The following is a 57671-nucleotide window of genomic DNA, read 5'->3' as shown; positions in this document are numbered from 1 at the left end:
GGAATTTGCAGCAGAAAATTGTTATTGAAAACGAGTTTCAATATGTAGTATGCTGGGAATTGAAGTAATACTATATATAGTATCCAACTCCATATAATACAAAGGAGGAATTGTCAAATGGTTTCCGCCACACAATCCCAATACTCATTAAATTCAAAAGCATTAAACGAAGATATCAAGACGTTCCCGCAAGTGCATGCAATTACTCCGGATATGAAAATAACGCATAAAGGTGTATCACGCCTCGTGATGATCGACCGTTATTCTTTTAAGGATACTGAGAAAAAGACACTCAAAGCTGGCGATTTTGTTGTATTGACTGTCAAAGAAGATCCGAAATTCCCGGCCCGCGGCCTTGGCTATATCGTATCTATTGATGAGCAGTCCAATAAAGCACAGGTTTGGATCGAGGAAAACTACAGAAGTGCAATCGATAATCCGAAAGAACAGGAAGCGGGGATTGTTAATCGCCCGATCGAAGTGATTGAGAAGCCGCTGGAAGTGTTTTACGAGCAGATTGCCAAGCGCAATGCAACCGGTCTTGCTTCGGTGGAGAAAACTCCTGAAAAACGCCAGGAATGGTTTGAGAAATTCTACCAGCAATTGGTTGGATTGAAATTCATTCCAGCTGGCCGTGTGCTTTACGGAGCAGGTGCAGATACCGATGTGACGTATTTCAACTGTTACGTCATGCCGTTTGTAGCCGATTCTCGCGAAGGCATCTCCGATCACCGCAAACAAGTGATGGAAATCATGAGCCGTGGTGGCGGTGTCGGCACCAATGGATCGACGCTTCGTCCACGCAATACACTGGCGCGCGGAGTTAACGGCAAATCCTCCGGCTCTGTATCGTGGTTGGATGATATCGCCAAACTGACGCATCTTGTTGAACAGGGCGGATCACGCCGTGGGGCGCAGATGATCATGCTTGCAGACTGGCATCCGGATATCGCAGAATTCATTATTTCAAAAATGCAGAATCCACGTATTTTGCGCTATTTGATTGAAAATACAAAAGATGAGACCATCAAAAAATTGGCTCACGATAAACTGAAATTCAAGCCTTTGACAGAGCAGGAAGATGCGATGTATCAAGGGATCCTAAATTACCGGACGATCCCGGGAATGGGTGGATTCAATGAAAAAATCATGCGGGATGCTGAAACGAAATTGCGTGATGGCGGAACTTATACGGTCCATAATGAAGAATTTTTGACAGGTGCCAATATTTCAGTCACATTGACAAGTGACTTCATGACAGCCGTTGAAAACGATGCAGATTTCGATCTGCGCTTCCCGGCAGTGGAATCTTATTCTAAAGAAGAAATGGCCATCTACAATGAACAGTGGCAGGAAGTCGGCGATGTCCGTGAATGGGAACGCATGGGGCATGGTGTCCGCGTCTACCGCACGATGAAAGCGCGTGAGCTATGGAACCTGATCAATATCTGCGCGACCTACTCAGCAGAGCCAGGCATTTTCTTCATTGATAATGCCAATGAAAAAACAAACGCTGCGGCATACGGACAGAAAGTTGTTGCGACAAACCCTTGCGGCGAACAGCCTTTGGCACCGTATTCTGTCTGCAACCTGGCTGCGGTCAACTTGGCCCAGTTCGCAGATCCAAAAACGAAAAAAGTCGATTTTGAAGCTTTGAAGGAAACCGTGCGTGTCGGCGTCCGGATGCAGGACAATGTCATTGACGCCACTCCATATTTCCTGGAGGAAAATCAGGTGCAGGCACTTGGCGAACGCCGTGTCGGCCTTGGCGTCATGGGACTTGCCGATCTGTTGATCTATTGTGACAAGGAATATGGCTCTCCGGAAGGCAATGACCTTGTTGATGAAATCTTCAAGACAATCGCAACGGCAGCTTATGAGGTATCGACTGAATTGGCAGCAGAACGCGGCAGTTTCCCGTTCCTTATCGGCAAAACCGATGATGAAACGGCAGCACTCCGCAAAGCTTTCACCCAAACCGGATTTATGAAGGATATGCCGGAACATGTACGTGAAGCGATACTGGAAAAAGGTATCCGCAATTCACATCTATTGACGGTTGCACCGACAGGATCTACCGGAACCATGGTTGGTGTTTCAACTGGACTTGAACCCTATTATTCATTTACCTACTACCGCAGCGGCCGTCTTGGGAAATTCATCGAGGTGAAAGCTGACATCGTCAGCGAATACTTGAAGAACAATCCGGAAGCGGATGAAGAAAACCTGCCGAAGGCATTTGTTACGTCGATGCAACTGGCTCCTGAAGCACATGCGGATGTCCAGTGCATCATCCAACGTTGGATCGATTCATCCATCTCGAAAACTGTAAACGCACCACGCGGCTACACAGTCGAACAGGTGGAAGGTGTCTATGAACGTCTGTACAAAGGCGGAGCAAAAGGCGGTACGGTTTATGTCGACGGCAGCCGGGACTCACAGGTCCTGACATTGAAAGCTGAAGACAATACCTTTGAAGAAGAGGAACGTCCGGAAGAAGCGAGCAAGCGTCCGATCGTCCTAGTCGACACGATTCAGGATATCCGTTCTACCAATGTCAGCATCGGTTCAGAAGTGGGCGATACATGCCCAGTCTGCCGTCAGGGGACAGTGGAAGAAATGGGCGGCTGCAATACCTGCACCAACTGCAACGCTCAATTGAAATGCGGATTATAAGATGAACAGCGCGATGGCCAAATGGCCATCGCGCTTTTTTTATGCGTGTATATAACGGAGCCCTCTTAAGGATATGGGTTAAGTTAGGGTTGCGGCCGGAAGTCGTGCTTTTAGCTTACGTTCCTTTAGCCGGGCGCTTCCGCATTTCGGTGTCCAGCTGCAGCAGCCAACTCTTTGGGTCATAAGCCAACCCAGCTGCGTGGCAAAGAGCGCCACACTGCTGGTCTGTCTTATGCCCGGCAGAGCTACACGGCCGTTTCCGCATTTCAGTGTCCAGCTGCAGCAGCCAGTCCCTCGAGTCGCTTCAGGCTCACCGACAATGGCAAAGGGCGCCATTACCGGTGAGCCTTCCAGCGCTTGTCGGGGCTAAACGGCTGCTTCCGCCTTTCTTAAACAGTTGCTCGATTGTTCCGATATGTTAAAATAATGAAGAATGTGTCAGGGGAAGGAGAAGGTTGAATGCGTGTGCTGGTCTTGAACGGCCCTAATTTAAACCGTCTGGGCAAGCGGGAGAAAGAAGCTTACGGAACATTTACGCTGGAAGAATTGGAACAGGATCTGGTGGAATTTTCCTACCATCACGATATCGAATTGATTTGCCGGCAGTCCAATCATGAAGGGGAATTGATCGACTGGATCCACGGGGCTGGTGATGATGCGCTGTCTGGCATCGTTTTGAATGCCGGAGCCTATACGCATACGAGCATCGCTATACGCGACGCAATTGCCGCTATCGAGGTCCCTGTAATCGAAGTACATATATCAAATGTCCACAAGCGGGAAGAATTCCGCCACCATTCGTATATTTCTCCAGTCACCATCGGGCAGATTGTCGGATTTGGGCAGGACGTTTACAAATTGGCGCTGCAGGCGTTGATTTTAAGACAAGAGAGAGGATGAACACATTGAAACTTCAAAAATTACGCACTGAAATGAAACAACGGGATATCGAGGCGCTGCTTGTCACCAGCCCCTTTAATCTGCGCTACATAACTGAATTCACCGGAACAGCCGGACTGGCAATTGTCACACAGGAAAAGGCGGTTTTCATCACGGATTTCCGGTATACAGAACAAGCCAGTGTCCAGGTCAAAGAGTTTGAAGTGGTCCAGGCGAAGAAAAATCTGATGGACGAAGCGGTGCAGACGGTTCACTCTTTAGGCATCCAAACACTCACTTTTGAACAGGATTATATGACCTATGCAACGGCAGTCCAGTATAAAGAGAAAGTAGAAGTGGAAATGGAGCCCGTCAGCAATCTGATAGAAAAGATTCGCATGGTCAAAACGCCGGAAGAAGTGGTTATCCTCAAAGCAGCCGCCAAAATTGCGGATGATGCCTTTGAACATATTTGCGGATACATTCGTCCGGGGCTAACGGAGCTGGAAGTATCCAATGAATTGGAATTCTTTATGAGAAAAGAGGGGGCAACTTCATCGAGTTTCGATATCATTGTGGCTTCGGGACTGCGTTCGGCACTGCCGCATGGCGTCGCGACGGATAAAGTCATTGAAAAAGGCGATATGATCACGCTGGATTTTGGAGCACTTTATAATGGTTATATTTCGGACATCACCCGCACGGTCGCGGTCGGCGAACCTTCTGGGCAGATGAAGGAAATCTATGATATTGTATTAAAGGCGCAAGAATTAGGCGTGGAGAAAATTGGTCCGGGCATGAGTGGCATTGAAGCGGATGCGATTGCGCGTGATTACATCAAGTCAAGGGGCTATGGTGAAGCATTCGGCCATTCAACAGGGCATGGCATCGGTTTGGAAGTTCACGAAAGCCCAGGCCTGTCATCTAGAACGGAAACGGTTCTGGAGCCGGGTATGGCCGTAACGGTGGAACCGGGAATTTATCTGCCAGGAGTTGGCGGAGTCCGCATTGAAGATGATATACTGATAACTGAGTCAGGAAATGAACGGTTGACTAACTCCACAAAAGAGCTTCGCATTTTATAACAAACGGAGGAACTAATATGATTTCAGTAAACGATTTTAAAACAGGCGTCACAATTGAAGTGGACGGCGGAATTTGGCGTGTTATGGAATTCCAGCACGTAAAACCAGGAAAAGGCGCTGCATTCGTGCGATCGAAACTTCGCAACCTGCGTACAGGAAGCGTCACTGAAAAAACGTTCCGTGCGGGCGAAAAAGTTGCAAAAGCACAAATCGACAACAACAAAATGCAGTATTTGTATGCCAATGGCGATATGCACGCTTTTATGGATACCGAGACTTACGACCAGATCGAATTGCCTGAAAAGAACATTGAACAAGAATTAAAGTTTCTTCAGGAAAACATGGAAGTCCAAGTGATCCAGTTCCAAGGAGAAGTGCTTGGCGTCGAATTGCCGAACACAGTTGTCCTTGAAGTGGTTCAAACAGATCCAGGCATTAAAGGCGATACAGCAAGCGGCGGATCAAAACCGGCGATCTTGTCAACTGGATTGTCTGTCCAAGTGCCATTCTTCATCAATGAAGGCGATCACTTGATCATCAACACAACAGATTCTTCATACGTATCACGAGCTCAATAATAAGCGGAAGGCCTCTAGAAATAGAGGCCTTTTTTTAAAAAATCAGATTTAGTGTTTCAAAATAGACTGAAAAAGTCTAAAATGGAATAGAAATCAGTTAAATACATATTAGGGGAGTAGGATGTATATGAAAATTCAAGAAATCCGTGAAATTATCAAATTGGTAGATGGATCATCTATCGAGGAATTCTCTTACGAATTTGAAGGCGTTAAAGTCAAAATGAAAAAGAGCGGCTCAGGCACAGTACAGCCAAGCGCCAGCTCATCCATCCAGGCACCCCAAGCATCGAAAGCTGCAGAAGCGCCAAGTGCTCCAGCACCTATAAAAGAGCCGAAAGCTGAAGAGTTGGTATCAGAAGAAGCACCGGAAATTCCAGTTGACAACGATTCCGAATACCACAAAATCCTTTCTCCAATGGTTGGTACATTCTACGAATCACCATCGCCGGACGAAGCTGCTTATGTACAAGTTGGAACAAAAGTTACAGCTGATCAAGTCGTCTGCATCGTCGAAGCAATGAAATTATTCAATGAAATCGAAGCGGAAGTGGATGGGGAAATTGCAGAAATTCTTGTAAAAGATGGTCAACTTGTTGAATATGGCCAACCTTTATTCCTCGTGAAAGCAAACTGAGGAAAGGGGAGATGGCAATGAAGACGATGAAAAAAGTATTGATTGCGAACCGTGGAGAAATTGCGGTCCGGATCATCCGTGCCTGTAAAGAAATGGATATCAAGACGGTCGCAGTTTACTCAGAAGCCGATAAAGAAGCGCTGCATGTTGAACTTGCAGATGAAGCGTATTGTATCGGTCCGAAATTATCGAAAGACAGCTATCTGAACTTTTCCAATATCATGTCGGTTGCCAAACTGACGAATTGTGACGGCATTCATCCGGGATACGGGTTTTTAGCTGAAAACGCAAGCTTTGCGGAATTATGTGAAGCTTGCGATATCATGTTTATCGGCCCGACAGCGGATGCAATTTCACGGATGGGCACAAAAGACGTGGCGCGTGAAACGATGCGTAAAGCGGGCGTGCCTGTCGTACCAGGTTCTACCGGTATTGTGGCCAGTGAAGAAGATGGATTGCGCATTGCGGATGAACTTGGATTCCCAGTCATCATCAAAGCAACCGCTGGCGGCGGCGGGAAAGGGATCCGCGTGGCACGTACGCGCGAAGATTTCATCACCGGCCTGAAAATGACACAAAAAGAAGCAGCAGCAGCATTCGGCAATCCGGGTGTCTACATCGAGAAATTCATTGAGGATTTCCGCCATATTGAAATCCAGGTGCTTGCGGATTCCCATGGCAATGCCATTCATTTAGGCGAGCGTGATTGCTCCATCCAGCGCCGCATGCAAAAATTGGTTGAAGAAGCGCCATCACCAGCCCTGTCACCTGAATTGCGTGCGGAAATGGGCGACGCGGCAGTAAAAGCGGCTTTGGCTGTCAACTATCGCGGAGCCGGAACGGTGGAATTCATTTTTGACGCCGTCAACCAGAAATTCTATTTCATGGAAATGAACACACGCATCCAGGTAGAGCATCCGGTAACGGAAATGATTACAGGGATTGACTTGATCCAGCAGCAATTGCGGGTGGCTTCCGGTGAAACGCTGGCCTATAAGCAAGAAGATGTCGTCTTTAAAGGCTGGTCAATCGAATGCCGCATCAACGCGGAAAATCCGGCAAAGAACTTTATGCCATCGGCTGGGAAAATCGACATGTACCTGCCGCCGGGCGGCATGGGCGTGAGAATTGACTCGGCCATGTACTCGGGATATACCATTCCGCCGTATTATGATTCCATGGTGGCCAAACTGATCACGTTCGCCGATACGCGCGAAGAAGCAGTAGCGAAAATGAAGCGTGCTTTGGATGAATTCGTCATCGAAGGTGTGTTTACGACGATTCCGTTCCATTTGAAATTAATGGACCACGAAGTATTCAAATCAGGAGATTTCAACACGAAATTCCTTGAAAAATACGATGTGCTGGGATCTTAAGGAGGAACTTTTCAAATGGCAGAAAAAACAGCACCTTATCTACGCATGAAATCACATGGAGCACAGGACTTGGGCAATATCGAAGTGGCTCCGGAAGTTCTGGAAATCATCGCAAGCATTGCTGCGACAGATATTGAAGGAGTTGCCAGTATGCGCGGCAATTTCGCGTCCGGCGTTGTCGAACGTTTAGGAAAGAAAGTCCACGGCAAAGGCATCAAAACCGATTTGTCTGAAGAAGGGCTGGCGATTGATGTTTATTGCGTCATCAATTACGGCGTATCGATCCCGAAGACGGCTTTAAAGATTCAAGAACAGGTTCGGCAGACGCTGGAAAATATGACTTCTCTTCAAACACAGGAAGTGAACGTCCATATTACCGGCGTCAATTTCGAGCCCCAGGCAGCAGAATAAGCAGCGAGGCTGTCCCAAAGTCCTAACAATGGCTTCGGGACAGCCTTCTCTTTGTTTTTGCCGGCTAAACCCAAAATATCCCTGCAGCAGACCTGGACTTCGGGGAGGCCGTTGAACTATTGACCGAACATTTCAAACATGGAAGTTCAGCTGGAATACCTGTATAATGAGGGGTAATTAGCTGTGAAAAGGAGATCCGAGACAATATGAAACGACACGAAGCACGTGAAAAAGCGCTTCAGACCTTATTTCAATTAGAGGGCACTGAACTGACCATCGATGAGGCTATGGACCATGTGATGGCTGGAGAAAATGATAATTTCTATAGTTTGCTGGTGCAGGGCACCCACGCCAATATGGCGGAAATCGATGAAAAGCTTATTGGCCATTTGGAAAACTGGTCATTGGAACGTTTGCCAAAGATTGAACGGACGATTCTTCGCATGGCCATCTTTGAACTGGGCTATATGGAAGATGCCCCATCACGCGTCATCATGAACGAAGCGATCGAACTGAGCAAAACCTTTGGGGATGATAAATCCAGCCGGTTTGTCAATGGGGTCCTGTCGAAGTTTACTGACGAAACAGCAAATTAATTGGGGGAGTTTACATGACTGCAACATTGATTGATGGAAAAGCGGTAAGCCAGAAAATTAAAATCCAGGTAAAAGAGCGCGTAGAAAAGTTAGCGCAGCAGGGGATCGTTCCGGGGCTTGCCGTTGTGCTGGTCGGGGAAAACTCCGCCTCCCTTACATATGTTAAAAACAAGAAAAAGACTTGTGAAGCACTCGGAATGCGTTCTGATCTTCACCAGTTTCCAGACACCTTGACCGAGCAGGAATTGCTTGAGAAAATAGAGCAACTAAATCAGGATCCGCAAATCCACGGAATTCTTGTCCAGTTGCCGCTGCCAAAACAAATCGATGAATTTAACGTCATTTCGGCAATCAGCCCTGAAAAAGACGTGGATGGATTCCATCCGATTTCAGTCGGCAATATGATGATCGGCAAAGATGCCTTCCTGCCATGCACGCCATATGGCATTATGGAGCTGTTGTCCCATTATGGCATCGATCCCGCGGGCAAACATGCGGTTGTGATCGGCCGCAGCAATATCGTCGGCAAACCGATTGGCCAGCTGCTGCTCCAGAAGGATGCAACCGTGACCTACTGCCATTCCAAAACCAAGGATTTGGCGCATTTCACAACACAGGCCGATATTCTGATTGCCGCTATCGGCAGAGCTAAGTTCATCGATCATACGTTCATCAAACCGGGTGCTGTCATCATCGATGTCGGGATGAACCGGGACGAGAACGGTAAGCTCTGTGGGGATGTCGATTTCGACGATGTTCAGGAAACTGCTAGCTTTGTGACGCCGGTTCCAGGCGGCGTCGGACCGATGACCATAGCGATGCTGATGGGAAATACATTGGAATCCGCTGAAAAAGGGTTACGAAAGACAAAATAGTCATAAGCATGTAAAATAAAGAGCAATAGGGCTGTTTTTCGAAAGAAAGACAGCTTTTTAAATTCACAGACAGGGGTTGAAAGTGTGTCAACCGACCCATATTTGAGTGTCAAAGCATTAACCAAATACATAAAAAAGAAATTTGATGCCGATCCTCATCTGCGTGATGTCTATGTCAAAGGTGAGCTGTCGAATGTCAAAATTCATACCAGCGGCCATATTTATTTCACATTAAAGGACAATGCCGCACGGCTGCCGGGCGTTATGTTTTCAGCTAGCGCCAAGTCTGTTAAATTCAAGCCGGAAAGCGGCATGACCGTGCTGATCCGCGGGGATGTCTCAGTTTATGAAGCATCCGGCCAATATCAATTGTATGCGCAGTCGATGCAGGCTGACGGCATCGGTGATTATTACCTGGCATTTGAACAGTTAAAAGAGAAATTGGCAAAAGAAGGGCTGTTCCAAGCTTCCCATAAGAAGGCTTTGCCTCGTTTTCCAAAACGGATTGCGGTGGTGACTGCCCAGACGGGTGCCGCCGTGCGCGACATCATCATCACGCTGCATCGCCGTTATCCACTGGCAGACGTGGTGCTGTATCCGACACTTGTCCAAGGGGCAGGTGCGACGCAATCCATCGTTCAGTCGATCCAGTCCGCCAATAAAGGCGAATTTGATGTATTGATCGTAGGTCGTGGCGGCGGGTCGATTGAAGATTTATGGGCATTCAATGAAGAAGCTGTGGCGCGGGTCATCTTTGATTCGCGGATTCCGGTCATTTCTGCCATCGGCCATGAAACCGATACGACCATCGCTGATTTCGTGTCGGATCTTCGGGCCGCAACACCGACCGCCGCCGCAGAGCTTGCCGTGCCGAGCCAGGCAGAACTTCTGGAGCGCCTATCAAACTACCGCAGCCAAATGTACCGGACCGTTTCAGGAACCGTCAATCAGCAAAAACAGGCGTTAGGTCGATTAACGTCATCATTTCCGCTGGCTTATCCGGAACGCCTTTACCGTCCCTTCATTGAACGTGTCGAGCGTGCCACTGAGTCGCTGCAGCGGGAATCCATGCAGCATTTAAACCGCTCAAAAGAACGCTGCCGGACGCTGGATCAGCAATTGAAATCCCGTGTGCCGCTGCAGCGGATCCGACAGTCTGAAACAGACGTGGCGGAACTTGCGAGAAGGCTTGATTACCAGATGAACGGATTGCTGAAGAACCGCTCACAGCAGCTGTCTTCAGCAATCCGTACGCTAGATGCGCTGAGTCCGCTGAAAATCATGGATCGGGGCTATTCGATTCCCTATATAGAAGGAAACGTCGTCAAAAGCGTAATGCAGGTGAAGACGGGCGACCGTCTGACGATAGCGATGCAGGATGGCACGATCCAAACGATTGTCGATGCTATAAATCCAGCAAACAAAGGAGACTGAAACGATGGCTGAAAAGAAAATCATGTTCAATGATGCAATGGAACAACTGGAGGAAATCGTCCGCCAGCTTGAGCAAGGAGATGTGCCGCTTGAACAGGCACTGACACTTTACCAGAAAGGCATGGAGCTTTCTAAAGTCTGCCATGATAAATTACAGAACGCGGAAAGCCAATTGGTGACAATGATGAAAGACGGCAAAGAAGTGCCGGCTGACATAGAAATGGACGGGAATGCCAAATGAACTTAACCGAATTCCGTGCCCATTATGAACCTCTTATCCAACAGCAAATGGCTGAACAAATCCTGTCCTTGTCGATTCCCGATTCGCTGAAGGAATCGATGCATTATTCGCTGCAGGCTGGAGGGAAACGAATCCGTCCAATTCTGCTGCTGGCAGTTCTTCATGAACTGAGCGGCCAGGAACATCCGGATGCGCTGAAAGTGGCGGCTGCGATTGAAATGATCCACACTTACTCGCTGATCCATGATGATTTGCCAAGCATGGATGATGACGATCTGCGCCGCGGCATGCCAACCAATCATAAAGTGTTTGGGGAAGCCGTCGCCATTCTTGCCGGCGATGCACTGTTAACCTACAGTTTCGGCATCGTCGCGCGTCTGCAGCATGTTTCAAGCGATGATAAAGTGCGCTTGATCGATTTGATGAGCGTTTCTTCAGGAGCTGAAGGAATGGTCGGCGGACAGGTGCTGGATATCGAAGGCGAAGAAAAGCAATTGACGCTGGAAGAACTGGAGCAGGTTCACCGCTTGAAAACTGGTGCGTTGCTGACCTACAGCATCCTGGCCGGCGGCATTTTAGCGCAGGCTTCAAATGAAGAGATTGTGGCACTCAGCCGGTTCGGTGAGCATCTGGGACTTGCTTTCCAGATCCAGGATGATATTTTGGATGTCACCGGAACTTCACAGGAACTGGGGAAAACGGCTGGAAAAGATGAATCCAGCGAAAAGAGTACTTATCCGGGTCTATTAACATTGCCGAAAGCAAAGGAAAAGCTTGAATATCATGCTTCTGAAGCTATCAAAGCACTTGAAAAACTGAGCGGCGAAAAAACATTGCTATTGCAGTTGACAAATTTGATTGTCGAAAGAAAAAGCTGATTTTAAAGGCTCTGATTTGTACATTCGCTGTGTATTGATATAATATGAACAGACAGTCTGAAGGAAAATTTTTATAAAAAGGTGCGTGATGGCAATGGATCTTCATTCGATTACTGGTCCATCTTTCTTAAAAGAGCTGACCACTAAACAGCTTGAAGTATTAAGCGAAGATATAAGACGATTTCTAATAGAGAACTTATCAAGAACGGGCGGACATATCGGTCCGAATCTTGGCGTAGTGGAACTGACAGTTGCGCTTCACAAAGTATTCGACAGTCCGTCAGACAAACTCCTCTGGGACGTGGGGCATCAGTCTTACGTACATAAAATCCTGACAGGAAGAGCCAGCCAATTTGACACTTTGCGTCAATTCAAAGGCCTGTGCGGATTTCCAAAACGCAATGAAAGCGACCACGATGTCTGGGAAACCGGCCATAGCTCGACTTCATTGTCTGCGGCAATGGGAATGGCTGCAGCCCGTGATATCAAAAAAGATACCAATCATGTCATCCCGATCATCGGTGACGGGGCATTAACGGGCGGTATGGCTTTTGAAGCACTGAACCACATTGGACACGCGCAGACGGATATGATCGTCATCCTCAATGACAACGAAATGTCCATCGCTCCAAACGTCGGTGCCATGCACAGCATGCTCGGCCGGATGCGGACTGCCGGAAAGTACAATAAAGTCAAAGACGATTTGGAATACCTATTGAAGAAAGTTCCTGCGGTCGGCGGCAGACTTGCGTCTACAGCTGAACGCGTGAAGGATTCGTTGAAATACCTGGTGGTTTCCGGAATGTTCTTCGAAGAAATGGGCTTTACTTATTTGGGGCCAATCGATGGCCACGATTTGGAAGAGTTGGAAGAAAACTTGCGTTATGCCAAGAAAACAAAAGGACCTGTCATGCTTCATGTTGTTACGAAAAAAGGCAAAGGCTTTTTGCCTGCTGAACAGGATCTGATTGGCACATGGCATGGCATCGGACCGTATAAGATGGAAACCGGTGATTTAGTGAAATCCTCTTCGAAAGCACCATCATGGAGCGGTCTTGTGGCGGAAACTGTCCGCAAACTGGCACGCACAGATGAGCGGATTGTGGCCATTACGCCTGCCATGCCGGTCGGCTCGAAATTGGAAGGGTTTGCTTCTGAATTCCCTGAGCGCATGTTTGATGTCGGGATTGCCGAACAGCATGCGACTACGATGGCTGCGGGGCTTGCCACGCAGGACATGAAGCCATTTCTCGCTATCTATTCAACATTCCTGCAAAGAGCATACGATCAGGTGGTCCACGATATTTGCCGCCAAAATCTGAATGTCTTTATCGGGATTGACCGTTCAGGCTTAGTTGGAGCCGATGGCGAAACGCATCAAGGCGTATTTGATATCGCGTTCCTGCGCCATTTGCCGAATATGGTCATCATGATGCCCAAAGATGAAAATGAAGGCCAGCATATGGTCAAAACAGCGATTGATTATAACGGCGGCCCGATTGCCTTGCGTTACCCAAGAGGCAATGGCTTAGGCGTGCCGATGGACGAAGAGCTCCAGGCATTGCCAATCGGCTCATGGGAAGTGCTGAAACAAGGAACTGATGCAGTGATCCTGACTTTCGGTACGACCATTCCAATGGCCATGAATGCCGCGGAGCAATTGCTCGAGCAAGGCATTTCTGCTGAAGTAGTAAATGCCCGCTTCATCAAACCGATGGATCAGGCGATGCTGCATACAATATTCGAGCGCAAGATTCCGGTATTGACGATCGAAGAAGCTGTTCTGCAAGGCGGATTCGGCAGTGCTGTTCTGGAATTTGCACAGGAAAATGATTACCGCGAGTCTGTTATAGATCGAATGGGGATTCCGGATCACTTTATCGAACATGGTGATGTTTCTGAATTGCTGGATGAGATTCATCTCAACAGCGATGAAGTCGTCCGTGTCGTTAAAAAATGGACACAATCCAAAAAACAGGCAGGCTCGATTATTCTATGAATAAACCCAAAAAAGAACGTGTAGATGTCCTGTTGGTCGAACGGGGCATCTGTGAAACACGTGAAAAAGCAAAACGGGCCATTATGGCCGGAATCATCTATTCAGATACTGAACGCATGAACAAGCCGGGTGAAAAAATTCTGTATGAAGCCCCGCTGCAGATGAAAGGCAATGATTTGAAATACGTCAGCCGCGGGGGCCTGAAGCTTGAAAAGGCCTTACAGGAATTTGATTTATCGGTTGACGGAAAATTGATGCTGGATATCGGTTCATCGACAGGCGGCTTTACGGATTGTGCTCTTCAAAACGGCGCGAAGCATTGCTACGCACTTGATGTCGGCTATAATCAATTGGCCTGGAAGATTCGGCAAGATGAACGTGTGACCGTGATGGAGCGGGTGAATTTCCGCCATTCCAAACCTGAGGATTTTACAGAGGGGCTTCCGGAATTTGCCACGATCGATGTTTCATTTATTTCGCTGCGCATTATTTTTCCAGTCTTGAAGCAGGTTCTGGTTCCAGGTGGTGATGTCATCGCATTGGTGAAACCCCAGTTTGAAGCCGGGAGAGAAAATGTAGGGAAAAAAGGAATCATCCGTGATCCGAAAATACACCGCGACGTATTGAATAAAGTCGGTAAATTTGCAGTCGATTCCGGTTTTCATGTAAAGAACATGTCTTTTTCACCGATTACCGGTGGAGAAGGCAATATTGAATTTTTATTCCATCTTCAATCCAGTGCTGAAGGCAGTGAAATCGCCGAAGTTTCTGAATCGGTAGTTAACGAAACGGTCAAGGCAGCGCATGAATTGTTGTAAACACATTCCAAATGGGATGTGTTTTCTTGTCTAATGTATGATATAACTGTAGAATATTAAGTATATGGAATAATTATTCACTCAAGGGGGAACACCATGAACAAGGGACAACGTCACATCAAAATACGCGATCTCATTTCAAATCGTGAAATCGAAACCCAGGACGAGCTCGTGGACCTGTTGAAATCAGCCGGTTATGAAGTGACACAAGCTACTGTATCGCGTGATATAAAAGAATTGCATTTAGTGAAAGTGCCATTGCAGGACGGCCGCTACAAATACAGTTTGCCTGCGGATCAACGCTTTAATCCGATGCAGAAACTTCATCGTGCACTGACAGATGCATTTGTCAGCATTGACGGTGCCAGCCATTTTCTGGTCATGAAGACATTGCCCGGCAATGCGCACGCCATCGGATCACTGATTGACCATTTGGACTGGGAAGAAATTCTTGGCACCATCTGTGGCGACGATACCTGCCTGATCATTTGCAGAGACACTGAACATCGTGAAATTTTAAGACAGCGTTTAATCGAAATGCTTTAAGAAGAGGTGAACGGATATGCTTCGGGAATTAGATATACGCAATTTTGCCATTATCGATGCCCTGACCGTCAGTTTTTCTGAAGGGCTGACTGTTCTGACAGGGGAAACCGGTGCCGGTAAATCCATTATTATTGATGCTGTCCATCTTTTGGCTGGTGGACGGGGAAGCCAGGAGTTTATTCGGCACGGCGCAAAAAAGGCTGAAATCGAAGGGCTGTTTTCGTTGGAAGACGAACAGCATCCGGTATTCCGCAGATTAGAGGAATTCGGCATCTCCTGGAGTGATGGCGATATTTTATTGCGCCGTGAATTGAATGACAAAGGGAAAAATGTCTGCCGCATCAATGGCAAACTGGTGACCATTTCCATTCTGCGTGAAGTCGGCGCATCACTGATTGACATCCACGGGCAGCATGAGACGCAGGAATTGATGGATGAGAAACAGCATCTCTACCTGCTTGATCAATTTGCCGGCAAAAGCCTGGCCAAGTCTAGGGAAAGCTATAACCAAACTTTCGATAGATACACGAAATTAAAACGGGAATTTTCATCCTATACCGAAAACGAACAACAGATTGCCCAGCGCATCGATTTATTGACATTCCAGCTGCAGGAGATCGAAGCAGCGGAATTGGTGTTGGGTGAAGAAGAAGAACTGGTGTTGGAGCGCAAAAAACTGCAGAATTTCAACAAGATCTATGAATCCATTTCAGCAGCGCATGAAGCGATTCAAGGTGAAAGCAAAGGCTTGGACTGGATCGGCTCAGCCATGTCCGAACTTGAGCACGCGGCGGCGGTGGATGAAACCTTCACTGGATCTTCAGAAACCCTGTCGAGTGCTTTTTATCTTATTCAAGATACAGGCACTGAAATCAAGCGGATTTTGGATGATATGGAATTCGATCCTGCCCGATTAAATGAAATTGAACAGCGCTTAGCGGCTATTCAATCCTTAAAAAGAAAATATGGCGCTTCTGTTGAAGACATTTTGCTGTATCATGAAAAGCAGACAGACGAGTTGGATAAATTGGTCAACCGCGATCAGCGCTACCAGTTAGATCAGGAAAAGTTGAAAGAATTAACCGAAGATTTGCGTATTGAAGCGGAAGAGCTCACGATCCTCCGCAAAAAAGCCGCGAAAAGCCTGGGCAAGGCGATCATGGAGCAGCTGAAGGAATTACATATGGCTAAGGCCTCGTTTGAAGTAAACTTTGCTGTATTGCCGAACGGTCGATTCGACCGGAATGGCCATGACGCGATTTCCTTCTATATTTCGACAAATCTGGGGGAACCGCTGAAACCTTTGACCAAAGTGGCTTCAGGCGGGGAATTGTCCCGTATGATGCTGGCATTGAAAACCATCTTCTCCAAGCATCAAGGCATCACTTCGATTATTTTCGATGAAGTGGATACAGGCGTCAGCGGACGGGTGGCACAGGCGATTGCAGAGAAGATTGCTGCCATTTCGGTCCACTCCCAGGTCCTATGCATCTCGCATTTGCCGCAAGTCGCGGCAATGGCCGACCAGCACCTGTTTATTGAGAAGAGGGTCGATAAACAGCGGACGACCACTTCGGTCACCGAACTGGATGGACGTGAACGCACAGAAGAAATGAGCCGGATGCTGTCAGGGGCCGAAATAACGGACCTGACACTGCAGCATGCGCAAGAACTGTTGTCGCTCGCGGCAGATCGTAAATTGTTGATGAAATAAGCCAGTAGGGCAGTCGGGGGAGTAAGGGCCGCGTTGCCGGAAGGCTGTACCGGAATCTGCCAGAGTCAGTCACCAAGGAGAGAGTCGAATGGACAAAATAAAAATCGCAATTGCAGATGATAATCGCGAATTGGTTGGACTGATGAAAGATTATTTAAATGCACAACCCAATATGGAAGTGGTGGATGTTGCCTATAACGGCAAGACCTGCATCGAAATGCTTCAGAACCAAACAGTTGATATATTATTGCTGGACATCATTATGCCTTTTCTTGATGGCATAGCCGTTCTGGATGCCATCAAGGAAAACGGTGATCTGCAGGCGATTGATGTGATCATGCTGTCTGCTTTCGGGCAGGAATCGATCATGAGCCAGGCTGCTGAATATGGTGCCTCCTACTTTATCATGAAGCCTTTTGAAGCCGATCGTCTGGCCGTGCAGATCAATCATATTATGAATGCCCGGACCGGAATGCCAGGTCATTCCGGAAACAAACTGACGAAAGAAGACCGCATCACCAATATCGTTAAAGATATCGGCATTCCTCCTCATCTGAAAGGTTATAATTATTTGAAGGAAGCGGTCTCTTTAGTATTGGAGCAACCGGAAATTCTGAATAAAGTTACGAAGGCGCTGTATCCAGGAATCGCCTCCAAGTTTGATACGACTTCGACGCGGGTCGAACGGTCGATTCGCCATGCAATTGAACAGGTATGGAATCGCCACGAAACTGTCGAGCATATCTCTAAAATCTTTGGCTACAGCGTAGCGCATTTAGAATCCAAACCGACCAATTCCGAATTTATCGCAATGGTCGCAGATAGTCTGCGGCTGAAAATGCGGAATGAATCGCATGAATAAAATCTTTTGAAAATTTCCTGCCAATGTTTACTGGCAGGAAATTTTTTTATTTTTTTGCTGCTTGCATTTGTACCGTGAGTGGACCGATTTTTTGGAATCAATTCATTTTTGGAGAAGAAAAAAGGGTTTAAGAACAACGCATTAGAGGAAAAGGTTAAGACGCCGTTTTTCTTGCCAGAAGAAAAACAAGTCACCTTTATTGATGCGAAAACCGGCAAATCCAGCAAAGTGAAAAGAGGCGGACGCAATTGCAATTGATCAGGCAAATTGATGACTATTTTTTGGGGAACGGCGAAGGGACCGTCGTCGACCGGTTGTATTTTTACGGCGTTTATTGTGTGAGTCTTCTGATTGCGTTTTTCACAATGCTGTCCCTGTAACGAAAAAAACGAATAGCCTTTAGCTTTCCAAACCAATGAAGTGTTTATTCGTTGGTTTTTTAGCCGTTTTATCGATGGGGAAAGGTAATGATTTGCATCAGGCCGAATCGATAAAAGTATAGATAGAATACCTGGTTTTTGATATAGTGATACTTAATACCCCAATGTGAGGGTTTTTCATAAGGAAAATTGACCAGAGGAGTTTGATGATGAAAAAAACAATAGTTTATCTGGCGGCTGCGTTTATAGCTCTTGCCCTTATTGTTATGGGCACACTTAAGGTTTCGGACAAACAGGAAAACTCGGGAAGTTCGAAAACTGCCGAAGTATCGGATGAAGAAGCGATAGAAAAAAGCACCAAGAAAATGGATGGCTTGGAATTTGCCCAATCGGTGCCGAACGATGCATCGGAAGCAAAGTTATTGGCCATGATGCATAAAATGACCCATCAAAAAATTGTAGCTTCTGAAAAATGGGGATTGATCCGTATGAATGAGGAGTCCATCGCTAAAGCCAAAGAGATTTTAATGGATTCTGATTTTAATTCAAAAGAAGATCTGTTGGAAATCATCGGGCGGTGGGAAAATGGCCAATTTGCCCAAGTGGACGAAGATCATAATTTCATTTGGGGACTGCAGGGCGGCAGCATCGGACGGGCTACAGGCATTTTGAGCGAACAACAGGAAAAGGAATTCATCGAAAATAACTTTGCTGCCGAATAAAATTTTGGAATCCGGTTTTTGACCGGATTTTATTGTTTCAACCTTTCAATGTAACATCTTACATAAGGTTAATTTCGAAAAAATCAAAAACGTAATAAGAAATCAAAGGGGAGCAGCAACCCGAATAACCGGAAAGGCTTTCAGTCGCTGGCGAAAAATGATAAAATAGAGGAGAAACTATCAACAAACGGACAGTAAAGCCGTAATAAGAGCCGCTTTATTGGTTCAGTGTATTTCAGAAATGGAAGAGGATGATTTTATTGTCTGAAGTCAAAGTGTATGGACACCGAGGCGCTTCAGGATATGCATTGGAAAATACGTGGAATGCTTTTTTAAAGGCGTGTGAATTTGGCGTCGGCATCGAAATGGATGTACAGATCACCAAAGACGGGGTTGTGGTCGTCTACCACGATAACAACTTGCGGCGTCTGACTGGCGTTGATGCGGGCATTGAGACACTTGCTTATGAGGAGATAAAGGAACTGCGGGTCGGCAGGAAATGGATGCGGAATTTCCAGCATCATCAAATGCCGCTGGCTTACGAAGTATTTCAATGGGCGAAAAAAAAGAAGATTCCATTGAATGTGGAGTTAAAGGATTCTTTTGCGAAAAATCCGAAAGGGCCTCAAATTCTGGCCGCCATGCTGGAAGGGATGGAAGACCTCCATTTGTCTTCTTTCAATCCGCAGCTGTTGAAGAAGATGAAGAAATTGATGCCTTCAACGGAAATGGCCTGGATCATCAAAAAGAACGCACAGATTTCCCACATTCAAGAGATGGACTGGGTGGACAGCATCCACCTTCATAAACGGCTTCTTGCCAAATCCTTATGTGACGACATCCTGAAGCTGGACAAGAAGGTTCGGTTATACGGAGTCCTTGGATCAGAGTCGCTTATAGATCGTCTGGATCCGCAAATGGTCGGAATCATCACCAATTACCCGGATCGGGTCAAAAGAAAAATTGCGTCTCCCCTTATGGGGTAGACGCAATTTTTTATTTCTGGAATCTTTTCGAAACGTTCCCTTTTTTGCGGTCGCGGTTCAGCAGGAATCCTGCAAAAAAACCGATGCCGAGAACGACAAATGCTGTGCCGAAAGTAAATTGGAGCCAAAGAGCCGGGAATGGCTCAAGCAATTTATTGAACAAGGTATCACGCATCAATTTAATGCCATACGCCGCCATGATTCCAGGGATCAGCAAGATGATAAACGCCACTAGACGACCCATATTTCCACATCCTTCTGTATCTATTGTTTCCAATTCCGTTAAAGTTGTCAAGAAAACCTTCCTGATGTAGGCTTGAAATATACGTGCAATTACTTGCAGAACAGTAAAGAGGGGTTGAAGAAAATTGCAAACGGTACTGATTGTGGGTGGCGGTGTCGGGGGCTCCGCCATTTTGAACACTCTTTTGGAAACTGATTATTTGAAAGTGCGTGGCGTTGTGGACTTGAATCCGGAGGCGTCTGCCGTATTGACGGCAAAATCCCAGGGCGTTCCGGTCGCGGAAGATTACCGGAATTTCGACAAGTCGGACATCGATATCGTCTTTAATGTGACAGGCAGCAATTCTCTCCATCAGGAGCTGCAAGGGCATTTCCTGAAAAACACCGTCATCATTCCCGGCAGCCTTGCGAATGTGTTTGTTCGTTTGCTGGAGGAGAAGGAACATTTCATCAATCGCCTCAGCAAAGAAATCCACCGGGAGAAAATCATCTTTAACTCGATAGAAGAAGGCATGATCGGCATCGACAAAACGAGCCACATTACTTTCATCAATAAAAGTGCAGCGCGAATGCTGGAAGTGGCGGCGGATGAAACGATCGGCCGGCACATTCACGAGTTTATCTCCTTGAGTGAATTGCCAAGGATCTATGAAACCGGACGCGTTGAATTGAACAAGGAACTGGAGTTGGAGAATGGTTCGACAATTGTCACTTCCCGTTTTCCGATGATCGATGAAAACGGAGAGACAATCGGAGCGTTCGCGGTATTCAAGGATATCACCGAAGTTGTCGCGTTGGCGGAAGAAATCACGGATCTGAAAGAAATTCAGACGATGCTGGAAGCCATCATCCAATCCAGCGATGATGCGATTTCTGTTGTGGATGAAAAGGGCAATGGCCTGCTCGTCAATCCGGCCTATACACGGATTACCGGGCTTCAGATGAAGGATGTCATCGGCCAGCCGGCATCTGCAGATATATCTGAAGGGGAAAGCATGCACCTTAAAGCCTTGCAGACACGGAAACCGGTGCGCGGCGTCAATTTGAAGGTCGGCCCGTCGAACCGTGAAGTCATTGTCAATGTTGCGCCGATCATTGTCGATAACAAACTGAAGGGCAGTGTCGGCGTCATCCATGATACGACCGAAATCCGATCCTTGATGAAAGAGTTGGACCGTGCCCGCAGCATTATCCGGACATTGGAATCCAAATATACCTTTGATGACATTATCGGCTTGTCGTCAGAAATGCAATTATCGCTGCAGCAGGCGAAACTGGCGGCCCAAACGCTGGTGACCGTCCTCTTGCGCGGTGAATCGGGTACCGGCAAAGAGCTTTTTGCGCATGCCATCCACAGTGCGAGTGAGCGGAAATACAATAAATTTGTGCGCGTCAATTGCGCTGCGCTGTCCGAAGAATTGTTGGAAAGCGAGCTGTTCGGCCATGAGGAAGGGGCGATTCCTGGTATCAAAACCGGAGAAAAGCGCGGCCTTTTTGAAGAAGCAAATAACGGCAGTATTTTTCTGGATGAGATCGGTGAGCTGTCATCTGCGCTGCAGAGCAAGTTGCTGCGTGTGCTGCAGGAGCATGAAACCTTGCGCATCGGCGGAACCAAACCCATCCCTGTCAATGTGCGGGTGATCGCTTCAACAAACGCCAATATGGAAAAGGCGTTGCTGGAAGGCAAGTTCCGTGAAGATCTGTATTACCGTTTGAACCGGATGCCGATCCTTATCCCGCCACTGCGCAATCGGAAGCAGGATATTCCGCGGATCGTCGAACGGCTGTTGCTGAAGTTGAACCAGGAGTATGGCCGCAGCGTTGAATCCATCTCTGACAAAGCCCTGCATTATTTGCGCGTCTACGATTGGCCCGGCAATGTCAGGGAGCTTGAGAATGTGTTGAGCCGGTCGATGATTTTTATGCAGATGAACGATCGGATCTTGACCGAAGAACATATTCCGCTTAATATGCTGCGAATTCCCGAAGCGAAAAATGAAGTGGTTATCCAATCTTCTGTGTCGTTGCAGGAGCAGTTGGAAACGGTCGAGCGCGGAATTCTTCATCACGCATTAACTCAATTTAACGGCAATAAATCCAAGACGGCAAAACAATTAGAGATCTCTCTTCGGACTTTGTATTATAAATTAGAGAAATACGGATTGGCGTAAGCGATTTTGCAAGTTTTTGCAGGGTTTTGCAAGAATTTGCAAAGTATTAGAGCTGAAAACATGAATAAAACGCTTTCATCCCTTATAAACCGCCATTCATTCTGTTTTAATTAAGGAGAATGAGGTGAGCGAGAGTGGCCACATTAAACCAGTTAATTGAAAAGGTGCCAATCGGTTTCGACCGGACGGTGGCAGTTGCTGCAGCGGCTGATTTGGCTGTGTTGCAAGCCGTCAGCATGGCTGTCGGCCGAAAGATGGCGCATTTCCATCTATATGATGATGAATTGGCAACAACAGCAATGATGCGGGAACATTTTCCTCAGCTGCTCAATCATCCCCATGTTCAGCTCCATCATGTCAGCTCTGTGGCAATGGCTGCAGAAGAAGCGGTGAAATCAGTTTTCAGGAATGATTCCGATATTCTGATGAAAGGCCAGATTGCAACGGCCGTGCTGTTGAAAGCCGTATTGAATCCGATATATGGTTTGCGGACTGGTTCCGTCATGTCACATATCGCCGCTTTTGAAGTCGCTGGTTTCGACAGGCTGATTTTCGTAACGGATGCGGGCATGCACATCCAACCTGATTTACCTCAAAAAGTACAAATCATTCAAAATGCTGTTCAAGTAGCACGTGCGCTCGGTGTTGAAATGCCGATCGTCGCACCATTGGCAGGGGTGGAAGTAATCAATCCGAACATGCAAGCCACCCTTGATGCGGCAGCGTTAACTGCGATGAACCGGCGTGGCCAAATCAAAGACTGCATTGTGGACGGGCCCTTTGCGCTCGATAATGCAATATCCATTGATGCGGCCAAACATAAACGAATAGCAGGCGACAATGCCGGCAAAGCCGACATCCTGCTTGTTCCAACTATTGAATCCGGCAATATCCTGTATAAATCACTGGTCTTTTTTTCGAATGCGAAAGTCGGCAGCATTGTGGCGGGTGCGAAAGCGCCGATTGTTTTGTCGTCACGTGCCGACAGCGCCGAAAGTAAATTATATTCATTGGCTTTGGCCATTTGTTCATCATCAACTTCAGGAACAACTATTAGGAGGAATTGACAATGGAAATTTTCAAGAGAATGGAACAGGGCGACTACGAACAATTGGTTTTCTGCCAAGATAAGAACTCAGGGCTTAAAGCCATCATCTGCATCCATGACACTACACTCGGACCGGCACTTGGCGGAACGCGCATGTGGAATTATGCAACAGAAGAAGAAGCGATTGAAGATGCGATCCGCCTTGGCCGCGGAATGACATATAAAAATGCTGCAGCCGGTTTGAACTTGGGCGGCGGCAAAACAGTTATCATCGGTGATCCCTTGAAAGACAAGAACGAAGAGATGTTCCGCGCGTTCGGACGTTTCATCCAAGGATTGAATGGCCGCTATATAACTGCTGAAGACGTTGGAACAACAGTTGCGGATATGGATTTGATCCATGAAGAAACTGATTATGTAACAGGCATTTCACCGGCCTTCGGTTCTTCGGGCAACCCGTCACCGGTAACTGCTTACGGCGCATACATCGGCATGAAAGCTGCTGCTCTTGAAGCATTCGGCGACGATTCGCTGGAAGGCAAGACAGTAGCTGTGCAAGGCGTTGGGAATGTTGCTTACCCACTTTGCGAATACCTTCATAAAGAAGGCGCGAAATTGATCGTGACAGACATCAACCAAGAAGCAGTTCAACGTGCTGTTGATGCGTTCGGCGCAACTGCAGTTGCACCAAATGACATCTACTCACAGGAAGCAGATATTTTCGCACCTTGTGCAATGGGCGCCATCATCAACGACGACACCATCCCACAATTAAAAGTGAAAGTGGTTGCTGGATCTGCCAATAACCAATTGAAAGAAGAGCGCCATGGCGATGAGCTTGAAGCACGCGGCATCGTTTACGCACCTGATTTCGTCATCAACTCTGGCGGCGTCATCAATGTTGCGGATGAATTATACGGCTACAACAACGAACGTGCGATGAAACGCGTCGAAACCATCTATGACAGCATCACCAAAATCTTTGCCATTTCCAAGCGGGATAATGTCCCTAGCTATATTGCGGCAGACCGCATGGCTGAAGAGCGCATTGACCGTGTCCGCAATTCAAGAACCCAGTTCCTAAGAAACGAACACAATATTTTAAGCAGAAGATAAATAACGTTCAGCAGGTGAAAATAAATGGCTCACCTGCTGTTTTTCTCTAAAATAATAGCGGTTCTGACTAAGTACCATTCCGGAGAAAAAATTAGCAGGTTTCACTAATAAGGAAGAAATGGGGGATCGATGTGCAAAAACAGCCCAATCGCATTCTAGTCATTAACCCTGCTTCCAATTCGACTAAAATCGGCGTTTTTGACAACGATATCCTGATTATGGAAAAGACGATAAGCCATTCTGCGCAAGTTCTAGCAGAATTCCCAAGTATCTCCGACCAGCATCTTTTCAGGAAACACACCATTCTCGAAGCGCTGGACGAAGAAGGCATGAATGTCTCCAATCTGGCAGCCGTTTGTGGAAGAGGCGGTTTACTGCGTCCGATTCAAGGCGGAACCTATGCAGTCAACACGGGCATGATAAATGATCTCCGGGAAGGGTATTCAGGGCAGCATGCGTCCAATTTAGGCGGCATCATCGCATTTGAAATTGCAGATGGCCTGAATATCCCGGCATTTATCGTCGATCCGGTAGTGGTTGATGAATTGGAGCCGATTGCACGCATTTCCGGCTTTTCCCTAATTGAACGCAAGTCCATTTTCCATGCACTCAACCAAAAAGCAGTGGCTCGGCGGTATGCCAATAAAGCAGGCCGTGCCTATGAGGACCTGCGATTGATCGTCAGTCATATGGGGCGAGGCATTACGGTCGGAGTCCATCAGGGCGGGCGCGTGATTGATGTCAATAATGGCCTGCATGGGGACGGCCCGTTCAGTCCTGAACGAGCCGGAACAGTACCGGCAGGCGATTTAGTGGAATTATGCTTTTCCGGACAATTCAGCCGTCAAGAAATCATGAAGAAATTAGTGAGACAAGGCGGATTGTACGCCTATTTGGAGACTAGTGATGTAGTCAAGGTGGAGAAACGCATTCGAAATGGCGATAAAACAGCAGAATTGATTTATCAGGCGATGGCTTATCAAGTTGCCCGTGAAATTGGCGCTGCCAGTGCAGTCCTTAAGGGGCAGGTCGATGCCATCATCCTGACCGGTGGACTGGCTTATGGTAAAGACTTTGTTGAAGCGATTTCTGAGCGGGTCAACTGGATTGCCGATATTGAGATCCAAGCAGGCGAAAATGAACTTCAAGCTCTGGCAGAAGGTGCTGCCCGGGTATTGAATGGAGAAGAACAAGTAAAAATCTACCCGTTTTAATTGACGGAAGAAACCTTCAATCAGTGGGGAATACAAACATTTCCATTGGCTATTGAAGCAGAAATAAGGAGGACAAATCTATGGCTCAAAATTACGATGTCGTCATTTTAGGCGGCGGGACAGGCGGATATGTCGCCGCAATTCGCTCTGCGCAATTGGGATTGAAAACAGCAATCGTCGAAAAAGGCGAACTGGGCGGTACTTGTTTACATAGAGGCTGTATCCCAAGCAAAGCATTGCTCCGCAGTGCGGAAGTTTATGCGACCACCAAAAATCACGCAGCTGATTTTGGTGTTCAGACGGGTGAAGTCTCATTGGATTTTGCGCGTGTCCAGCAACGCAAACAGGGAATCGTCGACCAATTGCACGCAGGTGTTCAAGGGTTGATGAAAAAAGGCAAGATTGATGTCTACGAAGGCATCGGCCGAATCCTTGGGCCTTCCATTTTTTCGCCGAACGCAGGAACTATTTCTGTAGAGATGAAAAATGGGGAAGAAAATGAAATGCTGATTCCGAACAATGTCATTATTGCAACGGGATCACGCCCGCGCACGCTGCCGGGTCTGACCATTGACGGCGAGTTTGTCATGAGTTCCGATGAGGCATTGAAAATGGAAAGCCTGCCGCAATCGATCCTGATTGTCGGAGGCGGTGTCATCGGCATCGAATGGGCATCCATGCTCAATGATTTTGGTGTTGAAGTGACGGTCCTTGAATATGCGGACCGCATCATTCCCACAGAAGACAAAGACATCTCCAAGGAAATGTTGAAACTTTTGAAGAAAAAAGGCGTCAAGTTTGCGACGAGCGCAAAAGTGATGGCGGATACATTGGAAACAGGCGAAAATGGCGTAACGATCCAAGCGGAAATCAACGGCAAAAACGAAAGTTTTTCTGCTGAGAAAATGCTGGTTTCTGTAGGCCGCCAAGCGAATGTTGAAAACATCGGCATCGAAAATACGGACATCATCGTCGAAAAAGGCTTTATTCAAGTGAAAAAATCCTTCCAGACAAAAGAATCCCATATCTATGCAATAGGTGATGTGATCGGCGGCCTGCAATTGGCCCATGTCGCATCACATGAAGGCATTACGGCCATTGAACACATTAAAGGCAACAACCCGCATGCCATCGATTATGATCTGGTGTCGCGCTGCATTTATTCCAATCCGGAAGCGGCAAGCGTCGGCATCACGGAAGACCAGGCAAAAGAAAAAGGGCATGACGTCAAAGTTGGCAAATTCTCTTTTAAAGCCATCGGCAAAGCGCTGGTATACGGTGAATCTGATGGGTTTGTCAAAATTATTGCAGATAAAGAAACAAACGATATTCTCGGCGTCCATATGATTGGTCCGCATGTTACGGATATGATTTCAGAAGCAGGCCTGGCAATGGTACTGGACGCCACTCCGTGGGAAATAGCCGAAACGATCCATCCGCACCCGACGCTTTCAGAGGTTATGGGCGAAGCGGCTTTGGCAGTTGACGGCAAAGCAATTCATAGTTGAAGGAGGAAAAACAATGGCTTCTAAACATGAAGAAATCGGTTTGACGAACGATGATTTACTGAAAATGTATGAAACGATGTTGATGGCACGCCGCGTGGATGAACGCATGTGGCTCTTGAACCGCGCAGGAAAAATCCCATTCGTGATTTCATGTCAGGGGCAGGAGGCAGCACAAGTTGGTGCCGCTTTCGCTCTCGATAATACACAAGATTATATCGCCCCTTATTACCGCGATATCGGAGTGGTCCTGCACTTTGGCATGACACCAAAAGATTTGATGCTTTCTGCGTTTGCCAAAGCGGAAGACCCGAACTCAGGCGGACGCCAGATGCCTGGACACTTCGGGCAGAAGAGCAATCGCATCCTGACGGGATCTTCACCGGTTACGACACAATTGCCGCATGCAGTGGGTGTCGCTTTAGCAGGGAAAATGAAGAAAAAAGATTTTATTACATTCACGACGCTCGGTGAAGGGTCTTCTAACCAAGGAGATTTCCATGAAGGCATGAACTTTGCAGGCGTCCATAAATTACCGGTGGTCATCATGGTCGAAAACAATAAATACGCAATATCAGTTCCGGTTGAACGCCAACTCGCGAGCAAGAACGTTTCAGACCGCGCCATCGGCTACGGCATGCCGGGTGTGACGATTGACGGCAATGATCCGATCGAAGTCTACAAACATGTGAAAGAAGCAGCTGACCGTGCGCGTCGCGGTGAAGGCCCAAGCCTGATCGAAACCGTCTGCGAACGGATGACAGCCCATTCTTCAGATGATGACCATCGCCAATACCGCTCAGCAGATGAATTGGCTGCGCAAAAATCAACAGATCCGATCCTGACTTTCGGTGCTTACCTGAAAGAGAACGGCATCCTGAACGATGAACTTGAAAAAGACATCAACGACCGCATCATGGTTACGGTCAATGAAGCGACGGATTACGCGGAAAATGCTCCATATGCAGAACCGGAGCATGCGATGAAATACGTCTATGCCGAAGAAGGGGGAGACGAATAATGGCTATTATGTCTTATATTGATGCCATCACGCTTGCCATGAAAGAAGAAATGGAGCGTGACGAAAACGTCTTTGTCCTCGGAGAAGATGTCGGTAAAAAAGGTGGGGTCTTTAAAGCGACACAAGGCCTTTACGATCAATTCGGTGAAGACCGCGTTTTGGATACGCCACTTGCGGAGTCGGCAATTGCCGGCGTTGGAATTGGAGCAGCGATGTATGGATTGCGCCCGATTGCAGAAATGCAGTTTGCGGATTTCATCATGCCTGCCATCAACCAAATCATTTCTGAAGCATCCCGAATCCGTTACCGTTCAAATAACGATTGGTCCTGTCCGATTGTTTTCCGCGCCCCTTTTGGCGGCGGCGTACACGGTGCCCTTTACCATTCCCAGTCTGTGGAAGCGATCTTTGCGAACCAGCCTGGATTGAAGATTGTTATTCCGTCCACTCCGTACGACGCGAAAGGCCTCTTGAAAGCGGCCATCCGCGATGATGATCCTGTTATGTTCTTTGAACACAAACGCGCTTACCGCCTGATCAAAGGTGAAGTGCCGGAAGAAGATTATACGATCGAAATCGGCAAAGCGGACGTTAAACGCGAAGGCGAAGACATCACCGTCATCACCTACGGACTGGCTGTGCACTTTGCCTTGCAGGCTGCAGAGCGCCTGGCGGAAGACGGAATCTCTGCGCACATCCTTGATTTGCGCACGATTTATCCACTGGACAAAGAAGGCATCATTGAAGCCGCTAAAAAAACCGGCAAAGTGCTGCTGGTCACAGAAGACAATAAAGAAGGAAGCATCATCGGAGAAGTAGCGGCGATCATCGCTGAAAATTGCCTGTTCGATTTGGATGCCCCGATCAAACGTCTCGCTGGACCTGATATCCCGGCAATGGCCTACGCGCCGACCATGGAAAAATTCTTCATGATCAACCCGGATAAAGTAGAAAAAGCGATGAGAGAATTGGCGGAGTTTTAAAAAGAAAAGCGAAAGCAGCCGTTTAGTCCCGACAAGCGCTGGAAGCTTTCCTGGTAATGGCGTTCTTTGCCATTGCCGGGAAAGCTGAAGCGACTCGAGGGACTGGCTGCTGGAGCTGGACAACGAGAAAAGCGTAAGCGGCCGTTTTGCTCCGATAGGCGTAAGACAAACCGGCGAAGTGGCGTGTTTTCAGCCGCATAGCCGGAGTGGCTTACGACCCGAGGAGCAGGCCGCTGAAGCTGGACAATGAGAAAAGCAGAGGTGCCCATGTAGCTCTGCCCGGCAAAAACGCTCCTATAGAACAAACAGATACCATCAAGTAAAGGAGGAATTCCCTTGGCTATTGAAAACATCAGAATGCCCCAGCTGGGCGAAAGCGTAACAGAAGGCACCATTGAAAAATGGCTCGTCCAGCCAGGTGATCATGTGAATAAATACGATCCGCTAGCGGAAGTCAATACAGATAAAGTGACTGCTGAAGTACCTTCATCATTTACTGGAACCATCAAAGAACTGGTCGCTGCAGAAGGCGAAACTTTGGCGGTCGGCGAAATCGTCTGCACCATCGAAACTGAAGGCGGCGATGCTGCACCTGTAGAGGAAGCAAAACCGGCCAGTGGAGACAAAGCGACTGAAATGCCGGCAGCCGGCGCGAAGCCGACTGACAAGCTGGAGGGGACAAAAGGATCTTCCCAGCCCGTGAAGCCATCTGGATCAAAAGGCCGCTATTCACCAGCTGTACTCCGTCTAGCTCAGGATAACGATATCGATTTGGCGCAGGTGGAAGGCTCAGGAAACGAAGGGCGCATCACACGCAAAGATTTGATGTCGTTGATCGACAGCGGCAATATCCCGAAAGCGGGAGATGCCCCTGCAGCTCAAACGCAGACTCTACAAACCGAACAGCCGGCAACGCAAACAGCACCTGTACAGGAAGCGCCGAAAGCTGCTGCTGCGCCGATTGAAAGTGCACCTGGAGATATTGAAATTCCAGTGACGGGTGTCCGCAAAGCGATTGCTGCCAATATGCTGAAGAGTATACACGAAGCTCCGCATGCCTGGATGATGATCGAAGTGGATGTCACCAACCTGGTTCAATACCGTGATTCCATCAAAGGTGAATTCAAGAAAAAAGAAGGATTCAATATCACCTATTTCGCTTTCTTCGTCAAAGCTGTTTCACAAGCTTTGAAAGAATTCCCGATGATGAATTCGATGTGGGCTGGAGATAAAATCATCCAGAAAAAAGACATCAATATTTCCATCGCTGTCGCTTCAGACAACGCCTTGTTTGTTCCGGTCATCAAGAATTCGGATGAAAAATCGGTCAAAGGCATCGGCAAGGAAGTCAATGAACTGGCGCTCAAAGCGCGTTCAGGCAAATTGAAATCCGCCGATATGCAGGGCGGAACGTTTACGGTCAACAACACAGGTTCATTTGGTTCTATCCAGTCGATGGGCATCATCAATCATCCTCAGGCAGCCATCATGCAGGTGGAGTCGATCGTTAAGCGTGCGGTCATCATGGACAACGGAATGATTGCAGCGCGCGATATGGTCAACCTTTGCTTATCACTTGATCACCGTGTACTTGACGGACTTGTATGTGGCCAATTCCTGGCGCGCGTCAAAGAAATTTTAGAGAATATGTCAAAAGAAAATACGTCTGTTTATTAAGAAAAGCTGGAGTCTTCGGACTTCCAGCTTTTTTTTTCCTTTAATGTCGGTGCCCAGTCGGGTAAAATGAATACAGATAGCCTTTAAGGAGGGAATAGTTTGACAATTGAGTCGATGAAAAACACACAATTTCCAACGCATACATACAGTGAATGGCAGCAGGCAGCTGAAAAAGCGATTAAAGGCAAGCCGTTCGAAGAAACCTTGAAAACACCGACTATTGAAGATGTGACATTAGAACCCTTGTACACTAAAGAAATGCTTGATCAATTAGGCAGTTACATTCCGGCACAAGTAGCCGCCATCCAGCACGGCAAGCATCAGCCAAGTTGGCTTGTTTCCCAAGAAGTGACGGCGGATTCAGCACAGGAGTATCTGGTGTTGATGAAAGACGATATTCTTCGCGGCAATGAAACCGTTGTCTATACAGGATTCCGTAAGTTTGAATGGACGGATGAGCAATTGGCTGAATTGGCGGAAATGATTGTCCAGTATCCTCTTTATTTTAAGTTGACGGGTGACGACCACGACATTCTGCGGGTTTTCGATTTTGTATCTGCAGATCAGCTTTTGCAGGTTCAAGGCGTCATCTTTTCTGAGGAAGCCGTCGAGGCACCGGAAAATGTCCGTACTCACTTGGTGGATACCATACCCATTCATCATGCAGGAGGAACGGCAGTGCACGAACTGGGAGTTGCGCTCAGTATTCTGTCAGAAAGAATAGAGGATGCTGATTTTGCAGAAACCGTTAAAAAAACATGGATCCGTTTTGCGGTAGATACTCAGTTTTTCCAGGAAATCGCGAAGCTTCGTGCATTCCGCGTATTATGGCAGGCCTTTAGTTCTGCTTACGGAAAAGAAGCGCCGACAATTCCATTGTTTACGGAAACCTCCGTCCGCTCTTATTCAAAACTGGATCCTTATGTGAATTTATTGCGTGCTGGGAATTCAACCTTCGCGGCAGTTCTTGGAGGAACGGATGCGCATACCGTCCATCCGCATGACTTTTTGACGGAACCTGACCTGTCAAGCCGGCGCATTGCCCGTAATGTGCAGCTGGTCATCAAAGAAGAAGCGCATGTCTCCCATGTCATCGATCCGGCAGCGGGCTCTTATTATATTGAAACCTTGACTAAAGAGTACGTGGAAGCTGCATGGAATTATTTTCTGGAAATCGAAGAAGCAGGAGGATATTCTGAGGTCATCAAAACAGGATGGCTGACTGATGATATTCAGGCGAAATGGATTGAACGGAAAGAAAATGTAGCGACGCGCAAACAATCATTGATCGGGACCAATATCTATGCCAATCCACAGGAACCGGTGAAAGATGCGAAAATCGACGATGGCCATCTGGAGTACATGACCGCAAAACGATTAGCAACGCCTTTTGAAAGTCTTCGCGCGCAAAGCAGAGTGACAAGCTTGAAATCAGCAATCATTTTGGTCGAGCCTTTGAAGAAAATAAAAGCCCAAGCTGATTTCGTCTCCGGTTTCCTGGCAGTTGGCGGAATTGAACCACTGGTCAGCTCTCATTTGGCGACTGCCGAAGAAATCAATCAATTCCTGGATCAGGAAAACATTGATTACGCTGTGTTATGTGGATCGAAAGAAGCAGTTGGAGCTATTGTTCCGGGGTTGAACACTCAAGCCAGCATCGATCTTGCAGGCAAATACCCGAAAGAACAACTTTCAGAATGGGCAAGCTTCGGCATAGCCGACAGCTTGTATTCCGGAAAACATATCACATCGAAACTCGAGAAAATTCTTGCTCTAGGAAAGGAGGCGCTATAAATGGCTAAACCCGATTTTTCCAAAGTCACGCTCGATGAGTTAGCGCAGGCTTCTCAAACCGTTGCACAGCAAAGTGCCTTTACCACAAATGAAGGCATCGACATTAAGCCGATTTATACAGAGCAGGACACCGAATTCCTTGAAGAAAGCATGCCTGGATTCGCGCCCAATGTCCGCGGACCCTATCCGACGATGTACGTTTCGCGTCCATGGACTGTGCGCCAGTATGCCGGATTTTCGACAGCAGAAGAAAGCAATGCCTTTTACCGCCGCAATTTAGCGATGGGGCAAAAAGGCTTGTCCGTTGCCTTTGACCTGGCAACACACCGGGGGTACGACTCGGATCATGAGCGTGTGGTCGGGGACGTAGGTAAAGCCGGGGTTGCCATTGACAGCGTTGAAGACATGAAAATCCTGTTCGACGGCATTCCTTTAGATCAGATGTCAGTTTCCATGACGATGAATGGGGCAGTTGTGCCGATTATGGCCTTCTTTATCGTAGCGGCCGAAGAGCAGGGCGTTGCTCCTGACCAATTAGCCGGCACGATCCAAAACGATATTTTGAAAGAATACATGGTCCGCAATACGTATATCTATCCGCCGGCCATGTCAATGCAGATCATTGCCGATATCTTTAAATACACTTCCGACCATATGCCGAAATTCAATTCCATTTCCATTTCCGGCTACCACATCCAGGAAGCTGGAGCGACAGCGGATCTGGAATTGGCCTATACGCTGGCAGATGGGCTTGAGTATGTCCGAACGGGACTGGCCGCTGGCATTGATATCGATCATTTTGCACCGCGCTTGTCCTTCTTTTGGGGCATCGGAATGAATTATTTCATGGAAGTCGCTAAAATGCGTGCAGGCCGTGAAATCTGGGCGAAAATGATGAAAACCTTCGATCCGAAAAACGATAAGGCGTTGGCGCTGCGGACACATTCCCAAACCTCAGGCTGGAGTCTTACCGAGCAGGATCCGTTCAATAACGTCACCCGTACATTGATTGAAGCGAATGCAGCGGCCATGGGCCATACGCAGTCGCTCCATACCAACGCACTTGACGAAGCGATCGCATTGCCGACAGATTTTTCGGCACGCATTGCCCGCAATACGCAATTATTCCTTCAGGAAGAAACCATGATGACCAATGTCATCGATCCGTGGGGCGGTTCGTATTACGTGGAATCGCTGACCAAGGAATTGATGGAAAAAGCATGGGATTTGATTGAAGAAGTCGAAGAACTGGGCGGCATGGCAAAAGCCATTGAAACCGGTTTGCCGAAAATGCGCATCGAGGAAGCTGCCGCGAAAAAGCAGGCACAAATCGATTCCAATGAAGAAGTGATCATCGGGGTTAACCGCTATCGTCTTGATCAGGAAGATCCGATCGATATCCTGAATATCGATAATACAATGGTCCGAAAAACACAAATTGAACGGTTGGACCGTATGAAAGCCGAACGCGACAGCGGAAAAGTGGAAGCTGCACTGGAAAGATTGGCTAAAGCTGCACAAAGCGGTGAAGATAATATTTTGGCTTGTGCCATAGAAGCAGCGCGGCACCGTGCGTCACTTGGTGAAATCTCCGATGCCATCGAGAAAGCATCCGGAAGACATAAGGCGGTGATTCGTTCAGTGAGCGGAGTCTATAGTTCGAACTTCTCAAACCAGCAGGAAATGGAAATCGTCAAGGAAATGACGGAAGATTTCATTGAAAACGAAGGGCGCCGTCCGCGTATCCTGATTGCGAAAATGGGACAGGACGGACATGACCGCGGTGCGAAAGTTATTGCTACAGCATTTGCCGATCTGGGCTTTGACGTTGATATCGGGCCATTGTTCCAGACGCCTGCAGAAACTGCTCAACAGGCAGCGGAAAATGATGTCCATGTGATTGGTGTCAGCTCTCTTGCAGCAGGCCATATGACTTTGGTGCCGGATTTGAAGGCAGAACTTACAAAAATTGGCCGTGAAGACATTTTGATCGTTGTCGGTGGAGTGATTCCAGCGCAGGATTATGAATTCCTCCGCAATAACGGGGCCAGCGCAATTTTCGGTCCTGGAACGGTGATTCCGGTAGCGGCACAGAAAGTCATTGAAGAAATCTATGTGCGTCTTGGATATGAGGAAGTGGCAGACTGATGAGCCAAGAAAAGAATTCCAGGCGTGTCATGGATGGCGTCCACGCGGCACATGATGGCATGAAGGCTTTGCCACGGAAAAAATTCAAGAAGCCGGCTGCTGAAACTTTGGATATCGAAACCATTGCAGAAGGCGTTCGGAGTGGATCGCGCCTGTATCTGGGAAAAGCGATCACCTTGTTGGAAAGTTCAAATCCTGAACACAAGCAAAATGGCCAAGAATTGCTCAACCGGTTGCTGCCATTTACAGGTGACAGCATCCGCCTCGGCATTACCGGCGTTCCGGGGGCAGGCAAAAGCACCTTTATCGAAACGTTCGGGGAAATGCTGACCGGACTCGGGCACCGGGTTGCTGTACTTGCGATCGATCCGAGTTCGTCGCTTACCGGAGGCAGCATTCTCGGGGATAAGACCCGGATGGAACAGCTGGCCCGCAATCCGAAAGCGTTTATCCGTCCCTCACCTACTGCCGGCACACTTGGTGGCGTCCATAAAAAGACGCGCGAAACGATGCTGCTGTGTGAAGCGGCGGGATACGATGTCATTCTAGTGGAAACAGTCGGTGTCGGCCAAAGTGAAACATTGGTCCGTGGCATGGTTGATATGTTCCTGCTGCTGGTGTTGACCGGTGCCGGAGATGAATTGCAGGGCATGAAAAAAGGCATCCTGGAATTGGCGGATGCCATCGTCGTCCATAAAGCGGACGGAGAAAATGCGCGTCTGGCGAAAAAAACAGTTGCGGAATACAAACAGATGCTGCATTTTTTGCAGCCGGCAACCGACAACTGGACCACTCGTCCGATTGCCGCTTCTTCTTTAGAAGATACCGGCATTCCGGAAGTTTGGGAAATGGTGCAGGAATTCGAAACTGCAGTAAAAAACAGCGGTTATTGGAAAAAACGCCGCCAGGAACAGACCAAGGATTGGTTCCGTTCAATGATTACCGATGAACTGCACAGCCGCTTTTTTGACGATGCACAGCGGCGGCAATTGGTCAAAACCTTGGAAAAACAGGTGCTTGATGACGAATTGACTGTAGCCCAGGCAATCGTCCGGCTTTTTGAGTAAGCTTTTTTGCAAGTCCGTGAAACACCTGCTATGATTAGGATAGCAAGAATAAGGAGTGATAGTTGATGAGCATGGATTTTAACTTTCTGATGAACGATATAACTACACAGGCCCGCCAGGAATTGATTGATGGTGGATATACACAGCTGGAATCAGCTGAAGCAGTAAATGAAGCATTTTCACAAAAAGGAACAAGCCTTGTCATGGTCAATTCTGTATGTGGATGTGCAGGCGGCATTGCACGCCCAGCCGCTCTACATTCCATCCATTATGACAAACGCCCGGACAACCTGTATACGGTATTTGCTGGACAGGATAAAGAAGCGACTGCTCAGGCACGTGCAATTTTTGGTGATGATCACCTGCCATCTTCCCCGTCATTCGTCTTTTTAAAAGATGGAAAAATGGTTGATGAAATTGGTCGCCATGAAATTGAAGGCCATGATCCAATGTCTGTCATTACGCACATTCAAGAAATTTTTGAACAGCATTGCGACGAAGTTTAAGGAAAAATGCCTCTTATGGGGGCATTTTTTTCATGCCGAAATTTGGAGGAGACAATGAAGCTGAATTTAAAGCCTTACTCAATTGGTTACCGCACGATGAAAACGGCATTGGGTGTCGCAATCGCCATTTACCTGGCTCAATTGCTGCAGCTCGATTATTATGTGTCTGCCGGAATCCTAACCATCTTATGCATACAACCGACTAAGAAAAAATCGATTCGGGCAGCTTTTTCACGTTTTATTGCCAGTTTGATCGGTATTTTATACGCTTTTATCTTTTTTGAAGGAATCGCTTACCACCCAATCATGATCGGTATCCTCATCGTCCTCTTTATTCCATTATTGGTAACCTTGCGTTTCCAGGATGGGTTCGTATCGAGTTCGGTCATCCTGCTTCATCTTTACGATGCAAAAAACCTTGATTTTGCTTTGTTGACCAATGAATTGATTTTAATGCTGGTTGGTTTTGGTACGGCGCTTGCCGTCAATATGTATATGCCGAGCATCGAGAAAAAAATGGACAATTACCGGTTCGAAATTGAAAATCTGTATGCCTCTATTTTTCGTGAAATTGTGGTTTATCTGCGCGAAGGGGAATCAGGTTGGAGCGGCAAGGAATTGATGGAAGCCAGAAAATTACTGGAAAAAGCGAAAGCGCTCGCCTATCAGGACGTTGAAAACCACATCACCCGCCACGAAAACAAGTATTATCATTATTTTGAAATGCGGGAACAGCAGCTTGAGATCATTGAACGCATTTTGCCGAAAATCACTGCGCTTCCGGTTATCGTTGACCAAACAGATCTCGTCGCCGATTTTTTGGAGGATTTATCTGAACATGTCCACTCGGGCAATACCGCATATCGGTATATTTCAAAATTGGATAAAGTCAAAGAAAACTTCGCTGCCTTGCCATTGCCTGATCGCCATGAAAAGTTTCTCGCAATGGCCGAACTGTACCAGGTCATCCACGAAATGGAAACCTATTTAGAAATCAAGCAATCCTATAAGGGCTTTCATACAAGAAAAGCGGAAGCAGCCGTTTAGTCCCGACAAGCGCTGGAAGCTTTACTGGTAATGGCGTTCTTTGCCATTGCCGGGAAAGCTGAAGCGACTCGAGGGATTGGCTGCTGGAGTCTGGACAATGAGAAAAGCGGAAGCAGCCGTTTAGCTCTGACGGGCATAAGACAAACCGGCGAAGCGGCGTTTTTCTGCCGCACAGCCGGGATGGCTTATGACCCAAAGAGCTGGCTGCTGGAGCTGGACAACGAGAAAAGCGGAAGCGCCTGTTTAAAGGAACGTAAGCTACAAACGCGGCTTCCCGTCGCAACGTTTACATGATCCGCATCCTGCGGCCCTCCGGCAAGCATTTGTGTAGAGAGTAATACTGCCTCAAACAAAAAAGACAGCAGGAGCGCAACCGCTCCTGCTGTCTTTTGCCTATTCGATTAAATTACAAAGCTCAAGCCCATCAGTAAGCTTGACAGCAGCATGATGCCGATCATGGTGTAGACGATGAACTTGCGGAAAGCCGCGTTTCTCATTAGTGGTAAACTCCTTTATCAATCAAATCGTTGACTAAATCATACCATATTTCTGCTCGAAGTAGAAGGGAGGCGCATATTGAATTCATAATATTCGCTAACAGCCTAGAGTTTTTGATGCTGAATCTGTACAATAAGAGAGAAGCCAATAAAGGAAGTGAAAATAGGATGAAGAAAGTAGATCATATCGGAATTGCTGTGAGGGATCTGAATGCTGTCCTTCCTTATTACACGGATACACTCGGGCTGCCACTGATGAAAATTGAAGAAGTGGAAACCCAGAAAGTGCGTGTCGCATTTATCGATGCCGGCAACGTCAAACTGGAATTGCTGGAGCCGATGGATGAACAAAGTGCCATCTTTAAGTTTCTGGAGAAAAAAGGCGAAGGCATCCATCATATTGCGTTCGGAGTGGTCGACATCGAACAGCGTATGGAAGAACTGCGTGAAAACGGCGTACGCTTGCTGAGCGACAAGCCGAATCCAGGAGCCGGTGGAGCCATGGTGGCATTTTTGCATCCAAAATCTTCGAATGGGGTATTATACGAACTTTGTGAAAAAGAGTGATTGGGAGTGGGACAATGGATATTTACGAAAGAATCAATGAATTGTATGACCGCAAACGTGAAATTGAACTTGGGGGCGGCGAAGAACGTATTGCCAAACAGCATGAAAAAGGCAAGTTGACCGCACGTGAACGCATTGATTTATTGCTTGATGAGGGATCGTTTGTTGAACTGAGCCCATTTGTTGAACATCGCACTACGGATTTCGGCATGGCGAAAGGTCCTGGTGAAGGAGTTGTCACAGGATACGGCAAAGTCAATGGCAGACCTATTTACTTGTTTTCACAAGATTTCACGGTTTTCGGTGGAGCCTTGGGTGAAATGCATGCAAAGAAAATTGCCAATGTCATGGATTTGGCCGCGCGCAATGGTGCACCATTCATCGGATTGAACGATTCAGGCGGTGCACGCATCCAGGAAGGCGTCTTGTCTTTGGATGGCTATGGCCAGATTTTTTACCGAAATTCCATCTATTCCGGGGTCATCCCGCAGATTTCTGTCATCATGGGTCCTTCTGCAGGCGGAGCGGTTTATTCACCGGCTATTACCGACTTTGTGTTCATGGTCGACAAAACGAGCCAAATGTTTATCACCGGACCTAAAGTTATTGAAACTGTAACAGGCGAAAAAATTTCCTCTGAGGATCTCGGGGGATCGAGAGTACATACAGCAATTAGCGGGAATGCCCATTTCCGCGGCGATTCAGAACAGAAAGTACTGGAAATGGTACGCCAGCTGATCAGCTATCTGCCACAAAATAATACGGAAATGCCGCCTCGCCTTGATGGGGGAGACGACGACGATTACCGTCCGGACTTGGCTGATGTCGTGCCCTATGAAGCGATCCGCCCGTATGATGTTCGGAAAGTGGTTGAACAAGTAGTCGATAAAGACAGCTTTATGGAAGTTCAGCCGGAGTTTGCCCGCAACATCGTCATCGGACTTGGCCGCATCAAAGGAGAAACCGTCGGACTTGTCTGCAACCAGCCCAAAGTTATGGCAGGCGGGCTTGACATCGATTCTTCCGATAAGGCAGCGCGCTTTATCCGTTTCTGTGATTCGTTCAATATTCCATTGATTACGTTTGAAGATGTCACCGGATTTTTCCCAGGCATCAAACAGGAGCATGGCGGCATCATCCGCCACGGCGCGAAGATTCTGTATGCCTATTCGGAAGCGACAGTCCCTAAAATGACTGTCATTTTGCGAAAAGCTTATGGTGGTGCTTATGTGGCGCTCAATTCCAAATCCATCGGCGCCGATCTGGTGTATTCATGGCCAAATGCAGAAATCGCCGTTATGGGGCCGAATGGTGCAGCCAATATCATTTTCGCCCGCGAAATTGCCGCAAGCGATAATCCGGAAGAAACCCGTGCAGCGAAAATTGAGGAATACCGCGTGAAATTTGCTAATCCATACGTCGCTGCTGCCCGCGGCATGGTCGATGACGTCATCGATCCGCGTGAAACACGCATCAAACTGATTCAGGCATTGGAAATGATGCGCAACAAAAAAGATACACGACCTGCAAAAAAACACGGCAATATGCCGCTTTAATTATAGAAGAGGTGCATTAGATGACTAACGAAAGACTGATGAACGAATTTCTGGAATTGCTTCAAATCGATTCCGAAACCAAACACGAAGGCGAAATCGCCGTTATACTGCAGACCAAATTGGAAGCGATGGGTTTCCATGTCCTGATTGATGAGTCGGCCGCCGTTACTGGCCATGGAGCGGGCAATATCATTGCCACGCTGCGCGGAAGCTTGAGTGAAGTTCCAGCTATTTATTTTACCGTCCATATGGATACGGTCACTCCAGGAGTCGGCGTCAAACCCGAAATCCGTGATGGCTATGTCTATTCAGACGGTACGACGATCCTGGGTGCTGACGACAAAGCGGGAATTGCCGCTTTGTTCGAAATGATCCGTGTGCTTCAAGAACAGCAGATCGACCATGGTGATATCCAATTGGTGATTACGGCTGGAGAAGAAAGCGGACTGGTCGGCGCTAAAGAACTGGATTCTTCCCTATTAATCGCGAAATATGGCTATGCTGTAGACAGCGACGGAAAAGTCGGCGGAATTGTTACGGCAGCTCCGAACCAGGCAAAATTATGGACCACCATCCATGGCAAAACCGCACATGCCGGTGTAGCGCCAGAAAAAGGCATTTCGGCCATCACCATCGCCGCAAAAGCCATCGCTAAAATGACGCTTGGCCGCATTGATGAAGAAACAACGGCCAATATCGGTCATTTTGAAGGTGGAGGCGCCACCAACATCGTTTGTGACGAAGTCAATATTTTGTCGGAAGCGCGATCAATCAGTGAAGATAAGCTGGCGGCACAGACCACTCATATGGAGTCCGTCTTTAAACAGGCAGCGGAAAACCTTGGGGGACGTGCAGAAACAGAAGTCAAGTTGATGTACCCAGGCTTCCATTTTGATGATATGGACCCTGTTGTGGAGATTGCGCAAAAGGCAGCAGCCAAAATTGGCCGCCCTTCACCAGTTTTGACAAGCGGCGGCGGCAGTGACGCCAATATCTTTAATGGCTTCGGCATCCCGACCGTCAACCTTTGTGTCGGATATGAAGAAATCCATACAAAAAATGAACGCATGCCGATCGAGGAACTTGAAAAGTTAGCCGAGCTGCTGGTTGAAATTGTCAAAGAATCAACCCTTAACTGAATAATGGAAGCTTAGCGAAAAAGAGAGGACAGGATGTATGTTCTCTCTTTTTTTGATACACTGAAAGAAAACGGAAAGTAGAGCGATTGTCATGGCGAGCCGAGTTATTTTTCATATTGATATGAATAGTTTTTATGCCTCTGTCGAGCAATCGCATAATCCCGAATTGAAAGGGAAAGCGATTGCTATTGCCGGAAATCCAAAAGAGCGAAAAGGCATCATCGTCACTTGTTCCTACGAAGCCCGGGCGCACGGCATCTATACGACGATGCAGGTGCATGAAGCCAAGCGGAAATATCCTGAGCTCCTGCTCTTGCCGCCGAATTTCGAACGCTACCGGACAGCCTCCAAAGCGATGTTTGAAATTTTGCGTTCCTACACTGATCAGGTGGAACCGGTATCGATCGATGAAGGCTATGTGGATGTCACAGAATTGACAGAGCAGCGCCACGCACTGGAGATTGCAGACGAAATCCAGCAGCGGCTGCTTGCTGAGTTGGATCTGCCTTGTTCGATTGGCATCGCCCCCAATAAATTTCTTGCAAAAACAGCTTCCGACATGAAAAAGCCCATGGGCGTAACCGTTCTGCGGAAACGGGACATCCAGGCTTTGCTGTGGCCAAAACCGGTGATCGATATGCACGGCATCGGCGAAAGTACCGCAGCCAGATTAAAAAGTTTGAAAATCGAAACCATCGGGGATTTGGCGACAGCGAATGAAGGGCTGATCAAGGAAAAGATGGGCAAAAATGGAGTCCGGCTGCGTTTGCGGGCAAATGGCTTGGACGACCGGCTGGTGGATCCGGATTCGATCTACGATACCAAGAGTGTCGGCACGTCCACTACCTTGCCGGTGGACGAGACGGACGAACAGAACCTGAAAGCTTTGTTTCGCCAGCTCAGCGAAAAAGTGGCTAACCGGCTGGAAGCGAAAGAATTGGCGGGTTCGACAGTCAGCATCCAGACCCGCAGCTCTGACTGGAAAAACAGGACCCGCAGTGTCACCTTGAACAATACGGTATGGAAAGCGGATGATATTCACCGGAATGCCTGGCAATTATTCACGCGGCATTGGAATGGTGAAGCTTTGCGGCTGATCGGCGTTACCGTATCGAATGTTGCAGGTAAAGGGGATATGACCGAACAATTGTCGATCTTCAATTTTCAGGAACATGCCAAAGAAGAACCGATTCTGGATTTGATGGCCAAGCTGGAGACCCGCTTCGGCAAAAGCGTCCTGTCACGGGGAACCAAAATCAAAAAAACGAACTACGATTCCAAGACAAGTTTCAGCAAAGATTTTTTGGATGATCATGACCACGAGAGAAAGTAGGGAAAATATGCAGTTATTATTTCTTGGCACCGGGGCTGGTATGCCATCAAAGCAACGCAATACTTCGGCACTGGTACTGAAATTGCTTGAAGAGCGGGGGACGGTGTGGTTGTTTGATTGCGGTGAAGCGACGCAGCATCAAATTCTCCATACAACGGTAAAACCGCGGAAAATCGAAAAGATTTTCATTACGCATATGCATGGTGACCATATTTTCGGTTTGCCCGGCCTGCTTGGCTCCCGATCGTTCCAGGGAGGGGATGAGCCTCTCGAAATTTACGGTCCAGCAGGAATCAAAGAATTTATTGAAATGACCATATCGCTCAGCCGCACCCATTTGACGTATCCGATCATCTACCGTGAACTGACGGATGGTGTGGTGTTTGACGACGAGTTGATGACCGTAGAGACCCGACTGCTGGATCATGTAATCCCGTCGTACGGCTTCCGCATCACCCAAAAGCCATTGCCGCCAAAATTGCTGATCAATAAAGCACTGGCGCTCGGTGTCCCGAAAGGCCCGCTGCTGGCAAAGCTGAAGAACGGGGAAGATGTCGAAACCACAATGGGTCAGTTGGTCCGGAGTGGCGATGTTACAGAACCGGAAGAGCCGGGATTCATCGTCACGATTTTAGGCGATACCCGCTTTTGTGAGGCGGCTATAGAATTAGGGCGCGGCGCAGATGTGCTGGTGCACGAAGCGACATTTGATGGAACCGCTAAAAAAATGGCGGCAGAATATGGCCATTCCACCGTCTATGAAGCGGCGGAAACAGCTCGTTCAGCCGGTGCCAAAACCTTGATCATGAATCATATCAGCGCGCGTTTTCTGCCGGAAGACGATAAGCTGCTGCTGAAGCAGATGAAGGAGATCCACCCGCGCGGCTGGATCGCCCATGATTTCTTGGAGTTAGAGTGGCTGCAGCAGGATAAAAAAATCAGGAAAAAACAGGTAAGCCATCCTTAAAAGATGGCTTTTTTTAGTAAATGTTAAAATAATTTATGGAAATAATAGAACATACGTTCTTTTTGTGATAAAATAAAGGTACAGCTGTATGAGGGCGGTTTGGCCATTCCCCAGGAAAGGGGGTGGTAGCATGACCATCACAGAATCATTCGGTCTCGTCTTTACGAGTATCGGGTTAACGATCAGCGCTTTGACACTCGTCGTTTCCATGATTTTGGTCATAAACAAAAAAAAATAACCGTCCCATGTGGCGTGGAATGACGGTTATTTTTTAAGCCTGTATTCCAGCCAACCGCTCTCGCGGCGGCATACAGCTGGCCGAATGCTCACGCATTCGGTTTTTTTACGTTACCTTTAGTATACTAAATCTGAAGCATTTTGCAACCGCCTTATATCCACCCGCGTTTATACGGCGCTGGAGCTGTTATATCAGCGTGAAGCTCTTTTGCCGCTGAATATGCCCAATAAGGGTCGCGAAGCAATTCACGGGCAAGGAAGACCAAATCCGCACGATCATTTTGGAGGATTTCCTCAGCATGCAAGGGGCTGGTGATCAAGCCGACCGCTCCCGTTGCTATCGGTGTTTGTTTTTTGATGGTTTCCGCAAATGGCACTTGATAGCCTGGGAATACGGGAATCTGTGCAGGGACGACAGCACCCGAGCTGACATCGATCAAATCAACGCCTTGCTGTTTCATCCATTGGCACATTTCCACATAAAGTTCCGGTGTCATGCCGCCTTCACTGTAATCGTGCGCAGAGATGCGGACAAACAGTGGGCCGGCCCAGACTCTATTGACGGCATCGATGACTTGGCCCAATAAACGGTAGCGGTTCTCGGGGCTGCCGCCGTATTCGTCGGTGCGTTTATTTGTTAAAGGCGACAGGAATTGGTTGATCAGGTAGCCGTGTGCCGCGTGGATTTCAATGACATCAAATCCCGCTTTTTTAGCGCGAATGGCTCCGTTTTTAAATGCCTCGACAGTTTCGGCGATTTCTGCTGCAGACATTTCTTTCGGAATTTTATAGTTGCTGTCGAATGCGATGGGGCTTGCGGATTGGATCTCACCATCGACTGTGGCTTTTCTTCCGGCATGGGCCAATTGAATTCCGGTTTTGGCACCATTTTGTTTCATCAAGCGGACAATTTCCGCCTGGCCTTCAATGTGGCTGTCATCCCAAATGCCGAGGTCTCTTGCCGAAATGCGGCCCTGGGGCTGAACAGCTGTCGCTTCAGTGATGATGAGGCCGACGCCGCCAACTGCACGCGTAGGATAGTGGACACGGTGCCAGTCGGTCACTTTGCCGTCTTCCTGATCACTTTGGTACATGCACATCGGCGCCATGACGATGCGGTTTTTTAAAACGGTTCCTTTGATGGTATAAGGTTCGAACAGCTTGGCCATTGGATTTCCTCCTTCAATACATAACGGTCAATTATACAGAAGAACTTATCGGAATTCTTTTCCAAGTTCCTGGGAGCGTTTGGAAGCTTCGGTTACACATTCCCCGATAATTTCTTTGAAATGATTTTTTTCCAGCGAATTGAGGCCGGCGGCAGTGGTGCCGTTCGGGCTCGTCACTTTAACTCTCAGTTCAGCAAAATCTTCCTGCTGCAGCATTTCGGCTGCGCCGGCAAAGGTTTGGCGCACCAGTTTTTTAGCGTCCGCATTTGACAGGCCATTTGCTATAGCTGCTTCGGTCATCGCTTCCGCAAAATAATAAATATACGCAGGTCCGCTGCCTGCAACGCCTGTAACGGCATGCAATTGCTCTTCTTCCACCACGGTTACACTGCCGATTGAAGTCAGCAGGTTCCGCAGCTCGTGCTGCTGCTCAAGCGACACATGTTTGCTCCAGGCAACGCCTGTAGCCGACTTGCCGATTTTTGCGGAAGTATTCGGCATTGCACGTGCTACCGGAAAATCCCCCACATGCTTTTGGATGGTTTCGATGGAAACGCCCGCTGCGACTGATAAGATGACGGTATTGCCGGTCAGTTTATCCTTGATGCCGCTGAGTGCCGCTTCGACATCTTTCGGCTTCATCGCCAGCAGGACGAAATTAGCGTCTTTCAACTCGGTTTTGTCCTGGCAGACAATATTAACTCCATATTCATCGCTCAAAAATTCCAGCCGATCCTGATCTGACCGGTTCATCACTGAAATTTCTTCCGGTTTCATAATTCGCTTATTGATCCATCCGTGGATCATGGACTCTGCCATCGATCCGGCTCCTACACATACGATTTTCATATAACTCACTCTCTTTCCTCAAATTAAAAAGCGCAATCATCCCTGTTTATACAAGGACGAAAACGCTTTGTTTCCGCGGTACCACCTAAGTTTGCCGAAAAGGCACTACTCGATATCCATAACGCGGACAAACGGCCGTGTTTTCACGGCAGCTCAAAAGCAGGTTCCACAAAGGAGAGGGGGTGCGCATCCCAGCTGCAGCGGCACTCTCTTTACACCTTCACTTTGTGTACTGATCTTTTTCTTCGCTCACATATGTTAGTAAATTATAGTGGATAGATCAGCCTCTTGTCAAATGGCGTAAAGGAGTGACGGCATCCCATTTTCCATGTATGATGGATGAATAGTGATTCATTTTAAAGGAGATGGCATTTTGACTTTACATAAGATTATTATTCCTACGCCGTTTGCAGTTGGAGACGTTAATTCATACTTATTAAAAGGTGATATGCTGACCTTGATTGATGCTGGTCCGAAAACGCCTGAAGCCTGGCTTGCTATAAAGGCCGGGCTCAAAGAGTTTGGTGCAGAGCCTGGAGACATTGAACAGGTCGTGCTGACGCATCATCATCCGGATCACGCCGGATGGGTGGATGGCTTTGAAAATGCAAAATTATACGGACATCCATATAACGATCCTTGGCTGCGCCGGGACCAGAATTTCTTTGATTACCACGATGCGTTTTATTTGGAGCGGTTAAAGGAAGAAGGGGTCCCCGGCGATCTGCAGTTCTGGGTCAAAAAGATGAAGCGCCCCTTGAACTTGATGGGCAGCCGCCCTTTGGACATGTCCATCAATGAAGGCGACACGCTGCCGGGACATCCTGAATGGGAAGTTCTCGAAACGCTTGGCCATGCACAGAGCCATTTGTCCTTCTGGAATAAAGAAACGCATGAAATGATCGGGGGTGACCATGTCATAGCGAAAGTGTCATCCAATCCGCTGATTGAACCGCCACTCGATCCGTCGCACGGCCGACCGAAATCGTTGCTTCAGTATAATGCTTCACTGGCCCGCTTGTTGAAAATGCCAGTGGATGTAATCTACAGCGGACACGGGGAAGAAGTCCGGAATGTTGATGAACTGATTACTGCACGCCTCACGAAGCAGCATCAGCGGGCCATGAAGGCGCTCCGCATGATCGGCGGCGAAGAACGCACGGTTTACGGGTTGACGAAAGAATTGTTTGCCCATGCCTACGAAAAGGAATTGGGGCTTACTTTGTCGGAAACGATCGGCCAAATCGACTACCTCCTGGAAGACGGGTTAATCGTCGAACGGATGGGTGACGATGGCATCTTCTACTATAGTAAGGCATAAACGGAAGCTCCGATCCATCGGCAGATCTTTTCCGCTTATCGCTGGAGCGGGTTGTGCGCAAGGCTGATAATTGCAACTATTCCGCACAACAGGTAAAATTAATTCCATAATGTCTCTACACCATGAATCTACAGGAAAAGGATTGGATCGCTTTGAAAAAATGGAGTTTGTTTTTAGCCAGTGCCCTGCTGCTTGCAGCGTGTTCAAATGAAGAAGCCCAACCGGCCGAGCCAGAAGAAGCGGAAGAAGCTGAGATGGCAGTCGAGCAGCAAGGGATGACAGAAGAGGGATTCATCACGCAAGTCAGCGGAGAAGATATTCTGGTCAACAATATTTATTTCACCATTCCCGAAGATGTCAAAGTGCAATTCAACGATGGCGCTGAAACGACCGAAGGCGTAGTGCGTGACATCCGCACAGGCATGAAAGTCAGCATGGACTACCAGGGGCCGCTTGCCGAATCGTTCCCAATGCAGGGAGAAGCGGAAACCATCACCATCTTGACCGATGAGGATTCTGTTAAACAGTCTGATGCGCTTGAAGCCTTCATCAATCAGGAACAATTGCCAAGATTGATCATGATGGGGCAGCCGATCGTCCGCGACAACGAGATTGGCTTCCTGTTCAGCAATATGGAAACAGGGGAAATGTCCGAAGTTCGGATTGACCTGGATACACATGAATACACTATTGGCGGAGACCAAAGTGAATGAAGAAAAGAAAAAGCGGCTATAGCTGCTTTTTTTCATGAAAAATTATGATTGTATCTCTTGCACTCTATAAAAATCCATGATATAGTTTGTATATTCATTTCAAACATTGCATAAAAATACATTGGAGGTTTTCATATTGAATAAAAAGATCGTACTCGCATACTCAGGTGGATTAGATACATCGGTGGCCATTCCGTGGCTGAAAGGACAAGGCTACGACGTCGTCGCAGTTTGCCTGGATATCGGAGAAGGCAAGGATTTGGATTTCATTAAACAAAAAGCGCTTCAGGTTGGAGCGGTTGAAAGCTATATGATCGACGCAAGAGACGAATTTGCGGATGAATATGCATTGATTTCATTGCAGGCGCACACTTTATATGAAGGCAAGTATCCATTGGTATCTGCATTGTCGCGTCCGTTGATTTCGAAAAAATTGGTTGAAATTGCAGAAGCGACCGGTTCAACTGCTGTGGCACACGGCTGCACAGGTAAAGGCAATGACCAGGTCCGTTTTGAAGTTTCCATCAAATCTTTGAACCCGAACCTAGAAGTGGTTGCGCCAGTACGTGCCTGGGCTTGGTCACGTGACGAAGAAATTGCTTATGCAAAAGAGCATAATATCCCGATTCCTGTCAATTTGGACAGCCCATTCTCTATCGACCAAAACTTATGGGGCCGTGCAAACGAATGTGGCGTCTTGGAAGATCCATGGGCTACACCGCCAGAAGAGGCTTATGACATCACAGCTTCACTTGAAAACACTCCGGATACGGCGGATATTGTCGAAATCGAATTCGTCAACGGTGTTCCGACTCAATTGAATGGTATTTCGTACTCATTCTCTAAATTGATCCTTGAATTGAATGAAATTGCCGGCAAACACGGTGTGGGAAGAATTGACCACATTGAAAACAGACTGGTTGGCATCAAATCACGTGAAGTCTACGAAGCTCCTGCAGCAATGACGTTGATTGCAGCGCATAAAGAACTTGAAGATATTACCTTAGTAAAAGAAATGGCCCATTTCAAGCCGGTCATCGAAAAGAAATTGACTGAATTGATCTATGAAGGCCTTTGGTTCTCGCCATTGCGTGTTGCTTTGGAAGCTTTCCTGAAAGAAACACAGGCTTTCGTCAATGGGACGGTCCGCGTAAAACTGTTTAAAGGCCACGCCATCATCGAAGGCCGTAAGTCGCCAAACTCCCTATACAGCGAGCAATTGGCCACTTACTCTACAGATGATACATTCAATCATGCTTCTGCAGTCGGCTTTATCGAATTATGGGGCCTTCCAACAGTCGTCAACTCAATGGTCAACAAGAAAGAGGTCCTGGTTCCTGAAGACTTGAAAGAGAAGGTGAAAGCATGACCAAACTGTGGGGCGGCCGTTTTCAAAAATCGGCCGAACAGTGGGTCGATGAGTTCGGCGCTTCAATTTCCTACGATCAAAAGCTGGTAATGGAGGATTTGGAAGGCAGCACAGCGCATGTAAAAATGCTGGCGGCCTGCCAGATTCTTTCTGAAGAAGATGGAGCGTTGATCCTATCCGGGCTTGAGACGCTGAAACAAAAAGCGCAGGACGGCGATTTGGAATTCAGTGTCTCCAATGAAGACATCCACTTAAACTTAGAAAAGCATTTAATCGATGAAATCGGTCCTGTCGGCGGAAAGCTGCACACGGCAAGAAGCCGGAATGACCAAGTGGCGACCGATATGCACCTTTATTTGAAAAATCGCGTCCAGGAGATCATTGAAGCCATCACGGCTTTCCAGGATGCTATCGTGACACAGGCGGAAGCACATGTGGAAACGATTGTTCCAGGCTATACGCATCTTCAACGTGCCCAGCCGATTTCATTCGGCCATCACTTGATGACGTATTTCTGGATGCTGCAGCGCGACAAGGAGCGATTGACGGAATCGGTGAAACGCATCGATATCTCCCCGCTTGGAGCGGGAGCGATGTCGGGTACGACCTTCCCGATCGACCGCGAAATGTCAGCTGAGCTGCTGGGCTTTTCAAACGTTTACCAAAACAGTTTGGATGCTGTCAGCGACCGTGATTTCATCCTGGAATTTCTCAGCAATTCGTCTATGCTGATGATGCACCTGTCGCGTTTTGCCGAAGAGATCATTCTTTGGTCAAGCGAAGAGTTCCGTTTCATCGAATTGGATGATACTTTCTCCACGGGATCCAGCATTATGCCGCAGAAGAAAAATCCGGATATGGCGGAACTGATCCGCGGCAAGACCGGACGTGTCTACGGCAACCTGTTCGGCTTGCTGACAACATTGAAAGGCCTTCCGCTTGCCTATAACAAGGACATGCAGGAAGACAAGGAAGGCATGTTCGATACGGTCCATACGTTAATGGGTTCATTGCCGATTTTCGAAGGCATGATCCGTACCATGACGGTCCGCACGGATTCCATGGAAAAAGCCGTGCATTCAGACTTTTCGAATGCGACGGAATTGGCGGATTATCTGGCTACCAAAGGCATGCCATTCCGCGAAGCGCATGATGTGACAGGAAAGCTGGTTTTCACCTGCATCCAGCGCGGTTATTTCCTGAAAGACTTACCGCTCGCTGATCTCCAGAAAGCGAGTCCACTGATCGATGAAGACATTTACAATACGCTGATGCCGAGAACTGCAGTAGAGCGAAGAAACTCACTGGGCGGCACAGGTTTTGAACAAGTACATCATCAATTGGGACTTGCCAAGCAACTCATCGGGTAAAGAGTCCATTTTCTATAAAGCCGTCAGCGGTTGGTACCCGCTAATGGTCAATAAAAGCCAATTTTCCTCTTCCCCTATGGAAAATTGGCTTTTATTTTTTTGTCTTTTTTTGGAAATGCATGCGCGGCGTTGATTCTGAGTTTTACCTATGGAGCTGCTTCAGCCGCAAGACTGATTTATTTTACAAATTGAAATATCCTCTTTCCAATAGTTGGCAGGTTTTGATAAAATAAATGGAGATGAATCGGACTCGCCAGCACAAGAAAAATAAATTTAGTATTTTATCACTCTTATGTAAAATACGAAGAGTATGACGGCAAAAACTTAAAACAGCAAGGGGTAAGATGGAATGCGTGTATTTTGGGAGTTGGGCTGGTTTTTCAAGGAACGGAAAAAGCATTACGCCATGGGGATCTTTTTATTGCTCATTGTGGCATTTTTAGGGGTTTTGCCTCCGCGCATCATCGGGTTTGTGGTCGACCGCATCAACCAGGGGACTCTGACGCCAGCATATCTGCTGCAATGGCTGGCAATTCTGGCCGGAGCGGCTTTGGCGATGTATGCCCTCAGGTACATGTGGCGGCTGCTGATTTTCGGTTCGTCCATTATTTTGGCGCGGAATCTGAGAGAGCGGTTGTTTCAGCATTTCACCCAAATGTCTCCGGCTTTCTATCAAAAACGGCGTGTCGGTGATTTAATGGCACATGCGACCAATGATCTTCAGGCGGTTCAGCAAACGGCTGGGGTAGGTGTGTTGACTTTGGTGGATTCGATTGCGACAGGCGGCTTTGTCATCGCAGCCATGGCCATCACCATCGATTGGAAATTGACTTTGATTGTACTGTTGCCGATGCCCTTGATGGCCTATCTGACCAATTACTACGGGAAATTGATGCATCAGCGGTTTCATGGAGCACAACTGGCTTTTTCGGGACTGAACGACAAGACGCAGGAAAGCATTTCGGGAATGAAGGTCATCAAGACGTTCGGCCAGGAAGAGCAAGATATTGAAGATTTCACAAAGCTTTCAGAACGTGTGGTCGACGAAAATATCCGGGTGGCGCGCGTCGATTCGCTGTTTGATCCGACGATTTCCGCAATCATCGGCATCTGCTATTTCCTGACCATCAGCTTTGGTTCTTATTTTGTGGTGAACGGTGATATGTCCATCGGCGATCTGGTCGCTTTTACTGCCTATCTCGGCCTTTTGGTTTGGCCGATGCTGGCGTTCGGCTGGCTCTTCAATATCGTGGAACGCGGTCGGGCTTCCTATGACCGCATCCGTGCGCTGTTGGCGGAACCGATCGACATCGATGACCGTGAAGATGCCATCGATGAGGATCCGGCTGGTGACCTGATCTTTTCGTTGAAGCAATTCAAATTTACAGGCGATGACCGGGCTGCGCTTGGGAATGTTCATTTTACGCTCAGGCGGGGTGAAACATTGGGCATTGCCGGCAAGACGGGTTCTGGAAAATCAGCCATTCTTCGTTTGCTGCTGCGCGAGTTCGAAAACTATGAAGGGTCCATTGTATTTGGGGGCCATTCCATCGATGCTTATAAAAAGCAGCGTTTGCGGCAGGCAATCGGCTATGTGCCTCAGGATCACTTTTTATTTTCAACAAGCATTGCCGGCAATATCGCCTTTGCACGGCCGGATGCCCAAATGCATGAAGTCGAGAAGGCGGCTGCACTGGCACATATCCACGAAGACATCAGCAACTTTACTGAAGGCTATGCCACGGTTGTCGGAGAACGCGGCGTTTCTTTGTCCGGAGGCCAGAAGCAGCGGATTTCGATTGCGCGGGCATTGATGACAGATCCTGAATTGCTGATTTTGGATGATTCTCTGTCTGCAGTGGATGCCAAGACGGAAGAAGCCATACTGAAATCATTGAAACAGACGCGGACAGGGAAATCCACCATCATCACCTCGCACCGGTTGAGTGCCATCCAGCATGCACATCAGATACTGGTGATGGATGAGGGGACAGTTGCAGAGATCGGTTCGCACGAAGAACTGATGCGGAAAAAAGGACGTTATTACGAAATGTATGAGCTGCAGCAATTGGAAGCGCTTGTCGAACAGGGAGGCGAGGTGTAATGCTGGCCAAAGAAACAGAAAAACAACAAGAACTGACCGGCCGGGATCAATGGATCGTCTTCAAGCGCCTGTTGAAATACTTGGCACCGCATAAAAAAATGCTGGCAGTGGCCATGGGACTATTGGTTTTGACCGTACTCGGGGATGTACTGGGGCCATTGATCATAAAAATTTTCATCGATGATTACCTGACTCCAGGAACCTTTCCGACCGGGCCGATTGTTGGATTAGCAGCAGCGTACTTGTTCATTCAAGCTTCCAATGTCATCATCAGTTATTTTCAGATGCTGAAGTTCCAGGTAGCTGCATTGAAGATCATCCAACAGCTGCGGATCGATGTTTTTACAAAAGTGCACGGACTCGGCATGCGTTATTTTGATAAGACCCCTGCAGGAGGCATCGTGTCGCGAGTCACCAATGACACTGAAGCGATCAAGGAAATGTTCGTCACCGTACTGATCGGCTTTATCCAAAGTGCATTCCTGATTGTCGGCGTCTACATCGCCATGTTTTTCCTCAATGCCCAGCTGGCGCTTATCACATTGGTTCTGCTGCCGATTCTTGGGTGGATCATCTATATTTACCGCAAATACAGCTCAGCATTTTACCAGGATCTGCGGGAACGCCTGGGACAGCTGAATGCAAAATTATCCGAATCGGTCCAAGGGATGGGCATGATCCAGGCTTTCGGCCAGGAAACACGCCTTAAGGATGAGTTCAATGAAATCAATAATAAGCATTGGCAGGCGGGCAAACGCAATATCAAAATCGACGGCCTGCTGTTGCGTCCGGCAATCGATCTTGTCTATGCATCGGCGCTGATCATGTTGCTGAGCTATTTCGGCATCACTTCGTTTTCGAATACCGTGGAAGTCGGCGTCATTTATGCATTCGTCACTTATATCGACCGCTTTTTTGAACCGATCAATCAAGTGATGCAGCGGCTGTCGATATTTCAACAGGCCATTGTCGCCGCATCACGCGTTTTCCTGCTATTGGATGAACTGGAGAAAACACCAAGGCAGGAAGAAGCGGCGGGAGGGATCAAAGAAGGGAAAATCGAGTTCCGGGATGTCAGTTTTTCCTATGACGGGCATGCCGAAGTCTTGAAGAATATATCCTTTACGGCTTTGCCGGGACAGACTGTCGCACTTGTTGGCCACACTGGAAGCGGAAAAAGTTCCATCATCAACTTATTGATGCGCTTCTATGAATTCAATAAAGGCGAAATCTTGATAGATGACATTTCAGTGAAACAATATCGAACTGCCGAATTGCGCAGGAAAATGGGATTGGTGCTGCAGGATCCATTTCTGTTTTATGGAACGATTGAAAGCAATATCCGGCTTTACGATCAGTCGATTGCAGAATCGGAAGTCCGGAAAGCGGCGGAATTTGTCCAAGCAAACCGTTTCATCGAAGCTTTGCCGGAGGGCTACAGTCAGAAAGTCACTGAGCGGGGATCAACTTTCTCAAGTGGAGAGCGCCAATTGGTGGCATTCGCTCGGACGATGGCGACTGATCCGAAGATTTTGGTGCTCGATGAGGCAACGGCGAACATCGACACAGAAACGGAAGTGGCGATTCAGGGGAGCCTCGAACGCATGCGGCGCGGACGGACAACCATTGCGATTGCGCATAGGCTCAGCACGATTCAAGATGCGGAACTGATCCTTGTGCTGCATCAGGGCGAGATCGTCGAGCGCGGGACGCATCAACAATTGCTTCAGCAGCGCGGGTTATATCATAAAATGTATCTTTTGCAAAACAGCATTGTGGAGTAGAAAAACTGGACGGCTGGAGCCGTTCAGTTTTTTTTGCAGGAAATGAACGTTGAAAATGAGTAAGATGCTTGTTTTTTACTTACTATGTAGTAAACTACAAAAGGTTTTTCTCAAAAACCCAAAACCGCCGACAAGAAAAATTCACTACTATTGAAAGGAGTAAAGAAAATTTTTATTCAATGCGAGATTTTTGAAGAAGTCCGCTAAACAGGACGATTATCTTGAGGTAAAAAAGGATTATGAAGCGGCAGAAAGCAGGTGTTCGCGAATCCAAACAGTTCTGCAATCAACTGGCCGTTTTGTCCACAAAGATTTCACAGGCACAGAGGCAGTGTTTCCCTTATAAATTTGGTAAGATGGGAGGAGTACAGGAAGGAGAATTACCAGTGGCATCTGATATCAATCTATTTTTAGCCTTTGGAGCAGGCTTTTTAAGTTTTATTTCGCCATGTACATTGCCTTTGTATCCCGCATTTTTATCTTATATAACTGGCATGACCATGGATGAGATTAAAAACGATAAAAAAATCATGCAACGGCGAGGCATGTTCCATACACTATTTTTCTTATTAGGATTTTCAACCATATTCATTGCGCTCGGTTTCAGCACATCGTTCTTTTATGAGTGGTTTATCCGCTATGATGAATTGATCCGCCAAGTAGGCGCGATTTTTATCGTCCTATTCGGATTGATGATAGTCGGGGTCTTTTCACCGAAATTACTCATGAGGGACCGTAAGTTTTCATTTAAAAACCGTCCGTCCGGCTTTTTTGGGACATTCGTGATCGGTTTGGCGTTCGCAGCTGGTTGGACACCGTGTACAGGCCCAATCACTGCTGCTATCTATGCTCTTGCTGCAACGAATCCGGGGTCTGGTGTCTGGTACATGTTGGCATACGTACTCGGTTTCGCTATCCCATTTTTTGTTCTGTCATTCTTCGTGACACGCATGGGATGGCTGCGCAAGCATCACGGGATTATCATGAAAATTGGCGGCTATGTTATGATTGGAGTCGGCATCCTGTTGTTTTTTGACGGCATGACCTATTTAATCCGTGTCCTGAGCCCAGTCTTTGGTGATTTCCAAGGATTTTAAAATGACAGTAAGCAGGTGACAAAGATGGAAACCATTCTAAAAGTAGAAGAATACCAATCTAAAATTGGTCAAGAGCAGTCGTTTCTGCTTTTTGTAAAAACAGATCATTGTTCAGTCTGTGAAGGTTTGCGTCCCCAGGTCGAAGCATTTGAAAATGACTATAAACTGCCATTCTACTTGGTCAATGCGGCCCAGGTGCCGGAACTGGCAGGGCAGCTGATGCTGTTCACGGCTCCTGTGGTTCTGCTGTTTCGACAAGGCAAGGAAATCCATCGATTTGCCCGGTTTGTGCCGATCGAAGAGCTGCGCCGCAGATTGGATGAGTTGGAGGAGAGTTTAGATGCTTGATCAAATCCCCACCGAAATCTATTTGATCATTTCAACCGTTGGTGCTTTGGCAATGGGATTGCTGGCAATGTTCGTTCGTTCAAAATCAGCCAAAAACCCGGCATCGGCCAAGAAAATCATCCTTCCTCCGTTCTTTATGTCAACCGGTGCGTTGATGTTTATCTTTCCATTTTTCCGTGTTGCGCCTTTGCAGATCTTTGAAGCCCTGGCAGTCGGCATCCTTTTTTCAACTATATTGATCTGGACCTCCAAGTTTGAAGTTCGTGATGGTGATATTTATCTGAAGCAATCGAAAGCATTCGTCTTTATCCTGTTCGGGCTGTTGCTGATCCGCGTACTCGGAAAAGTGGTTTTAAGTTCGAGCATCGATATTGGTGAACTGGCAGGCATGTTCTGGATCCTGGCATTCGGAATGCTTTGGCCATGGCGGATTTCCATGCTGTGGCAATACAAGAAAATCGCAGCAAAGGATAAAAGCGCTATTCCCACTTAAGGGAATGGCGCTTTTTATTGTTCGAAATATTGTTCGTATGGACGGACATCAATTTCCATCTCGGCCAGTTTTTTTCTCAAGAATTTATGATCGCGTTTTGGCGTCGCGAGAATATAGCCGCGGATGATGTGTTCCAGCTTCATCTTTTTGACTCCTTCTTCAAGCATGACCTGCCCAATCCTGCCAGCAATTTTCTGCTTTGCCACTGGACGGAATAAATCAGGAACCGGCTGCACCAACTCATTCAACATCGCTTTTTCTTCATCACCCCATAAATGAATGGTTTGGTCGACGTAATATTCTTCCCAGTTCAAATCTGAAAGGCCATCTTCCTTCGGCATGGACTTTAGAAACTTCCTGAACATGAAATATCCTCCAATTGCGAAAAGCCCCACCAGCACGACTACCCAAAATAGGATAAACCATAAAAACCAGCCACTTAGTTCCATATTGTTTCACCTCATTTTTCCATTACTTCTATTATAGAAGGCTTTGAAAAGAAATTCATTAAAAATGTATCTCTTTTTTTCAGTTATGTCTATATAGCGAATGAAAGGAGGTGAGAAACATGGCCTTTAGTGATTTTAAGAACGCCAGCATCCGCTGCACGTACGACAATGGGTTGGATGCCAATGGCAAAGTCAAACGCAAGTTCAAATCGTACCACAACGTCAAAGAAGCAGCAGCTGCAGAAGGAATCTTCGAAACAGCAGCAGTATTGACGGACTTCGGAACCAAGACATTAATGGATGTTGAGAAACAATCCGCAATGACGATTTATCAGTAATCAGCATAAGGGGGAATAAGGAATGGCAAAAACATTGGAATTGATCTTTGCGACCACTGCAGGAAAAGAAGTCACTTTGACCGTGGACGAGCCGCGTAGCAATGTTACAGATGCGGAATTGCTGGCAGGAATGCAGGCAATCATCTCACAGGATGTTTTCGAAGTTGAAGGTTCTTCACTCGGAACGGTAAAAGGTGCGCGAATTGTCGAACGGAATATTGTGGAGTACGAAGTATAAGCAAGAAGCTCTCCTGATTCGGGGGAGCTTTTTTTGTTAGAAAGGAGTGGAAACTATGGAAGAGTGGATGCAATGGGTTCAGGAACTCGGCTTCCCCATTTTTGTATCTTTTTATTTGATGCATCGTGTGGAAACGAAATTGGTCGCCATTCATGACGCATTGATTACATTGAAACTGTCCTGACTTCACAAAATCGTGACAATGGCGGTGGAACATGTATTGTGCCGATTCTACACTTTCGCTATGATTAGAAGGATGAAAGAGTGGAGGCGATTTTTTGCGATTTATTTTTTTGTCAGTTTTGCTGAGCCTGGCTCTATTGTTATCGGCATGCGGCAGTTCTGCAATAGAGGATTTTTCCTACACCGATCACCGGGGAGAACCGGTTTCTTTGGAGGATTTGAACGGTACACCTTGGCTGGCCACTTTTGTTTTCACAAATTGTGAAACGGTTTGTCCACCGATGACATTCAATTTAAGTGGAATTCAGGAAGAGCTGGAA

At 47.5% G+C, this 57671-nt stretch carries 57 protein-coding genes and 1 other annotated feature (1 of these 58 running past the window's edge); of the genes, 52 read left to right on the top strand and 5 right to left on the bottom strand.

Translation table 11 applies throughout. The features are described from left to right. Window positions 1-117: 117 nt before the first annotated feature. The 20 genes from AC1MEO_RS04620 (at window position 118) to AC1MEO_RS04525 (ending at window position 19690) form a co-directional block, all read left to right on the top strand. Window positions 118-2676 (top strand): vitamin B12-dependent ribonucleotide reductase, encoded by a 2559-nt coding sequence (locus tag AC1MEO_RS04620; protein ID WP_480334644.1) that lies wholly within the window; start codon window positions 118-120, stop codon window positions 2674-2676. A 459-nt stretch (window positions 2677-3135) separates the two neighbouring features. Continuing rightward, window positions 3136-3576, top strand: a complete 441-nt coding sequence (aroQ, locus tag AC1MEO_RS04615) for a type II 3-dehydroquinate dehydratase (RefSeq protein ID WP_480334642.1) — start codon at window positions 3136-3138, stop codon at window positions 3574-3576. Continuing rightward, window positions 3573-4640: a M24 family metallopeptidase gene (locus AC1MEO_RS04610; RefSeq protein ID WP_480334640.1), complete on the top strand. Its 1068-nt coding sequence runs from the start codon at window positions 3573-3575 to the stop codon at window positions 4638-4640. Before aroQ ends, AC1MEO_RS04610 begins: the two co-directional genes overlap by 4 nt. A gap of 17 nt (window positions 4641-4657) precedes the next feature. Continuing rightward, window positions 4658-5218 carry an elongation factor P gene (efp, locus tag AC1MEO_RS04605; protein ID WP_480334638.1) on the top strand — a complete coding sequence of 187 codons (561 nt, stop codon included), beginning with the start codon at window positions 4658-4660 and terminating at the stop codon, window positions 5216-5218. A 127-nt stretch (window positions 5219-5345) separates the two neighbouring features. Continuing rightward, the gene (gene accB, locus AC1MEO_RS04600; protein WP_480334637.1) at window positions 5346-5852 is read left to right on the top strand and encodes an acetyl-CoA carboxylase biotin carboxyl carrier protein; all 507 of its coding nucleotides are present in this window, start codon (window positions 5346-5348) and stop codon (window positions 5850-5852) included. 26 nt (window positions 5853-5878) lie between these two features. Next, a complete protein-coding gene (gene accC, locus AC1MEO_RS04595) occupies window positions 5879-7228 on the top strand; it encodes an acetyl-CoA carboxylase biotin carboxylase subunit (protein ID WP_480336028.1) in 1350 nt (449 codons plus the stop codon). A 15-nt stretch (window positions 7229-7243) separates the two neighbouring features. Further along, window positions 7244-7639 (top strand): Asp23/Gls24 family envelope stress response protein, encoded by a 396-nt coding sequence (locus AC1MEO_RS04590; protein ID WP_480334636.1) that lies wholly within the window; start codon window positions 7244-7246, stop codon window positions 7637-7639. Window positions 7640-7845: 206 nt separating this feature from the next. Further along, window positions 7846-8235, top strand: coding sequence for a transcription antitermination factor NusB (nusB, locus tag AC1MEO_RS04585; protein WP_480334634.1), 390 nt, complete (start codon window positions 7846-7848; stop codon window positions 8233-8235). A 14-nt stretch (window positions 8236-8249) separates the two neighbouring features. Then, window positions 8250-9110, top strand: a complete 861-nt coding sequence (gene folD / locus AC1MEO_RS04580) for a bifunctional methylenetetrahydrofolate dehydrogenase/methenyltetrahydrofolate cyclohydrolase FolD (protein ID WP_480334633.1) — start codon at window positions 8250-8252, stop codon at window positions 9108-9110. Between the two features lie 84 nt (window positions 9111-9194). Further along, on the top strand, window positions 9195-10544 hold the full coding sequence (xseA, locus tag AC1MEO_RS04575) for an exodeoxyribonuclease VII large subunit (protein WP_480334631.1): 1350 nt from the start codon (window positions 9195-9197) through the stop codon (window positions 10542-10544). A gap of 4 nt (window positions 10545-10548) precedes the next feature. Then, complete coding sequence (gene xseB / locus AC1MEO_RS04570; protein ID WP_142827851.1) at window positions 10549-10785, top strand: exodeoxyribonuclease VII small subunit; 237 nt, start codon at window positions 10549-10551, stop codon at window positions 10783-10785. Then, entirely contained in the window at window positions 10782-11663 is an 882-nt protein-coding gene (locus AC1MEO_RS04565) for a polyprenyl synthetase family protein (RefSeq protein ID WP_480334629.1), read from the top strand. The genes xseB and AC1MEO_RS04565 overlap by 4 nt, the downstream gene beginning before the upstream one ends. Before the next feature lie 94 nt (window positions 11664-11757). After that, entirely contained in the window at window positions 11758-13662 is a 1905-nt protein-coding gene (gene dxs / locus AC1MEO_RS04560; protein WP_480334628.1) for a 1-deoxy-D-xylulose-5-phosphate synthase, read from the top strand. Beyond that, the gene (locus tag AC1MEO_RS04555; RefSeq protein WP_480334627.1) at window positions 13659-14480 is read left to right on the top strand and encodes a TlyA family RNA methyltransferase; all 822 of its coding nucleotides are present in this window, start codon (window positions 13659-13661) and stop codon (window positions 14478-14480) included. Before dxs ends, AC1MEO_RS04555 begins: the two co-directional genes overlap by 4 nt. 96 nt (window positions 14481-14576) lie before the next feature. After that, on the top strand, window positions 14577-15026 hold the full coding sequence (gene ahrC / locus AC1MEO_RS04550) for a transcriptional regulator AhrC/ArgR (RefSeq protein ID WP_006830434.1): 450 nt from the start codon (window positions 14577-14579) through the stop codon (window positions 15024-15026). Window positions 15027-15042: 16 nt separating this feature from the next. Continuing rightward, entirely contained in the window at window positions 15043-16740 is a 1698-nt protein-coding gene (gene recN, locus AC1MEO_RS04545; protein WP_480334625.1) for a DNA repair protein RecN, read from the top strand. Window positions 16741-16828: 88 nt separating this feature from the next. Further along, window positions 16829-17602 carry a sporulation transcription factor Spo0A gene (spo0A, locus tag AC1MEO_RS04540; RefSeq protein WP_480334624.1) on the top strand — a complete coding sequence of 258 codons (774 nt, stop codon included), beginning with the start codon at window positions 16829-16831 and terminating at the stop codon, window positions 17600-17602. Between the two features lie 108 nt (window positions 17603-17710). Next, window positions 17711-17860 (top strand): hypothetical protein, encoded by a 150-nt coding sequence (locus AC1MEO_RS04535; protein ID WP_480334623.1) that lies wholly within the window; start codon window positions 17711-17713, stop codon window positions 17858-17860. Between the two features lie 331 nt (window positions 17861-18191). Then, window positions 18192-18704 carry a DUF6241 domain-containing protein gene (locus AC1MEO_RS04530; RefSeq protein ID WP_480334622.1) on the top strand — a complete coding sequence of 171 codons (513 nt, stop codon included), beginning with the start codon at window positions 18192-18194 and terminating at the stop codon, window positions 18702-18704. A 260-nt stretch (window positions 18705-18964) separates the two neighbouring features. Continuing rightward, window positions 18965-19690 carry a glycerophosphodiester phosphodiesterase gene (locus AC1MEO_RS04525; protein ID WP_480334621.1) on the top strand — a complete coding sequence of 242 codons (726 nt, stop codon included), beginning with the start codon at window positions 18965-18967 and terminating at the stop codon, window positions 19688-19690. Window positions 19691-19700: 10 nt separating this feature from the next. On the opposite strand, the gene AC1MEO_RS04520 is transcribed toward AC1MEO_RS04525, so the two are convergent. Next, window positions 19701-19934, bottom strand: coding sequence for a DUF2627 domain-containing protein (locus AC1MEO_RS04520; protein ID WP_480336026.1), 234 nt, complete (start codon window positions 19932-19934; stop codon window positions 19701-19703). Between the two features lie 124 nt (window positions 19935-20058). Between AC1MEO_RS04520 and AC1MEO_RS04515 the strand changes: the two genes are divergently transcribed. The 14 genes from AC1MEO_RS04515 to AC1MEO_RS04450 all read left to right on the top strand — a co-directional run bounded on the left by AC1MEO_RS04515 (window position 20059) and on the right by AC1MEO_RS04450 (window position 37524). Then, window positions 20059-22104: a sigma-54 interaction domain-containing protein gene (locus AC1MEO_RS04515; protein WP_480334620.1), complete on the top strand. Its 2046-nt coding sequence runs from the start codon at window positions 20059-20061 to the stop codon at window positions 22102-22104. 134 nt (window positions 22105-22238) lie between these two features. Continuing rightward, window positions 22239-23171: a phosphate butyryltransferase gene (gene yqiS / locus AC1MEO_RS04510; protein ID WP_480334619.1), complete on the top strand. Its 933-nt coding sequence runs from the start codon at window positions 22239-22241 to the stop codon at window positions 23169-23171. A gap of 2 nt (window positions 23172-23173) precedes the next feature. Then, a complete protein-coding gene (locus AC1MEO_RS04505) occupies window positions 23174-24268 on the top strand; it encodes a Leu/Phe/Val dehydrogenase (protein ID WP_480334618.1) in 1095 nt (364 codons plus the stop codon). A 131-nt stretch (window positions 24269-24399) separates the two neighbouring features. Then, complete coding sequence (buk, locus tag AC1MEO_RS04500; protein WP_480334616.1) at window positions 24400-25482, top strand: butyrate kinase; 1083 nt, start codon at window positions 24400-24402, stop codon at window positions 25480-25482. Window positions 25483-25562: 80 nt separating this feature from the next. Next, a complete protein-coding gene (gene lpdA / locus AC1MEO_RS04495; RefSeq protein ID WP_480334614.1) occupies window positions 25563-26990 on the top strand; it encodes a dihydrolipoyl dehydrogenase in 1428 nt (475 codons plus the stop codon). A 13-nt stretch (window positions 26991-27003) separates the two neighbouring features. Further along, window positions 27004-28008 carry a thiamine pyrophosphate-dependent dehydrogenase E1 component subunit alpha gene (locus AC1MEO_RS04490; RefSeq protein ID WP_480334613.1) on the top strand — a complete coding sequence of 335 codons (1005 nt, stop codon included), beginning with the start codon at window positions 27004-27006 and terminating at the stop codon, window positions 28006-28008. Further along, window positions 28008-28991 (top strand): alpha-ketoacid dehydrogenase subunit beta, encoded by a 984-nt coding sequence (locus tag AC1MEO_RS04485; protein WP_480334612.1) that lies wholly within the window; start codon window positions 28008-28010, stop codon window positions 28989-28991. The genes AC1MEO_RS04490 and AC1MEO_RS04485 overlap by 1 nt, the downstream gene beginning before the upstream one ends. A gap of 336 nt (window positions 28992-29327) precedes the next feature. Further along, on the top strand, window positions 29328-30668 hold the full coding sequence (locus tag AC1MEO_RS04480; protein ID WP_480334611.1) for a dihydrolipoamide acetyltransferase family protein: 1341 nt from the start codon (window positions 29328-29330) through the stop codon (window positions 30666-30668). A 99-nt stretch (window positions 30669-30767) separates the two neighbouring features. Continuing rightward, entirely contained in the window at window positions 30768-32462 is a 1695-nt protein-coding gene (locus AC1MEO_RS04475; protein ID WP_480334610.1) for a methylmalonyl-CoA mutase family protein, read from the top strand. After that, window positions 32463-34610 carry a methylmalonyl-CoA mutase gene (gene scpA / locus AC1MEO_RS04470; protein WP_480334608.1) on the top strand — a complete coding sequence of 716 codons (2148 nt, stop codon included), beginning with the start codon at window positions 32463-32465 and terminating at the stop codon, window positions 34608-34610. Beyond that, window positions 34610-35677 carry a methylmalonyl Co-A mutase-associated GTPase MeaB gene (gene meaB, locus AC1MEO_RS04465; RefSeq protein ID WP_480334607.1) on the top strand — a complete coding sequence of 356 codons (1068 nt, stop codon included), beginning with the start codon at window positions 34610-34612 and terminating at the stop codon, window positions 35675-35677. Before scpA ends, meaB begins: the two co-directional genes overlap by 1 nt. A 65-nt stretch (window positions 35678-35742) precedes the next feature. Beyond that, on the top strand, window positions 35743-36183 hold the full coding sequence (locus AC1MEO_RS04460) for a BrxA/BrxB family bacilliredoxin (RefSeq protein ID WP_480334606.1): 441 nt from the start codon (window positions 35743-35745) through the stop codon (window positions 36181-36183). A gap of 54 nt (window positions 36184-36237) precedes the next feature. After that, window positions 36238-37230, top strand: a complete 993-nt coding sequence (locus AC1MEO_RS04455; protein WP_480334605.1) for an aromatic acid exporter family protein — start codon at window positions 36238-36240, stop codon at window positions 37228-37230. A 30-nt stretch (window positions 37231-37260) separates the two neighbouring features. Then, a complete protein-coding gene (locus tag AC1MEO_RS04450) occupies window positions 37261-37524 on the top strand; it encodes a hypothetical protein (RefSeq protein WP_480334604.1) in 264 nt (87 codons plus the stop codon). Window positions 37525-37631: 107 nt separating this feature from the next. On the opposite strand, the gene prli42 is transcribed toward AC1MEO_RS04450, so the two are convergent. Continuing rightward, window positions 37632-37727, bottom strand: a complete 96-nt coding sequence (gene prli42, locus AC1MEO_RS04445; protein ID WP_215101710.1) for a stressosome-associated protein Prli42 — start codon at window positions 37725-37727, stop codon at window positions 37632-37634. 168 nt (window positions 37728-37895) lie between these two features. Between prli42 and mce the strand changes: the two genes are divergently transcribed. From mce to rnz, 5 genes are all read left to right on the top strand, one after another. After that, window positions 37896-38294: a methylmalonyl-CoA epimerase gene (gene mce, locus AC1MEO_RS04440; protein ID WP_480334602.1), complete on the top strand. Its 399-nt coding sequence runs from the start codon at window positions 37896-37898 to the stop codon at window positions 38292-38294. A 14-nt stretch (window positions 38295-38308) separates the two neighbouring features. Continuing rightward, entirely contained in the window at window positions 38309-39850 is a 1542-nt protein-coding gene (locus AC1MEO_RS04435) for an acyl-CoA carboxylase subunit beta (RefSeq protein ID WP_480334600.1), read from the top strand. A gap of 20 nt (window positions 39851-39870) precedes the next feature. Next, entirely contained in the window at window positions 39871-40989 is a 1119-nt protein-coding gene (locus tag AC1MEO_RS04430) for a M20/M25/M40 family metallo-hydrolase (RefSeq protein WP_480334599.1), read from the top strand. Between the two features lie 91 nt (window positions 40990-41080). Next, window positions 41081-42322 carry a DNA polymerase IV gene (locus AC1MEO_RS04425; protein ID WP_480334598.1) on the top strand — a complete coding sequence of 414 codons (1242 nt, stop codon included), beginning with the start codon at window positions 41081-41083 and terminating at the stop codon, window positions 42320-42322. A 7-nt stretch (window positions 42323-42329) separates the two neighbouring features. After that, entirely contained in the window at window positions 42330-43289 is a 960-nt protein-coding gene (gene rnz, locus AC1MEO_RS04420; protein WP_480334596.1) for a ribonuclease Z, read from the top strand. Window positions 43290-43678: 389 nt separating this feature from the next. Here rnz and namA read toward each other — a convergent pair whose 3' ends face one another. Both namA and proC read right to left on the bottom strand, forming a co-directional pair. After that, the gene (gene namA, locus AC1MEO_RS04415; RefSeq protein ID WP_480334594.1) at window positions 43679-44695 is read right to left on the bottom strand and encodes an NADPH dehydrogenase NamA; all 1017 of its coding nucleotides are present in this window, start codon (window positions 44693-44695) and stop codon (window positions 43679-43681) included. 45 nt (window positions 44696-44740) lie between these two features. Beyond that, the gene (proC, locus tag AC1MEO_RS04410) at window positions 44741-45514 is read right to left on the bottom strand and encodes a pyrroline-5-carboxylate reductase (RefSeq protein ID WP_480336025.1); all 774 of its coding nucleotides are present in this window, start codon (window positions 45512-45514) and stop codon (window positions 44741-44743) included. A gap of 79 nt (window positions 45515-45593) precedes the next feature. Continuing rightward, window positions 45594-45799: a binding site (T-box leader), on the bottom strand. A gap of 118 nt (window positions 45800-45917) precedes the next feature. On the opposite strand from proC, the gene AC1MEO_RS04405 reads away from it, so the two are divergent. The 9 genes from AC1MEO_RS04405 to AC1MEO_RS04365 all read left to right on the top strand — a co-directional run bounded on the left by AC1MEO_RS04405 (window position 45918) and on the right by AC1MEO_RS04365 (window position 56143). After that, window positions 45918-46865, top strand: coding sequence for an MBL fold metallo-hydrolase (locus AC1MEO_RS04405; protein ID WP_480334593.1), 948 nt, complete (start codon window positions 45918-45920; stop codon window positions 46863-46865). A 152-nt stretch (window positions 46866-47017) separates the two neighbouring features. Then, on the top strand, window positions 47018-47578 hold the full coding sequence (locus tag AC1MEO_RS04400) for a DUF3221 domain-containing protein (protein ID WP_480334592.1): 561 nt from the start codon (window positions 47018-47020) through the stop codon (window positions 47576-47578). 133 nt (window positions 47579-47711) lie between these two features. Next, window positions 47712-48947 carry an argininosuccinate synthase gene (locus AC1MEO_RS04395; RefSeq protein ID WP_480336024.1) on the top strand — a complete coding sequence of 412 codons (1236 nt, stop codon included), beginning with the start codon at window positions 47712-47714 and terminating at the stop codon, window positions 48945-48947. Then, entirely contained in the window at window positions 48944-50317 is a 1374-nt protein-coding gene (gene argH, locus AC1MEO_RS04390) for an argininosuccinate lyase (protein WP_480334590.1), read from the top strand. The genes AC1MEO_RS04395 and argH overlap by 4 nt, the downstream gene beginning before the upstream one ends. Window positions 50318-50666: 349 nt before the next feature. Beyond that, window positions 50667-52421 carry an ABC transporter transmembrane domain-containing protein gene (locus AC1MEO_RS04385; protein WP_480334589.1) on the top strand — a complete coding sequence of 585 codons (1755 nt, stop codon included), beginning with the start codon at window positions 50667-50669 and terminating at the stop codon, window positions 52419-52421. Beyond that, the gene (locus AC1MEO_RS04380) at window positions 52421-54205 is read left to right on the top strand and encodes an ABC transporter ATP-binding protein (protein WP_480334587.1); all 1785 of its coding nucleotides are present in this window, start codon (window positions 52421-52423) and stop codon (window positions 54203-54205) included. The genes AC1MEO_RS04385 and AC1MEO_RS04380 overlap by 1 nt, the downstream gene beginning before the upstream one ends. 386 nt (window positions 54206-54591) lie before the next feature. Then, a complete protein-coding gene (locus AC1MEO_RS04375; RefSeq protein ID WP_480334585.1) occupies window positions 54592-55302 on the top strand; it encodes a cytochrome c biogenesis CcdA family protein in 711 nt (236 codons plus the stop codon). 24 nt (window positions 55303-55326) lie between these two features. Continuing rightward, entirely contained in the window at window positions 55327-55650 is a 324-nt protein-coding gene (locus AC1MEO_RS04370) for a thioredoxin family protein (protein ID WP_480334584.1), read from the top strand. Next, window positions 55643-56143: a CcdC family protein gene (locus tag AC1MEO_RS04365; RefSeq protein WP_480334583.1), complete on the top strand. Its 501-nt coding sequence runs from the start codon at window positions 55643-55645 to the stop codon at window positions 56141-56143. The genes AC1MEO_RS04370 and AC1MEO_RS04365 overlap by 8 nt, the downstream gene beginning before the upstream one ends. Before the next feature lie 14 nt (window positions 56144-56157). Here AC1MEO_RS04365 and AC1MEO_RS04360 read toward each other — a convergent pair whose 3' ends face one another. Further along, window positions 56158-56592 (bottom strand): DUF2621 domain-containing protein, encoded by a 435-nt coding sequence (locus AC1MEO_RS04360; protein ID WP_480334582.1) that lies wholly within the window; start codon window positions 56590-56592, stop codon window positions 56158-56160. Window positions 56593-56711: 119 nt separating this feature from the next. On the opposite strand from AC1MEO_RS04360, the gene AC1MEO_RS04355 reads away from it, so the two are divergent. From AC1MEO_RS04355 to AC1MEO_RS04340, 4 genes are all read left to right on the top strand, one after another. Then, on the top strand, window positions 56712-56930 hold the full coding sequence (locus AC1MEO_RS04355; RefSeq protein WP_480334580.1) for a DUF1659 domain-containing protein: 219 nt from the start codon (window positions 56712-56714) through the stop codon (window positions 56928-56930). A 22-nt stretch (window positions 56931-56952) separates the two neighbouring features. Next, window positions 56953-57168, top strand: coding sequence for a DUF2922 domain-containing protein (locus tag AC1MEO_RS04350; protein WP_480334579.1), 216 nt, complete (start codon window positions 56953-56955; stop codon window positions 57166-57168). A 55-nt stretch (window positions 57169-57223) separates the two neighbouring features. After that, window positions 57224-57352, top strand: coding sequence for a YvrJ family protein (locus AC1MEO_RS04345; RefSeq protein WP_215101739.1), 129 nt, complete (start codon window positions 57224-57226; stop codon window positions 57350-57352). A gap of 94 nt (window positions 57353-57446) precedes the next feature. Beyond that, window positions 57447-57671, top strand: partial view of an SCO family protein gene (locus tag AC1MEO_RS04340; protein ID WP_480334577.1) — the 5' portion only. It continues 339 nt past the right edge of the window; the window shows 225 of its 564 coding nt (coding positions 1-225); the start codon lies at window positions 57447-57449; the stop codon falls past the right edge of the window.

The organism is Planococcus sp. BI3 (assembly GCF_056680115.1).
The sequence above is the reverse complement of the archived record's forward strand: the minus strand, read 5'-3'. Positions and strand labels throughout refer to the sequence as shown.

Bases quoted from the DNA above. Each gene is read 5' to 3' on its own strand.
- AC1MEO_RS04620 (WP_480334644.1), top strand. From the start codon at position 118: ATGGTTTCCGCCACACAATCCCAATACTCATTAAATTCAAAAGCATTA.
- aroQ (WP_480334642.1), top strand. From the start codon at position 3,136: ATGCGTGTGCTGGTCTTGAACGGCCCTAATTTAAACCGTCTGGGCAAG.
- AC1MEO_RS04610 (WP_480334640.1), top strand. From the start codon at position 3,573: ATGAACACATTGAAACTTCAAAAATTACGCACTGAAATGAAACAACGG.
- efp (WP_480334638.1), top strand. From the start codon at position 4,658: ATGATTTCAGTAAACGATTTTAAAACAGGCGTCACAATTGAAGTGGAC.
- accB (WP_480334637.1), top strand. From the start codon at position 5,346: ATGAAAATTCAAGAAATCCGTGAAATTATCAAATTGGTAGATGGATCA.
- accC (WP_480336028.1), top strand. From the start codon at position 5,879: ATGAAAAAAGTATTGATTGCGAACCGTGGAGAAATTGCGGTCCGGATC.
- AC1MEO_RS04590 (WP_480334636.1), top strand. From the start codon at position 7,244: ATGGCAGAAAAAACAGCACCTTATCTACGCATGAAATCACATGGAGCA.
- nusB (WP_480334634.1), top strand. From the start codon at position 7,846: ATGAAACGACACGAAGCACGTGAAAAAGCGCTTCAGACCTTATTTCAA.
- folD (WP_480334633.1), top strand. From the start codon at position 8,250: ATGACTGCAACATTGATTGATGGAAAAGCGGTAAGCCAGAAAATTAAA.
- xseB (WP_142827851.1), top strand. From the start codon at position 10,549: ATGGCTGAAAAGAAAATCATGTTCAATGATGCAATGGAACAACTGGAG.
- AC1MEO_RS04565 (WP_480334629.1), top strand. From the start codon at position 10,782: ATGAACTTAACCGAATTCCGTGCCCATTATGAACCTCTTATCCAACAG.
- dxs (WP_480334628.1), top strand. From the start codon at position 11,758: ATGGATCTTCATTCGATTACTGGTCCATCTTTCTTAAAAGAGCTGACC.
- AC1MEO_RS04555 (WP_480334627.1), top strand. From the start codon at position 13,659: ATGAATAAACCCAAAAAAGAACGTGTAGATGTCCTGTTGGTCGAACGG.
- ahrC (WP_006830434.1), top strand. From the start codon at position 14,577: ATGAACAAGGGACAACGTCACATCAAAATACGCGATCTCATTTCAAAT.
- recN (WP_480334625.1), top strand. From the start codon at position 15,043: ATGCTTCGGGAATTAGATATACGCAATTTTGCCATTATCGATGCCCTG.
- spo0A (WP_480334624.1), top strand. From the start codon at position 16,829: ATGGACAAAATAAAAATCGCAATTGCAGATGATAATCGCGAATTGGTT.
- AC1MEO_RS04530 (WP_480334622.1), top strand. From the start codon at position 18,192: ATGAAAAAAACAATAGTTTATCTGGCGGCTGCGTTTATAGCTCTTGCC.
- AC1MEO_RS04520 (WP_480336026.1), bottom strand. From the start codon at position 19,934: ATGGGTCGTCTAGTGGCGTTTATCATCTTGCTGATCCCTGGAATCATG.
- AC1MEO_RS04505 (WP_480334618.1), top strand. From the start codon at position 23,174: ATGGAAATTTTCAAGAGAATGGAACAGGGCGACTACGAACAATTGGTT.
- lpdA (WP_480334614.1), top strand. From the start codon at position 25,563: ATGGCTCAAAATTACGATGTCGTCATTTTAGGCGGCGGGACAGGCGGA.
- AC1MEO_RS04490 (WP_480334613.1), top strand. From the start codon at position 27,004: ATGGCTTCTAAACATGAAGAAATCGGTTTGACGAACGATGATTTACTG.
- AC1MEO_RS04485 (WP_480334612.1), top strand. From the start codon at position 28,008: ATGGCTATTATGTCTTATATTGATGCCATCACGCTTGCCATGAAAGAA.
- scpA (WP_480334608.1), top strand. From the start codon at position 32,463: ATGGCTAAACCCGATTTTTCCAAAGTCACGCTCGATGAGTTAGCGCAG.
- meaB (WP_480334607.1), top strand. From the start codon at position 34,610: ATGAGCCAAGAAAAGAATTCCAGGCGTGTCATGGATGGCGTCCACGCG.
- AC1MEO_RS04460 (WP_480334606.1), top strand. From the start codon at position 35,743: ATGAGCATGGATTTTAACTTTCTGATGAACGATATAACTACACAGGCC.
- AC1MEO_RS04455 (WP_480334605.1), top strand. From the start codon at position 36,238: ATGAAGCTGAATTTAAAGCCTTACTCAATTGGTTACCGCACGATGAAA.
- AC1MEO_RS04450 (WP_480334604.1), top strand. From the start codon at position 37,261: ATGGCGTTCTTTGCCATTGCCGGGAAAGCTGAAGCGACTCGAGGGATT.
- prli42 (WP_215101710.1), bottom strand. From the start codon at position 37,727: ATGAGAAACGCGGCTTTCCGCAAGTTCATCGTCTACACCATGATCGGC.
- mce (WP_480334602.1), top strand. From the start codon at position 37,896: ATGAAGAAAGTAGATCATATCGGAATTGCTGTGAGGGATCTGAATGCT.
- AC1MEO_RS04435 (WP_480334600.1), top strand. From the start codon at position 38,309: ATGGATATTTACGAAAGAATCAATGAATTGTATGACCGCAAACGTGAA.
- AC1MEO_RS04430 (WP_480334599.1), top strand. From the start codon at position 39,871: ATGACTAACGAAAGACTGATGAACGAATTTCTGGAATTGCTTCAAATC.
- AC1MEO_RS04425 (WP_480334598.1), top strand. From the start codon at position 41,081: ATGGCGAGCCGAGTTATTTTTCATATTGATATGAATAGTTTTTATGCC.
- rnz (WP_480334596.1), top strand. From the start codon at position 42,330: ATGCAGTTATTATTTCTTGGCACCGGGGCTGGTATGCCATCAAAGCAA.
- namA (WP_480334594.1), bottom strand. From the start codon at position 44,695: ATGGCCAAGCTGTTCGAACCTTATACCATCAAAGGAACCGTTTTAAAA.
- proC (WP_480336025.1), bottom strand. From the start codon at position 45,514: ATGGCAGAGTCCATGATCCACGGATGGATCAATAAGCGAATTATGAAA.
- argH (WP_480334590.1), top strand. From the start codon at position 48,944: ATGACCAAACTGTGGGGCGGCCGTTTTCAAAAATCGGCCGAACAGTGG.
- AC1MEO_RS04385 (WP_480334589.1), top strand. From the start codon at position 50,667: ATGCGTGTATTTTGGGAGTTGGGCTGGTTTTTCAAGGAACGGAAAAAG.
- AC1MEO_RS04380 (WP_480334587.1), top strand. From the start codon at position 52,421: ATGCTGGCCAAAGAAACAGAAAAACAACAAGAACTGACCGGCCGGGAT.
- AC1MEO_RS04370 (WP_480334584.1), top strand. From the start codon at position 55,327: ATGGAAACCATTCTAAAAGTAGAAGAATACCAATCTAAAATTGGTCAA.
- AC1MEO_RS04365 (WP_480334583.1), top strand. From the start codon at position 55,643: ATGCTTGATCAAATCCCCACCGAAATCTATTTGATCATTTCAACCGTT.
- AC1MEO_RS04360 (WP_480334582.1), bottom strand. From the start codon at position 56,592: ATGGAACTAAGTGGCTGGTTTTTATGGTTTATCCTATTTTGGGTAGTC.
- AC1MEO_RS04355 (WP_480334580.1), top strand. From the start codon at position 56,712: ATGGCCTTTAGTGATTTTAAGAACGCCAGCATCCGCTGCACGTACGAC.
- AC1MEO_RS04350 (WP_480334579.1), top strand. From the start codon at position 56,953: ATGGCAAAAACATTGGAATTGATCTTTGCGACCACTGCAGGAAAAGAA.
- AC1MEO_RS04345 (WP_215101739.1), top strand. From the start codon at position 57,224: ATGGAAGAGTGGATGCAATGGGTTCAGGAACTCGGCTTCCCCATTTTT.